45 protein-coding genes (1 of these 45 running past the window's edge) are annotated in these 57,671 nt (G+C 33.6%); 27 read left to right on the top strand and 18 right to left on the bottom strand.

What is annotated here, in order from left to right; genetic code table 11:
- Positions 1-393: 393 nt before the first annotated feature.
- The 4 genes from ABY285_RS03650 to ABY285_RS03665 all read left to right on the top strand — a co-directional run bounded on the left by ABY285_RS03650 (position 394) and on the right by ABY285_RS03665 (position 2,561).
- Positions 394-624: a hypothetical protein gene (locus ABY285_RS03650; protein WP_372767120.1), complete on the top strand. Its 231-nt coding sequence runs from the start codon at positions 394-396 to the stop codon at positions 622-624.
- Between the two features lie 18 nt (positions 625-642).
- On the top strand, positions 643-1,122 hold the full coding sequence (locus tag ABY285_RS03655) for a hypothetical protein (RefSeq protein WP_372767122.1): 480 nt from the start codon (positions 643-645) through the stop codon (positions 1,120-1,122).
- Positions 1,123-1,353: 231 nt separating this feature from the next.
- On the top strand, positions 1,354-1,941 hold the full coding sequence (locus ABY285_RS03660) for an Arm DNA-binding domain-containing protein (protein ID WP_372767124.1): 588 nt from the start codon (positions 1,354-1,356) through the stop codon (positions 1,939-1,941).
- 221 nt (positions 1,942-2,162) lie between these two features.
- Entirely contained in the window at positions 2,163-2,561 is a 399-nt protein-coding gene (locus tag ABY285_RS03665) for a site-specific integrase (RefSeq protein ID WP_372767208.1), read from the top strand.
- A 451-nt stretch (positions 2,562-3,012) separates the two neighbouring features.
- Here ABY285_RS03665 and ABY285_RS03670 read toward each other — a convergent pair whose 3' ends face one another.
- Both ABY285_RS03670 and ABY285_RS03675 read right to left on the bottom strand, forming a co-directional pair.
- Positions 3,013-3,423, bottom strand: coding sequence for a hypothetical protein (locus ABY285_RS03670; RefSeq protein WP_372767126.1), 411 nt, complete (start codon positions 3,421-3,423; stop codon positions 3,013-3,015).
- 376 nt (positions 3,424-3,799) lie between these two features.
- Complete coding sequence (locus tag ABY285_RS03675; protein WP_372767128.1) at positions 3,800-5,380, bottom strand: glycoside hydrolase family 130 protein; 1,581 nt, start codon at positions 5,378-5,380, stop codon at positions 3,800-3,802.
- Positions 5,381-5,910: 530 nt separating this feature from the next.
- Here ABY285_RS03675 and ABY285_RS03680 point away from each other — a divergent pair.
- Both ABY285_RS03680 and ABY285_RS03685 read left to right on the top strand, forming a co-directional pair.
- Positions 5,911-6,948 (top strand): pesticidal protein Cry7Aa, encoded by a 1,038-nt coding sequence (locus ABY285_RS03680; protein WP_372767130.1) that lies wholly within the window; start codon positions 5,911-5,913, stop codon positions 6,946-6,948.
- Between the two features lie 2 nt (positions 6,949-6,950).
- Positions 6,951-9,224: a glycosyltransferase gene (locus tag ABY285_RS03685; RefSeq protein ID WP_372767132.1), complete on the top strand. Its 2,274-nt coding sequence runs from the start codon at positions 6,951-6,953 to the stop codon at positions 9,222-9,224.
- Positions 9,225-9,245: 21 nt separating this feature from the next.
- On the opposite strand, the gene ABY285_RS03690 is transcribed toward ABY285_RS03685, so the two are convergent.
- Positions 9,246-9,458 carry a cation transporting ATPase C-terminal domain-containing protein gene (locus ABY285_RS03690; protein ID WP_372767134.1) on the bottom strand — a complete coding sequence of 71 codons (213 nt, stop codon included), beginning with the start codon at positions 9,456-9,458 and terminating at the stop codon, positions 9,246-9,248.
- 282 nt (positions 9,459-9,740) lie between these two features.
- Between ABY285_RS03690 and ABY285_RS03695 the strand changes: the two genes are divergently transcribed.
- On the top strand, positions 9,741-10,025 hold the full coding sequence (locus ABY285_RS03695; RefSeq protein WP_372767136.1) for a hypothetical protein: 285 nt from the start codon (positions 9,741-9,743) through the stop codon (positions 10,023-10,025).
- Positions 10,026-10,087: 62 nt separating this feature from the next.
- Here ABY285_RS03695 and ABY285_RS03700 read toward each other — a convergent pair whose 3' ends face one another.
- Entirely contained in the window at positions 10,088-10,531 is a 444-nt protein-coding gene (locus ABY285_RS03700) for a hypothetical protein (RefSeq protein WP_372767138.1), read from the bottom strand.
- A gap of 577 nt (positions 10,532-11,108) precedes the next feature.
- Here ABY285_RS03700 and ABY285_RS03705 point away from each other — a divergent pair.
- On the top strand, positions 11,109-11,591 hold the full coding sequence (locus tag ABY285_RS03705; RefSeq protein ID WP_372767140.1) for a group 1 truncated hemoglobin: 483 nt from the start codon (positions 11,109-11,111) through the stop codon (positions 11,589-11,591).
- A gap of 180 nt (positions 11,592-11,771) precedes the next feature.
- On the opposite strand, the gene ABY285_RS03710 is transcribed toward ABY285_RS03705, so the two are convergent.
- Positions 11,772-12,140 carry a lipocalin family protein gene (locus tag ABY285_RS03710; RefSeq protein WP_372767142.1) on the bottom strand — a complete coding sequence of 123 codons (369 nt, stop codon included), beginning with the start codon at positions 12,138-12,140 and terminating at the stop codon, positions 11,772-11,774.
- Between the two features lie 588 nt (positions 12,141-12,728).
- On the opposite strand from ABY285_RS03710, the gene ABY285_RS03715 reads away from it, so the two are divergent.
- Complete coding sequence (locus tag ABY285_RS03715; RefSeq protein ID WP_372767144.1) at positions 12,729-13,214, top strand: hypothetical protein; 486 nt, start codon at positions 12,729-12,731, stop codon at positions 13,212-13,214.
- A gap of 123 nt (positions 13,215-13,337) precedes the next feature.
- Here ABY285_RS03715 and ABY285_RS03720 read toward each other — a convergent pair whose 3' ends face one another.
- From ABY285_RS03720 to ABY285_RS03740, 5 genes are all read right to left on the bottom strand, one after another.
- Complete coding sequence (locus ABY285_RS03720) at positions 13,338-14,036, bottom strand: hypothetical protein (protein ID WP_372767146.1); 699 nt, start codon at positions 14,034-14,036, stop codon at positions 13,338-13,340.
- 5 nt (positions 14,037-14,041) lie between these two features.
- Entirely contained in the window at positions 14,042-17,389 is a 3,348-nt protein-coding gene (locus ABY285_RS03725) for an alpha-amylase family glycosyl hydrolase (protein ID WP_372767148.1), read from the bottom strand.
- A gap of 107 nt (positions 17,390-17,496) precedes the next feature.
- Complete coding sequence (locus ABY285_RS03730; protein WP_372767150.1) at positions 17,497-18,729, bottom strand: SusE domain-containing protein; 1,233 nt, start codon at positions 18,727-18,729, stop codon at positions 17,497-17,499.
- A 66-nt stretch (positions 18,730-18,795) separates the two neighbouring features.
- Complete coding sequence (locus ABY285_RS03735; protein ID WP_372767152.1) at positions 18,796-20,661, bottom strand: RagB/SusD family nutrient uptake outer membrane protein; 1,866 nt, start codon at positions 20,659-20,661, stop codon at positions 18,796-18,798.
- 10 nt (positions 20,662-20,671) lie between these two features.
- The gene (locus ABY285_RS03740; RefSeq protein ID WP_372767210.1) at positions 20,672-23,575 is read right to left on the bottom strand and encodes a SusC/RagA family TonB-linked outer membrane protein; all 2,904 of its coding nucleotides are present in this window, start codon (positions 23,573-23,575) and stop codon (positions 20,672-20,674) included.
- A gap of 377 nt (positions 23,576-23,952) precedes the next feature.
- Between ABY285_RS03740 and ABY285_RS03745 the strand changes: the two genes are divergently transcribed.
- From ABY285_RS03745 to ABY285_RS03805, 13 genes are all read left to right on the top strand, one after another.
- Positions 23,953-24,978, top strand: a complete 1,026-nt coding sequence (locus ABY285_RS03745) for a LacI family DNA-binding transcriptional regulator (RefSeq protein ID WP_372767154.1) — start codon at positions 23,953-23,955, stop codon at positions 24,976-24,978.
- Positions 24,979-25,238: 260 nt separating this feature from the next.
- A complete protein-coding gene (locus ABY285_RS03750) occupies positions 25,239-26,594 on the top strand; it encodes an MFS transporter (protein ID WP_372767156.1) in 1,356 nt (451 codons plus the stop codon).
- A gap of 88 nt (positions 26,595-26,682) precedes the next feature.
- The gene (pgmB, locus tag ABY285_RS03755; RefSeq protein WP_372767158.1) at positions 26,683-27,339 is read left to right on the top strand and encodes a beta-phosphoglucomutase; all 657 of its coding nucleotides are present in this window, start codon (positions 26,683-26,685) and stop codon (positions 27,337-27,339) included.
- 6 nt (positions 27,340-27,345) lie between these two features.
- A complete protein-coding gene (locus ABY285_RS03760) occupies positions 27,346-29,652 on the top strand; it encodes a family 65 glycosyl hydrolase domain-containing protein (RefSeq protein ID WP_372767160.1) in 2,307 nt (768 codons plus the stop codon).
- Positions 29,653-29,668: 16 nt separating this feature from the next.
- Positions 29,669-31,531 (top strand): glycoside hydrolase family 13 protein, encoded by a 1,863-nt coding sequence (locus tag ABY285_RS03765; RefSeq protein ID WP_372767162.1) that lies wholly within the window; start codon positions 29,669-29,671, stop codon positions 31,529-31,531.
- 4 nt (positions 31,532-31,535) lie between these two features.
- Positions 31,536-32,510, top strand: coding sequence for an alpha/beta hydrolase (locus tag ABY285_RS03770; protein WP_372767164.1), 975 nt, complete (start codon positions 31,536-31,538; stop codon positions 32,508-32,510).
- A complete protein-coding gene (locus ABY285_RS03775; RefSeq protein WP_372767166.1) occupies positions 32,511-34,883 on the top strand; it encodes a TIM-barrel domain-containing protein in 2,373 nt (790 codons plus the stop codon).
- 3 nt (positions 34,884-34,886) lie between these two features.
- Positions 34,887-36,569 (top strand): alpha-amylase family glycosyl hydrolase, encoded by a 1,683-nt coding sequence (locus ABY285_RS03780; RefSeq protein WP_372767168.1) that lies wholly within the window; start codon positions 34,887-34,889, stop codon positions 36,567-36,569.
- Between the two features lie 2 nt (positions 36,570-36,571).
- Positions 36,572-38,635, top strand: a complete 2,064-nt coding sequence (locus ABY285_RS03785; RefSeq protein WP_372767170.1) for a glycoside hydrolase family 97 protein — start codon at positions 36,572-36,574, stop codon at positions 38,633-38,635.
- Positions 38,636-38,640: 5 nt separating this feature from the next.
- Positions 38,641-40,518 carry an alpha-amylase family glycosyl hydrolase gene (locus tag ABY285_RS03790; protein WP_372767172.1) on the top strand — a complete coding sequence of 626 codons (1,878 nt, stop codon included), beginning with the start codon at positions 38,641-38,643 and terminating at the stop codon, positions 40,516-40,518.
- 215 nt (positions 40,519-40,733) lie between these two features.
- Positions 40,734-41,720 (top strand): 6-phosphofructokinase, encoded by a 987-nt coding sequence (gene pfkA / locus ABY285_RS03795; RefSeq protein ID WP_372767174.1) that lies wholly within the window; start codon positions 40,734-40,736, stop codon positions 41,718-41,720.
- A 30-nt stretch (positions 41,721-41,750) separates the two neighbouring features.
- Positions 41,751-42,755 (top strand): type I glyceraldehyde-3-phosphate dehydrogenase, encoded by a 1,005-nt coding sequence (gap, locus tag ABY285_RS03800; protein ID WP_372767176.1) that lies wholly within the window; start codon positions 41,751-41,753, stop codon positions 42,753-42,755.
- 26 nt (positions 42,756-42,781) lie between these two features.
- The gene (locus ABY285_RS03805; RefSeq protein ID WP_372767178.1) at positions 42,782-43,642 is read left to right on the top strand and encodes a BadF/BadG/BcrA/BcrD ATPase family protein; all 861 of its coding nucleotides are present in this window, start codon (positions 42,782-42,784) and stop codon (positions 43,640-43,642) included.
- On the opposite strand, the gene murF is transcribed toward ABY285_RS03805, so the two are convergent.
- Together murF and gldJ are read right to left on the bottom strand one after the other, a co-directional pair.
- Positions 43,628-44,887 carry a UDP-N-acetylmuramoyl-tripeptide--D-alanyl-D-alanine ligase gene (gene murF, locus ABY285_RS03810; protein ID WP_372767180.1) on the bottom strand — a complete coding sequence of 420 codons (1,260 nt, stop codon included), beginning with the start codon at positions 44,885-44,887 and terminating at the stop codon, positions 43,628-43,630. The genes ABY285_RS03805 and murF overlap by 15 nt on opposite strands.
- Before the next feature lie 63 nt (positions 44,888-44,950).
- On the bottom strand, positions 44,951-46,657 hold the full coding sequence (gldJ, locus tag ABY285_RS03815; RefSeq protein WP_372767182.1) for a gliding motility lipoprotein GldJ: 1,707 nt from the start codon (positions 46,655-46,657) through the stop codon (positions 44,951-44,953).
- An 815-nt stretch (positions 46,658-47,472) separates the two neighbouring features.
- Here gldJ and porV point away from each other — a divergent pair.
- From porV to ABY285_RS03835, 4 genes are read left to right on the top strand one after another with little or no spacing between them, the layout of a single operon-like run.
- Positions 47,473-48,606 carry a type IX secretion system outer membrane channel protein PorV gene (gene porV / locus ABY285_RS03820; RefSeq protein WP_372767184.1) on the top strand — a complete coding sequence of 378 codons (1,134 nt, stop codon included), beginning with the start codon at positions 47,473-47,475 and terminating at the stop codon, positions 48,604-48,606.
- 37 nt (positions 48,607-48,643) lie between these two features.
- Positions 48,644-49,126: a cytidine deaminase gene (gene cdd, locus ABY285_RS03825; protein ID WP_372767186.1), complete on the top strand. Its 483-nt coding sequence runs from the start codon at positions 48,644-48,646 to the stop codon at positions 49,124-49,126.
- Between the two features lie 9 nt (positions 49,127-49,135).
- Positions 49,136-49,522, top strand: coding sequence for a group III truncated hemoglobin (locus ABY285_RS03830; RefSeq protein ID WP_372767188.1), 387 nt, complete (start codon positions 49,136-49,138; stop codon positions 49,520-49,522).
- Positions 49,523-49,563: 41 nt separating this feature from the next.
- Positions 49,564-50,628 (top strand): 3-oxoacyl-ACP synthase III family protein, encoded by a 1,065-nt coding sequence (locus ABY285_RS03835; protein ID WP_372767212.1) that lies wholly within the window; start codon positions 49,564-49,566, stop codon positions 50,626-50,628.
- A 50-nt stretch (positions 50,629-50,678) separates the two neighbouring features.
- Here ABY285_RS03835 and ABY285_RS03840 read toward each other — a convergent pair whose 3' ends face one another.
- The 6 genes from ABY285_RS03840 to rluF form a co-directional block, all read right to left on the bottom strand.
- On the bottom strand, positions 50,679-52,187 hold the full coding sequence (locus tag ABY285_RS03840) for an NAD(P)H-hydrate dehydratase (RefSeq protein WP_372767190.1): 1,509 nt from the start codon (positions 52,185-52,187) through the stop codon (positions 50,679-50,681).
- A gap of 53 nt (positions 52,188-52,240) precedes the next feature.
- Positions 52,241-53,194, bottom strand: coding sequence for an acetyl-CoA carboxylase carboxyltransferase subunit alpha (locus ABY285_RS03845; protein WP_372767192.1), 954 nt, complete (start codon positions 53,192-53,194; stop codon positions 52,241-52,243).
- A gap of 52 nt (positions 53,195-53,246) precedes the next feature.
- On the bottom strand, positions 53,247-54,131 hold the full coding sequence (locus ABY285_RS03850) for a DMT family transporter (protein WP_372767194.1): 885 nt from the start codon (positions 54,129-54,131) through the stop codon (positions 53,247-53,249).
- Positions 54,118-55,206, bottom strand: a complete 1,089-nt coding sequence (locus ABY285_RS03855; protein ID WP_372767196.1) for an LptF/LptG family permease — start codon at positions 55,204-55,206, stop codon at positions 54,118-54,120. The genes ABY285_RS03850 and ABY285_RS03855 overlap by 14 nt, the downstream gene beginning before the upstream one ends.
- A gap of 62 nt (positions 55,207-55,268) precedes the next feature.
- Entirely contained in the window at positions 55,269-56,399 is a 1,131-nt protein-coding gene (gene tgt / locus ABY285_RS03860; protein WP_372767198.1) for a tRNA guanosine(34) transglycosylase Tgt, read from the bottom strand.
- Positions 56,400-56,417: 18 nt separating this feature from the next.
- A complete protein-coding gene (gene rluF, locus ABY285_RS03865; RefSeq protein WP_372767200.1) occupies positions 56,418-57,188 on the bottom strand; it encodes a 23S rRNA pseudouridine(2604) synthase RluF in 771 nt (256 codons plus the stop codon).
- A gap of 298 nt (positions 57,189-57,486) precedes the next feature.
- Between rluF and ABY285_RS03870 the strand changes: the two genes are divergently transcribed.
- On the top strand, positions 57,487-57,671 hold the 5' portion of the coding sequence (locus tag ABY285_RS03870; protein WP_372767202.1) for an outer membrane lipoprotein-sorting protein. The gene runs 574 nt beyond the window's last position; 185 of the gene's 759 nt are visible here — the first part of the coding sequence; its start codon is at positions 57,487-57,489; its stop codon lies beyond the right edge, outside the window.

Here is a 57,671-nt window from a genome sequence, read left to right on the forward strand (position 1 = left end):
CTCATTGCCCACCAAAGTTTAAAAGCTTCCTATTTAGGAGGCTTTTTTTATGCTTATTATTTAACAAACTGTTGATTATACTAAGTTTCTTGTTTTTGTAGAAATTTATACTTTCCATAATTCACCTTCTAAAAAGGTATCATAAAAGGGACCTATTTTACATTAGGGGTTCTTTTAAATTCATAACTATTTTAAAAAATCAAAAATCATAAACTAAAATGGCTACAGCTTAAAAATTGTACTTTTATTTTTTATTAATCTTGTATCGTTTTTTTTTTGACTAGACAAAACTTTGGTTTTATAGGGTTTAATTGCATTGAAAAAATATTTTAAGGAAATAAATAGGGGTTAAGCATATTTTAGTATCTTAGTAAATAATTTAAATATCTAAATATGAGAAAATTAATACTACTTTCAATTTTATTTTCCTTCTTAATTTCTTGTGGAGAAAAAAAAGAAAAGGAAACTAAAGAAGAGTTTCAACCTACAACTGAAAAAGTTGAAATTAAAGTTGAAAATGAAATCCAATCAATGGATTCAATTGTAAAAGTAATTGATTCAATATTGATTGATATTGAAGCAGCAGATAAGAGGTTAGATGAAACTCTTAAAGAAATTGAATAATTAATTAAAATGCGTAACATGAAATTAAAATATTATTTAGCAGCAGTATCAGTCCTTATTGGATTAAGTGTAACTGCGCAACAGGGAAAGAGTAAAGACAATCAAGGAAAAGATAAAACTGAAGTTGTAAAGGAGGGAAAAAGCCAAAAAGATGTTGAAGATGATATAGATGAAACAAAAACAGGTAATGCTTATGGTAAAAATAAAGGAGAGTTAGAAGGAAAAGATTATGGGCAAGATAGAGCAGAACAAGCTAAATTAGAACATAAAGAAAAAATTGAAAAACTTGATAAAACCATTTACGAAGAAGAAGAAAAAGTAAAAGAAGCAAAAGAAAAAATTAAAAAATCGAAGGATAAACTAGAAAAGGATAAAAACAAGATATTTGAGAAAGAATATAAAGAAAGAGAAGAAAAAATTAAAAATGCTGAAGATGCAGTTAAGGATGTAGAAGAAAATTTAGATAAAGGAAAAAAGTTAAAAAAGGAAAATCAATAATTTTTTTTCAATTTATTTGTAGTTGATACAGTCCAACAAATTAGAGAGCTTCCATTTTTGGAAGCTTTTTTATGCGTTATATTTTGTGAAACCAATTGTTTTACTGTATTTCTCAATTTTTAGAAATATCCGAACTCTACAATATCCTTTTTTAAAAGGCATCAAAAAAGGGGTCCTTTTTAAATTAGGGGTTTTTTTAAAATTATCACTTATTTATAAAAATCAATAATTATGAACATTCATAAACTTAATATCTTGTTTGTTCTGAAAAAGAATAAATCAAGAAATAATGGAACTGCTCCTATACAATGCAGATTAACATATAATCAAAAAAGGAAACAATTTGCTACAGGTCAATTCATACTTCCTAAATATTGGAATAGTAATAACCAAGAAGCAAATCCTCCAGATAATACTAAATATGTGAATTCACAACTAAGCCTGATAAGTCAAAAACTTAATCAGGCTTTTTTATTGCTTCAATTTAAGGACGACGATTTCAATGTAGATGATATTTACAATAGTTTTTTAGGGAAGAAATCCACTTCTGAAAAAACAATAAAGGATGCTTTTGAATATCATACGAATAGAATGCAAAAACTTGTAGGGATAGATGTAAAGCAAGTATCAGTTCAGAAATATTTTCAAACTTTGGAGCATATGAAAACATATTTGAAGTTTAAATACAACAAAAGTGATTACTTATTAAAAGATTTAAAACTGACTTTTCTACATGATTTTGAGTACTATTTAAAGACAGAAAAGATGTTTTACCTCATACTGTATACAAAACATTACAGAGGCTTAGAAGGGTTCTGAGAGTGTCAGTAGGTGCTGAATACTTATTGAAAGACCCATTTCTTTTGCACAAAGCTAATAAGCCAAAAACACAAGTAATATTTCTTACCACGGAAGAATTAAAAACGTTGGAAAAACATCAATTCAACCAACAAAGATTACAACAGGTTAAAGATTGGTTTGTGTTTAGTTGTTAAACAGGATTAGCCTACAATGAAATCAAGAACCTAAGAAAACAACATATTGTTAAAGGTTTTGATGGTGAATTGTGGATTGAAATAGTAAGAGAGAAAACACAGAAGAATATTGCAGTTCCAATTTTACCAAAAGCAAAAGAGTTGATTGATAAGTATTTTGATGAAAATTCTGAGCTTGTGTTTAAAATTTGCAGCAACCAAAGGTATAATTCCTATTTAAAGGAAATTGCACCAATACTTGGAATAGAAAAAAGATTAACCACACATACAGCCAGGAAAACATTTGCAAGTACTGTATTGCTTTTTAATGATGTGCCGATGGAAATTGTATCACAGCTTCTTGGACATAGTAGTATAACAATAACAGAAGATAGTTATGGTAAAATAGTTCAAAAGAAAGTGAGTGAGCAAATGGTGAAATTAAATATTAAATTGAATAAATAAATTCACTATATTTGAATTGTAGGTTATTTTTCCTACAATCTTTTTCATAGCAATTTCCACCTCCTAAATGGGGGTGGTTTTTTTAAAATAATTTCTATAATAAAAAATTGTCATTATAAGAAAGGTCAAGTTGCCAACTTTTTATCTCAAACTTTTTTATAGAGTAGTATCAAAAGCTGTGTTAATTCCTTATTTACATATCAAATAAGCTCGTTAAAGGGCCTTCTGGTACAGTTTTTATCTATTTTCTGTTGTTCGTTATTTAGTTTAAATGTGAGCATAAATTTTATGAGTTGTTGTGTGCAGTTTGTATTTTTCACCAATCGCTAGATTTAATTTCGTACTTATTAAAATCAAATAGATTCGAAAAAGTATGTTCGTAAATTTCCGCATCCGATTTTAAAAATTTCTTTCGGAAATCAGATTTCTTAATTGCAAAATCAGAGAGTGGTTAAATTGAATTTGCAGACATTACACTAATTCCGTTCCCAGATAATTCGTTAATAGTTCTCAAATTGATTCCATTAAGAGATACTCTGTATCTACCATCTTTAATTTCAATGAAAAAAGCAGCTGTTATAGATGTGTTTTGAACGTAAAAAGATGTATTCCAACTAGTTTTTCCAACTCCAGTATAATCGGCTGGAAAGTTTTCAATTTCTCCAGATATTAAGTTTTCTTCAAATATTAAATTTTTAAAAACACCTTTTTCTTTAATAATTTTTTCAATTTGAGACTTCTGAAGGTCAGTTTCAAAAACTTTTTGCCATTCTAGTTGATTATTTTCAATATTAAAATTATGTTTCTCTTGTCCAAAGGAAGATATACAGAAAAGGTAAAATAATAGGAATATTTTTTTCATAGTTAATAATTGAGTTTTTTTGAATTGCACACAACGGGTTTGAATATGAAAAGTTGCGAGTTTGAAACAGCAATTTTCCGATGTTTAAATTTAATTTTTTATGTTTTAGAAACATTCTATATTGTTGAAATGAGCAATTTTTTATGTGCATTGTTGGCATACGTTTTTTATTTACTTTAGTCCGTTTTCATCAAAAATTATTTCAAACTGATAGTAAGGTTTACTTTTTATTAAAGTAGTTGATATATTAATGTACCTATAATGAACATTTAAATAAGTTTGTTTGGAATTGAATTTTTCACTATTCAGTTATTCCGTGGACAATATTCGAAAATCCACTTAAAATTTTTGCAATAGTAATTTAATATTGCTATCGCTACTTGGATGTTTTTAAAACATCCAGCAGTTCCCGAAGATTAACAGTGGCATAAGTTGATGAATGGTCTGCCATGGCGTAAGGGATAATCAAATCTTCATTATGAACCATGGAACCGCAGGAATAGATTACATTAGGCACATAACCCTCTCTTTCTGATTCGTCCGGCGTCATTAATGGTTTATTCAGCCTTCCTATTTCAATCTCTGGGTTGTCAAGTTCATACAACGATGCGCCCAAAGAATATTCCCTCATAGGACCAACAGAGTGTGTAAGAATTAACCAGCCATCTTCTGTTTCTATAGGGGATCCGGCATTGCCAATTTGCACAAATTCCATTGGATATTTGGGCTTCTGTATAATTTTAGCTTCACGCCAGATATTGATATTATCTGAATAAGCAACATAATTATTAACTCCATCAACCCGACATAACATAGCATACTTTCCATTAATTTTTCTCGGAAACAGTGCCATTCCTTTGTTTTGGGCAACCTCGCCATTAAGTGACGAAATATTGAAATTATAAAAGTCTTTTGTGCTCATTAATTTAGGCAGAATTCTCATTCCATCGTATGCAGTATAAGTTGCATAATAGGTCACTTCTCCATGATCATCGGTAAATTTGACAAATCGAGCATCTTCAATACCTCCTTCCTCGCTTGCTGATATAGGAAAAATGACCCTTTCGGAAATGGCAGAATCAATTGAAAAACGAATCTCATAATTCTCTGAAGCCATCAGCAGCATAAGATTTATAATCTTACATTGCTCTTCCGTAATATCGGGGTCCTTAATTGCAAGTTCAAGATCCTTGGTCAATTCGGTATAGGTGAAATTATCTTCTAATTTATCTAAGATAAAAGCGGAAGAAATAATTTTTCTATGAAAATGTTTTTCAGTTGGCATACCTATGATAGCAGGTGGTATAATATTTCTATGGTCATGCATTTCAGCAATATCAACGGTAATTGAAGGAGAAATAATATTTAAGTGTTCTTGCATTCTGTTCAATTTCTCCTGAAAACTTTTTTTGTTGTATATATTATAAATGATTTTATCTGCTTCGGCAAGCATTTTACCAACAGGTTCTATGTTTAGGTTGTTATTTTTATCAAGAATTCCTGCGCGAAAAACAATGGAAGAGACATGCCCTTCACCAGTAGCCCTAAAACTAAGTATTACTCTTTTTTCACCCAATCCTATTTCAGACTGGTCCGGATGTTCTACCATGGATGGGTTAAAAAAAGCTGCTGATTCAATGGAATATTCCATTGTAAAATAGGATCCTATTAGTGTTTTTTGAGCCAAGCTAAAGTCTTCTTTATAAACATCAATATTTTTTAAAATAAGAGCCAGTTTTTCACAATGTCTTTCAAATATTTTTGAAATACTTCTATGACGCCTTGAATATCCTCTCAGCAGTTGACTCCTAGCGGTATCTACTTCTTTTTCTGACATTGCCAATACCAAACGGATAATATCGGCCGACCTTTCATCACCTAAATATAGAAAACGTGCTATTACTCTGGAAGAATCTGGAGAAAATTTAGTTTTTTTTCTGATTACAACAGGACTCATGATAATCAATTTTAGATAAATCTGCTAAATGTATTTCGTTTAGGTCTCACGCCTTAAATGTTTGAAAATTACTTTAAAGCATGTTGACAAACGTTTACACCTTTTTTTAAAACGATTATACTAATTTACAAATTATTAAAGTTTTTATAGCATATTTTGTAAAATATTAATTCATAATGCCAATAATATTTACAATTTTTTTTTAAAGAATTGACTAAAGATTAATTGATTCGGTTACGTAAAACATAAAATCCCGTTTCTATATAAAACGGAATTTTATGTTTTGTGGCGTTGTTTTATGGATATTACATTTTTTCCATATACTAGTTCAATTGTTTTCTTTGTGATTTCTATACAAATTGTTGGTATTTTTTTGATGCTAAATTTTGAGTGATTATAACGCAAATACTCATTTAATCAGTCTTAAATTGATTTAAATCAGTATTAAAAATAGACTTAATTGACGATGCTCATAGTTGTTTTCAGCAATAATCTTCAACTTTATATTTATATAGAAATGTATAAATGTTATGGTCGCTGTTATAAAACATGGTATTCTTCTGGAAAAAACGGATAATGGTTTTGAAAATGAGGGTGTTTTTAATCCGGGGATTTTTCAGGAGGAAAATACGGTTCATATGTTCTATCGCGCAGTGAGAACAGGTAATTTTTCAAGTATTGGCTATTGCAAATTAGCAGGACCTTTAACTGTTGTTGAAAGAAGTAAGGAGCCAGTATTTTACTCAAGCAATAGTTCCGAATTTCAGGGTGTTGAAGATTCAAGAATCACAAAAATTGAAGACACTTTTTACATGTCATATACGGCCTATGATGGTATTAATGCCTTTGGTAGCTATGCTACTTCAAAAGATTTAAAGAATTTTGAAAGAAAAGGCATTATTACTCCAAAATTTACATTTGAGGAATATTCAGATCTTATTAAAAAGAACTGTGATAAAATTAGTGATGCGCATATTATGTTTTATAGCCTTTTTGCTCGTTATAGGCTTCTAGAATTAATGAAGGGCAAAATTTATGTATGGGATAAAAATTTGGTTTTTTTTCCAAAAAAAATAAATGGCAAATTAGCGGTTTTACATAGGCTTTATCCCTCTATCCAAATACTCTATTTTGAAGATCCTGTAGAACTCACTATTGAATTTTGGAAAGAGTATGTATCTAACTTACACAAACACATTGTTTTGTTGCCAAAAGGGCTGCATGAAGGTAGTCATATTGGCGCTGGTTGTCCTCCAATTGAAACCGAATTTGGCTGGTTGTTGATTTATCATTCTGCACAGCATACTTCAAAAGGGTTTATCTATTATGCCTGTGCCGCTTTGTTGGATCTTCAAAATCCCAAGAAAATAATTGGCCGACTTAAAGAACCGTTATTTTCACCAACAGAAACCTGGGAAAAAGAGGGCTATGTTAATAATGTGGTTTTTCCTACCGGAACGGCAATTTTTAATGAAGATCTCTATATTTATTATGGAGCGGCGGACAGCAGGGTAGCAGTGGCATCTGTTAATATTAATGACCTGCTGAAAAAACTTAAAAACAAGTAGTAATGAAAAATTCAGTATCAAAATCAAAAGTAGTATTTGTTTCCTCATTTCCGCCTACACAATGCGGAATTGCTACTTTTACCCAAGACCTAATGACGGCAATAAATAATTCGTTTAATCAAACTATAAAATGCGTTGTTTGTAATTTAACCGATAAACCAATAATTTCATCAATCATTCCTTTTTCGTTGAACCCAAAAATTAAGGAAGAGTATAAAAGTACAGCGCTCAGAATAAACAATGATACCTCAGTTAAATTGGTTCATATTCAGCACGAATTTGGGTTGTTTGGCGGGGAATATGGAAACTATTTGTTAGATTTTTTGGAAAACATCAATAAACCTGTTGTTTTTACTTTTCATAGCGTTATCCCCAATCCTGATATGGGATTGAAAACCTTCGTGAAAATGTTGGCATCCTATGCAAATATAATTTTTGTGATGACAAAAAAATCTAAAAATATTTTAACTGAGCAGTATCAGATTAGTGAAGAAATAATTGATTATACACCACATGGAACACATGTAGTAAATTATGAAAACCCTTCAGAAGCAAAGCGAAAATTCAATTTGGAAAACCGTAGTATTTTATCAACTTTTGGACTGTTAAGTCCAGGAAAAAGTATTGAAACTGCGATAAAGGCAATGCCTGAGATTATTAAGCATACCCCAGATGTATTGTATTTAATCATTGGAAAAACGCACCCAAACACCATTAAAAACAATATTGATGAATACCGTAATTATTTGGAGTCGTTGGTGTTAGAATTGAATTTAAATAATAATATTCGTTTTATAGACCGTTATTTAGAAACGAGTGAACTTTTGGAATATTTAAAGGCAACAGATATTTATTTATTCACTTCAAAAGATCCAAACCAAGCAGTGAGCGGTACTTTTGTGTACGCTTTGAGTTGCGCTTGCCCAATAATTGCAACGTCAATACCGCATACCAAAGAGTTGCTTGCCAACAATACTGGGATACTTTATGATATTGGAAATTATGAACAACTGGCTGATGCCACAAAACAATTGCTTTCAAATGGTGATTTACGCAAGTCAATGGCATTCGCCGCCTATGAAAAAACTAGGGAATCCTCGTGGGAAAATGTTGCCATTAAACATGCAAATACTTATTGGGAATTGATAGACGAAAATAACGCCATCCATTATAATTATCCGCCAATAAAATTGGATCACCTCAAAAAAATGACCACAAATGTAGGCATTATTCAATTCAGTAAAATTTCAGAACCTGATAGTACTTCAGGATATACTTTAGATGATAATGCCAGAGCTTTAATTGCGATGTGTTTACACTATCAATTGTACGGAGAACAAGAGAGTCTATACTATTTAACTAAGTATTTAAATTTTATTCAGCGTTGTCAAACTTCATCGGGGACTTTTGTGAATTATATAGATGAAAATAACCACGAACACATTAAAAATAACTACATAAATTTAGAAGATTCAAATGCAAGGGCTATTTGGGCACTAGGTACTGTAATTTCATCGAAAGCATATTTACCTAAAGAGATTATTGATTTGGCAACTTTTTGTTTTATGGATTCTTTACCGTGGGTTAAAAATATTTTATCTCCAAGATCCATAGGTTTTGTAGTGAAAGGGTTGTATTTATATTATGGAGTCACTAAGGATAGACGTATTGCTTTTGTTATTGAAAAATTGGTGAAAAATTTGATTACTGATTATGATGAAAGTTCAACTGTTGATTGGAAATGGTTTGAAAATTATATGACCTATGCCAATAGCATTCTTTCTGAAGCTTTGTTGTATTCCTACTTAATTACAGGAAAGCAAGTCCATAAAAAAATAGCCATAGAATCCTTTGATTTTTTATTGTCAAAAATGTTTGTTAATGACCAATTTAGGACTATTTCAAATAAAGGATGGTGTCAAAAAGGAGTGGAGCCTAATCAATATGGTGAACAACCTATAGATGTTTCTTATGCGGTATTAACCTTAGATTTATTTTATAAAACATGTAACGATTCAAGATATGAAGTATTGAAAGAAAAGGCGTTTAGTTGGTTTCTTGGAAAAAATCATTTACATCAAATGATGTATAATTCAATAACAGGCGGCTGCCATGACGGATTGGAAAAATCGAATGTGAACTTAAATCAAGGCGCAGAATCAACCATATGTTACCTGATGGCGCGGTTGGCGATGGAGCCAGCACAAGTGCCTAAATCAAAACCAATTTTGAAGAGAAAATCCAACATTTCCAATCAAATGATAGTTTCAAAATAATTCATAATTTTGGCTTATTTATTAAATGGTGGCGCCAATTCGTTTGAAAATTTGGGTGAGTAGCAATGCACCAAAACCGAATAAAACAACCAAACCAAATTTATCTAAAGATAGTGGGATTATGGAAATTGCTTTGGCAATTGGCGGGGTGAAAAAGGCAGCTGCTGTAATAAAAATGCACAGTGAAATAGCGTACCATTTCATTTTCAATTGCGCTGGGGTAGTTTTAAACACAACTTAATATTTTTAAAACCAATTGTTTAATGGTTTTATAGATGTCCAAAAAATATAAGAGAAAAGTGGAGTTTATTCCTGAGACGACAAACAAAAATATCAAAACATGATAAATATCATATTTACAACTCCCTCATTGCCCACCAAGATATAAAACCTGCTATTTTAGTAGGTTTTTTTTATGGCTATTTTTCAAGTATAAAATATTCTATATCTAAAGTTTTGTTAAACATTTGACTAAAGACTAAATATATTGTAAGTTTATGTTTCAAACAATTCATTATGAATTCATTGGCAATTATTTTTGGTATTATTACCTTGGTTTTTATATGGTTTAACTTATTGGTTAGTATTAAAATTATTAAGTATTTACAAAGTAAGGGAGAAGAAGTTAGTTTATTTAATAGTGGTTTTTTTGTAAGAGGAAAGATATTTAAGTATTTGCCTTTGTATAAAAAATTATCAATTGAAAGCGATGGTAAAGTTGGACATCATTATGTTAATTTCTATGTTACCTTTTTCTTGATGATTATTTTTTTAATATTTGGAATAGCTGTAGTTACCTAGGTTAACCCCTCATTGCCCACTTATCTCACAATCCTGATGAAGAAATTCATCGGGATTTTGTTTTAAAATTGAATTGTGAGGGATACCGTTGTATAATTTTTGTTGCTAAATTTTGGCGATTTTATGGAAGAGACAGCCTTGTTTAAATACAATGTTGCCTTTTTTTTGTGTTTACCCGCTGATATAAAGAAAGGTACACTTGCTATTGTTGCGGCACTCCCCAGATAAATCATCCAGTCTCCACCATGTTCTGCTTCTACATCAATAAGTCCCAATGTTACTGCTGTTGCAGCTTCATCTGCGCTATTTACCACTAATCCAGCCATTGTAATTACTACTCCTAAACCTAACATAACCCAAGCAGTTGTTTTGTTCTTCTTTTGCTTTAAAGTGTAAAAATCAAATAATTCTTGTGAAGACTTATCAGTTTCAGAATCAATTACCTGACTATGTATCATTTGAAATGAAAAAAACACCAAAAAAAGTGATGAGAAAATAAGTTTCATAATAATATAAATTTAGGAATTATTAGATAAATATAATTATTAAATACATAAATAACTATATTTCAATAATTTAAAATAAAATTCATTTTGTTAATTTTTAAAGAGAAGAATCTAGTTAACCCCTCATTGCCCACCAAAGTTAAAAGCTTCCAGAAATGGAGGCTTTTTTTATGCTCTAAAATTCTCTAAGAAAACGGTTCTTCAGCACTTTAATTTCCGACTACTTGATTTTGGTAATATAAAAGTTATTTATTTTAGTATAAATTTTATTTATTGTTTTAAACTATTCTTGAAAACTATTTATTCTATATTTGTAGCGTAGGTTTCTAAACCTACATCTTTTTCATAGCAATTTTCCCTCTCCAACCTCAAGTAGAGAGGGTTTTTTATGTCTATAATATTTAACTATCATTGCCCACATCACTTACAATCCTGATGAAGAAATTCATCGGGATTTTTGTTTAATATGTAAAGAATTTCATAAGTTTTGTCACTACTTAATTTGAGTATTTTTGCCATTTGTTTTTTTAATCAATTGATTTATTGTACTTTCCATTATTAACCAAACTAAATTTTTATGAAAACAACAAACTATTTATTATTATTTGTATTTGCAATTACATTGCTATCGTGCAAAACTGAAGTTAAAAAAGAATTAACAGAAACTCAGGATGAGGTAACTGTTGTAGAAAAAACAATCTATGAAAAATTGGGTGGAGCAGAAGGTATTTCAGGAGCTGTAGACCAAATTGTAGCCAGACATCTCGAAAATGAGGATATTAAACATTATTTTCTTCCTTTGACAGAAAATTCAGAATATTTCGAACAATTTAAACAACATGTAAAAGATTTTTTAGGTGCTGGTACTGGAGGGGGAACTGAATATACTGGGAGAGATATGACAGGTGCCCATAAAGGTTTGAATATATCAGAAGCAGACTTTTTATCAGGCATAGATGATATCCTTTTTGTTCTTGATGCCAATAAAGTTGATAGGGTTTCACGAAATGAATTGCTGGCAACTCTTTATTCAATGAAAGATGCTGTTATTAAGCAATAATTTAAAACTATAGTCCCTCATTGCCCACCAAAGTAAATCCTACTAGAAATAGTAGGATTTTTTTATGCTTAAAGGCATCTTTAAATAGGTAAACAAAAACCCCACTAAAATAAATTAATGAGGTTTGTAATTTTTACGGATTACAATTAAATCCTAAAAATGTAAATTAATGAATAAACTTTACAGCCTAGTTAAGACTGTAGTGCCATCCACATCAATAATTGTTAGTTTATTGTCTGAAATAGAATAGGTTGATATTTCAGTCTCTCCATTTATTACTAGTGTCAATTTATTTCCACTTGTACTCCATGTAAAACTTTCATTTTCAGTTACCGTCTCTCCTTCAAAAGTTACAATAGCAAGAATTGCACCAGTTAAATTTGAATTAAACGTAGCTGTGATGTTAATTTCAAGACCTTGCTCAGATTCTATTATTCCCCAACTTCCAACCAAGGGATTAACATCATCAACATCATTATCATCTTTACTGCAGGAAACAGATACCATAACGGCAACAACCATAATTAAGAAATACTTAATTTTTTTCATAATTGTGTTTTCATTTTTAAGTTAATGACGCATTAATAGATATAAAATATGATAAATATTAAATTTTAAAAATTATTAATTATTAGAGGAGTAAAATAGCTGTTAGTAAACCGACAACAATATTAAGTAAACCGATGGTGTAATTATTCTCACCGGAAAGTTGATATACGAAATAACCAACAATTGCCCCAAATAATACGTTTATGATATTGAAAATTATATTTGATTTCATCTTTGAATGATAAAATATATCGAATAATTATTCTGCAATATGAAAAGGTTAGGTTTTAGCTGTATTTCTTATATATGCATACAACCCTAACTTAAATATAATAATTTTTTAGTTATTATCATCAAACTTTCGACGGTTTTATGATTGCTTTAAACAAGAAAACTAATTAAATAGTGCAAGTAGTTTAGTATTATTTTAGATAAGGATTTGGTCTAAACATGCCGATAATAAATTTTAAATAAACATTTAAATGTTAAATTGTGTTTTATAATGATGTTATTTTTTTATTAAATTAGATCTTATTAAAATAATTTCATGATATTTATAGAATAGCAATATTTTAGATCTTTAAAAAAATGCGTAATTTCAAATTTTTAATACTTGTTTTTGCTTTAAGTTTACCATTCCTGTTATTAGGTCAGAATAGTTATGATAATTTAAGGAAGCTGAAATCAAACAAAAAGCTCCACGAAAGTTTCTCTAAGTTCATTAAAGATGCTGTTCAAGAAACTAAAAATAAAAAAGGGAAACCATATTATTACAAAATTGAACAAATTAACGGTGTTCACAATTTTGATTATAATGAGGATGGTCTTGAGGATGCTTTAGTCGAATTTTCAACTGACTCTTTTGACGGTGAGGGGAATTATTTGTTGGTTGCTGTACTGTTCAAAAATGCTGGTAATGGCTATGGTTATGCAACTCATATGAACCCTGACAATACCTTTTTTGAAAAATACGCAAAATCAATTTTTTATTTTTCCGGTAGGCTTATAAGTTTTTCAGATGAAGTAGTGACTGAAAAATATACTTTAATTGTAAATAAATTTGTTCGAAAATAAGATTTCCTCTTTTTTTACGCCCGAATTTTGTTTGTATAAGCACTAATAAATTCATTGCATTTTAAATAAAAACCCCAAATAATTGGGGTTTTATATACTAAAAAACATGGCTAAAGATTATTTTTAATCCGTAGTGAAATTCCAAATCTGCCCAATAGTTTGACCGCCTTTACCGTCTTTCACGACCACTTTCCAATAATAAGAAGTAGATGCTGCTAAAGTAACACTTGTTGAATTTGAACTAATGTTTTTATTTCCATTATCAATGGCAGTTGGAGGATTGTTCGTGTCAAAATAAACATCATAGGTTAGCGCATCATTATCTACATCACTTGCCGTCCATAAAAGTGCGGTTGTTTTTGGAGCGTCATGAACAACTTCATTTAAAGTCGGACTTATTAATAACGGTGAAAACGGCAAATGATTCGTAATTCCGTCACCTTCTGTATAAAAACTAAATGTTGCCGAATAATCGCTTGCCGCACTTTTATTATCCGTTGCTTTTACCCTCCAATAAAAGGCATTTCCTTTTTCCAAAGAAATTGATTTGCTGGCATTTGTTGAAGTTACTGTATGCGCGATTTGGGAAAATAAATTGTCTTTTGCTACCTGTATTTGATAAGTAATGGGATCTCCATCAGGATCAGTAGAAGCGTTCCATTGAAAATTTACCACATTGTTTATGCACAATAAATTATTGGTTGGAGAGGTTAATACAGGCGTTGTTGGCGCCTTGTTTATTAATGGTGGTGGTGTATCTCCGCCACCTCCGCACGACCATAAACTTATGCTTATTACTGTAATATATAAAAGATTTCTCATTGTTGTTATTGCTTAATAATTTTTATAGAAATAGGTTGGTCTAAAAGCACTTTTGCGATGTACAATCCCGTTGGTTTATTTTCGAGATTTAACTGTGCTTTTCCATAAAAAACAGGATATGTTTTTATTGAAATCAATTGTGAGTTTATAGCATATAATTCAATAACTACCTCCGTTTGTGAAGTTGGAATTGCAATTTCAAATGGACCTTGGGTTGGATTTGGATAGGCTATAATTTCACTGAATGATTCAATATTTTTTGAAAATACGCCTTCGCAAGATTTGGCTGTTTTAACCTCAAGCAAATCTCCGTGCTTTACATTTACATTAAATACCTGCAAATATGTTTGAAATGTTTCCTTTCCATTTACATAAATAGTATATGGAGCAGTTCCTTTTTTTATTTCAATAGAGGCCTTGTTAGAAGTCAAATTTGCTTCGGCTAAGATTACCTCTCCCGCAATCACTTTTACTTCAAAACATTGCTTGTATGCTTCTTCTCCTGAAACTGAAATACAAATAGTGTAGATTCCCGGAGTTAAATTGTCAAGAGGTAAATTATTTGTAAAATTTTTATCTGTTATCGTAATTGGTGTTATGCCATCGGTTTGGATTCCGCTAATTATTGCAGTGTAGTCATGCGTTGCCGTTGCTGAAATTGAAATTTTACCATTATTTTTATCCGGACAGGTTTCGCTGGTAACTTCAACTGTAAAATTGTTTGATGGTAAAGAGAATATAGGACAACCTTTACTGTCTATATTGGTGCCGATTGGAGTATTCGGACATAAATCTAACGTATCTGAAACACCGTCGCCGTCACTGTCGTCTAAGGTTGTTCCGCCTCTTGGATCCAGTAATTTTACGGTAGAATACATTTTATATTCGCCCGGATTTAAGGTTATCTCAGTTGAGGTGTTGGTGACGGTTTTTTCTTCACCCGTAAAATATTCATACCAGGTGCCAATTTTTGAAAACTGGACTGTCATGGTTTTTGAAGTGATGTCAAAATTTCCTGCCAAAGCAACATCCATTGTGGTGTGTTCTAACAAAATGGATTTTGTTAAAGTTCCAACATTTAAAGTAAATTCGGTGGTGTTAAAAACAGGCTGGTTCTTTTTAAATGCGGCCAGTGTTGCCCAGGTATTGTAAATTTGTTTTCTGTTGGCAATTTCAAAATATTCCCAACGAATCGGCTTTTTTGACAATCGGCAATCGTTGCTCACGGTTCCATCCTCACAAGTATTGATGGAAAAATCATAACCCAATTCCCCAAATTGCCAGATCATTTTTGGTCCGGGAATGGTGAAAAAGAACATTCCGGCAAGTTCCTGTCGAGACAAAGCAGTGCTTAAATTTTTAACATTGTAGGTGGCATTGCTGTTTCCGAATTGAATGTTTTTGTACATCAAACGCTCTTCATCATGACTTTCCATATAACCAACAACATTAGGCAGGTTCCAGCCTCGTTCTTTATAGGAAATCCAGTTGATATTTGTATCGGTAGGGAAGCCTATCGTATTTTGATTGTAACTGTGGTTCATATTTCCCCAAAGCATAATGCCGTAATTCGCCAATTCTTTTTCTTCTGAATTGTCAGACAAATGTTCAAAAATCACATAAGGTTTGTTGGTTAAATTGTTGCTCCAAACATGGTCTGCATAATTTTTTAGGATGGTAATTCGTGAAGCGTCATAAGCACTTGCCCAATTGTCTGCGCCGTAATAAAGCGTATTGGAAAAACCTTTGGTAAAATCAAATCGAAATCCGTCAATTTTATATTCGTTCATCCAATAACTTAAAACATCTTTGAAAAAGGCTTTTGTATAAGATGATTCGTGGTCAAAATCGTATCCCCAATGTGCATTTGTGTTGTCAACTAAGTTATGGTTTACATTGTACCAGGGATTGTTTGCGGCAGGTTTATTGGTCGCGCCGTCCCAGTACATTTGCAACAGGGGAGATTGCCCATAGGAATGATTAAAAACAATATCGGCAAGTACGGCAATACCGCGTTGGTGACAGGCATCCACAAATTTTTTGAAATCGTTTTTGGTTCCGTAGGCTTTGTCTAAAGCCATATATAAAGCCGGATTATAACCCCAGCTGTCGTTTCCTTCAAATTCATTTACAGGCATTAATTCAATGGCGTTTACGCCTAAGGAAACCAAATAATCTAATTTTGTGATGGCTTCATTAAAAGAAGAGCTTTCCGTAAAATCTCTAATAAGCAATTCATAAATAATTAAATTGCTTTGAGAAGGTTTTGTAAAGTTGGTATTGGCCCAAACATAATTTTCCTGATTAATTTTAAAGGTCGACACATAGCCTGTAGTTAAATTTACAGGATACGATTTTAAATTTGGGTAGTTGGTATTTGAAATATACTGGTCATTTGAAGGGTCTAATATTTTTTCAGAATATGGATCAGCAACTTTAATATCGTAATCAATTAAATATTGATAGGCATATTCTGTGTTGATGTCTAATCCAGAGATTGTAAGCCAAAAATCTTCTCCATCTTTTTTCATTTGAGATTGAGAATCTAATGTCCAGTTGTTAAAATCTCCCAAAACGAGTACATCATTTTTTATCGGAGCTTTCAATAAAAAGGTCACTGAATTGTCAGGATTTTTATTGATTCCATATTTTAAACCAAGCGGTTTTGTGGCAGTTACCGTTGGTGTTTTTACGAAGATGTTTATCGTTGTTTCTTTTACTTCGGTACCATTTGTCGCAACAGCTTTAAGGGTTTGATTTCCTGCTGTTGTCAATAAATAAGAAGTTGAAATGGCGGTGGTATTGGTCGCTGTTTTATTTGAAATACCATTCACAAAAAGTTCTAAATTGGAGGCTGCGGAAGCTTCCGCTGAAATAGTGACGCTGCTGTTTAAGTTGAAAGCACTATTGTTTGCAGGGCTAGTGAAGGTGATGTTTAAACCATCAGCAAAAATTGGAATGAAAATATCCGGGCTTGTTTGCAGTGATCCATCAGATGCCCTAAAAACGAAACTAAGCTCAGTAATTATACCAGTTGCCACTACACCGTAAAATGTGAAAATATCTGGTGTAATTAGCAATGTATATAAATTAAGATTTGAACCGTCTCGAGTAAGTTTTACTTTAGCTAAGTTCGTAGTCCAAGTAGCGATTGTATTTGACCATCTAACGCCATTTACCGTAACGCCCGTATGCGCGTAAACATCTCCGGTATAGTTTGCCAAAGGCGTACCAACAGCATTAAAAGTAATGGTTATCTCACTTGTTGGAGTGGGTATCACAGGGTTTGTGCTCACTTGTGAGAATACAAAACTTGTACAACTTAAAAGGAGAAAAAGTAATATTTTTTTCATGAAGTTTAATTTAATAATTTCTTTTCAGAAATTGTTTAAAAAAAGAAAAAATCTGCATAGAATATTCTATGCAGATTTTTTAAATTATTTATAAAATAAGCATTCTATTAAAGTTCTATTAACTCATAAGTAAGCTCACTTAAATTCAGAAAAATATCATAGGTTCCTGCTGTAACCGGAATATCATCACCACCTAAGGTTCCTACAACTCCAGAGTAACCATAATTTAATCCCCAATCATCATCTGCACGGAATTTAATATTTCCATCCTTAAGTGTGAAATTTCTAATTACCCAAACATCAGAAGTGCTAAAATCAATAGTTAATTTTGCATCTGGAGGTGTTGTATCTCCTGGCCAGCCAATAGGAGTAGCATCACCAACAATACCCCAAATATGATCTATTTTTTCTAATGAATATTCTAACTTATTAAAATCAATTGTTACGATATAGTTCCCAGCAGTAACAGGAATATCATCACCACCTAAAATGCCATCAACACCGGAATAACCATAATTTACTGTCCAATCTTTATTCTGACGGAATTTAATATTACCATCTGTAAGAGTGATAATAATTTTCCAAGTATCAGAATATTGGTCATAAGTGAATTTTGCATCTGGTGGTGTAGTATCACCTGGCCAACCGATTGGTGTGGCATCACCCACAATACCCCATGAAAATAATTCTGATGTAATGGCTTTTGTATTGTAATTAAATGTTATTTTGTAAGAACCAGCAGTAATTACGATATCAGCACCATCATCACCATAATTTTCATCCCAACTTTTATCTTTTCTGATTTTGTATTTACCATCTAATAAAGTTACATAAGCAACAAATACATCTGGAATGTTTGTGGTGTATAATGGCAGGTCCATTCCCCATCCAGCATCATCGCCAGTAATTGCAGATCCTATAAGACTCCACGGAGATGATAAATCCAATTTGTCCACATAAGCTGTTGCCATAAATGAAGAGCTATTTGAACTTAAACTATGATAAGCACTTAAAACAACCTTTATTTGAACGGAAACCTCAGTTGGAATTCCTCCTTTTAAACCTAGTTTAAGTAAAACTTTATTTAATTGAACAGTTTCAAAAACTTTAGATAAATTGTTTCCGGCAGCAACGGTTTCACTTTTTTCACCTGCTGTGAAAACAACTTTATAGTCAGCTGCAGCATCAAAACCGTAGTCAGGATCAGTCCAAGAAACGGTTAACACATTTTGTCCAGCAGCTTCTTTATCCAACACAACATCAGAAGCAGATAAGCTTACTGTAGTTTCAGTATTTGGATTAAGTACAGTAAGTACTTCCTTATCACATGATACTAACAATGTAGCACCAACAAAAAGAAATAGTATTTTATTTATTATTTTTTTCATTTTTTTCCTTGATTAAAATTAATACCCAGTGTTTTGAGATAAATTTGGATTAGCATTTATATCACTAGAAGGAATTGGAAAAACATCTAAGTAGCTTGGTGTAGCAGAACCTTCTGGTGTTCCACCTTTCCAAGGCCAAACATAATCTCCACCTGTAAATTTACCAAATCTAATTAAATCTGTTCTTCTGTGACCTTCCCAGTATAATTCTCTTGCTCTTTCATTTAAAATATAATCTAAATCAATTGAAGTTACAGTTCCGAAATTATTAGTTCCTCTGTTCTTTAATAAATTCATATAAGCTACAGCTGTAGTTTCACTACCGCCACCACCTCTTAAAGTTGCTTCAGCATACATTAGATATACATCTGCAATTCTAAATAATGGGAAATCAGTATCTGTAAATGTTCCTCCAGTATCAGAACCAGCGTTACCATCCCTATCTACATTTTTAAATTTAGTAATTGCATATCCATCAGTAAATGTTCCTACAGATTCAATTTCTAAAGTTTGCCCATCAGTATAAAACATTGCTCTTGGGTCTAGCTCAATAGAATATTCCTTAGTACTTACATTAACAGTTACTTTATATAAACCAGTTTTTACAGCGATGTTGTTTCCATTATCACCAAAATCACTTCCATTCCATGCGCTACCTGATCTAAATTTAACATCACCGTCAACTAAATTAACATAAGCTTGAACTACATTTGGTGTTGCAGTTTGGAATAAAGTTAAATCTGGTCCACCCCAAGAGTTTGGTGTAGCAGAACCTACAATTCCCCAGATAGAAGCGGCGCCAATAGCATTGTTAGAAGCAGCAACATCAATACCTGAATTAAATGTATTTACAAAAGCACTTGTAGTTCTATTTCCACCCCAAGCACCAGTAATTCCAAAATCAGCAGCATTCATACTTCCACCAACTTGTGCGTGAATTAAAAATGTTGTTCCACCATAAGATTGAGTTTTTAAACCATCAAAAGCAATAGGGAAAATTACACCATCAGCAGTATGGTTATCAGCTAAAAACAAGTTTTTATAAGAAGATTCCAAACCATAACCTGCACTAATTACTTTATTTGAGTAAGTGATGCAATCAGTATATCTTGCTGTTCCAGTATAAACTCCTGCATTTAAGTACAATTTGGCCAATAATGTCCAAGCCGCAGCTTGGTCAGCTCTAGCATATTCATTGGATTTTGGTGCTGCTAATTTACCTTCAATATCTAATAATTCACTTTCTACAAAACTAAATAATTCAGTTCTTGATTTTTGTTGAGGAAAGAAAAATCCAACCTCATCCTCTTCAGTTACAAAAGGGAATTTTCCATATAAATCTAGAGCGTGGTAATAGCTTAATGCTCTTAAAAAACGAGCTTCATTTCTGTATTCTTCAATATCACTTAATAATTGTCCTGTAGCTCCTCGTGAGGCCAATTTAGCATCAGTAGTTTCTCTTAAGAAGGCATTACAAGAAGTTATTTGATAAATAATTCTGTTGTACAATGCAGTTACAAATTCGTTGCTTGATGTCCAGTCATGTTCGTGATAATCAGGCAAACTACCATCAGCCCAACCAATAACAGCCTCATCAGTAGTTACTTCCTGTGCCAACCAGTATTGTCTTAAATATTGGCTAAAACCTTCATCAATTCCAGTAATATCTGGCATTCCAGCAGGTCCTTGTTGTCCACTTATTGCTAATCCTGCATATAGTTTAGCCAATACTTGTTTGTATGCAGCAGGGTCATTAAATAACTCATCTGCTAATACAATATCTTTATCTTGAGGAACTTGATCTAAGTCTTTTAGACAAGAGGTCAGAGTAAACAATGTTACTAAGGTTCCTAATAATATTATTTTAAAAGAATATTTTTTCATTTCTTGTTAATTAAAAGTTTAAGTTAACTCCAACCATATAAATTCTTGGTCGTGGATAAATGTTATAATCAATACCATTTCCTACTTCAGGATCTAAACCAACATAATCTGTTATGGTTAATACATTTTGTAGAGAACCTGAAACTGATAAATTGGATTCATTTCCAAAAACATCTCCAAAATTATACCCAACACTTACATTGTCTAATTTTACAAAAGAAGCTTCTTGCACGTAGTAATCAGATAAATAACGCTGAGCACCTCCATTAATAAAACTAGTTTCTAAGATGTTTTGAACACCATTATTAATTACAGTTGGGAAAGCAGTATTTAATAATTGATCTTTAAAGGCTAAATTAGAATCCACATTATTGTAAACATAGTTTCCAATATTAGCTCTCCATGCCATATTTAAATTCCATTTTTTATAATTTAAATCGGTAGTTAAACCCATTGTATAATCAGCAGATGGTTTTTCAAATCTGTATTTATCAGCATTTGAAATTTGTCCGTCGTTATTTCTATCAGCATATACTCCTTCTAATGGTTTTCCATTAGCGTCATATACTTGTTGATAAACAAAGAATGAGTTAGGAGAATAACCAACAGAGTGTCTTTGAACATAGTTACCAACACCACCATTAAATAAACCAACAGGAACTCCTTCATAGTCAGCTCCATCATTTGTTGTTAATTGGGTAATTTTTGTATTGGCATATGTAAAGTTTAAACCTACATTTAAATTTAAATCTTCAGATCTTACAGGTTTCACATTTAACATCAATTCGACCCCTTTATTTTCCATTTTACCAATGTTGGCTAAACCAGCATTGGATAATGATGATCCTCCTGGGAATGGAATAAAGTTTAACAAATCTTTCGTTTTTCTAAAGTAAGCATCAACAGATCCAGTCACGAAATCGTCAAATAATCCAAAATCAACCCCTGCATTATAAGTTTCCGTTTCTTCCCATTTTAAAGTTGTATTAAATGGCTCAGCTCTAAAAGTATTAATAAAAGTACTTCCAAATTGGTATGCTGCAGTATTAGTACTACCTAAATATGTTGGTATTGCTGGATAAAATCCTCCAACATCTTGTTGTCCTGTAATACCCCAGCTTAAACGAAGTTTTAAATTAGAAATAGTTTCAGAATTTTTCATAAATGATTCTTCATAAATTTTCCAGGCAAAAGCAGCTGAAGGGAAATTGGCCCATCTGTTTGTTTTACTAAATCTTGAAGATCCGTCACGTCTGTATGTTAGTGTCAATAAATATTTATCAGCGATTGAATATTTAAGTCTACCAAAGAATGATTGTAAGTTTAATTGATTGATATAATCAAAAGTTTCCGTTAAACTATTATCTTGAATATTGTCTGTATTAAATCCATCTTCTTTAAAATTTTGGTAAGAATAACCAGCCATAAAATCAATAGAACTATTAAGAGATTCTAAATCTTTGGCATAATCCAAATAAAAGTCAGATAATAAATTTTCTTTGTTTTGCTCGTAATGAGATATGTTACCTAATTTTGACAATTCAATTGTATTTGAAGTGGCAGAATTAAATATACTATTATCCCCACTACCTGAAGACTTATCAAATCCTAAATTAAGATTTGCTCTTAATTCCGGTAAAAAGTGCATTTTATAGTCAAATTGAATGTTTCCAATACTTCTAGATGCATTTGAAACATTATTTCTTTGTTCTAATAATGCCAATGGGTTTTTAGGAGCACCAACTGTAAGTGGATTTCCATCAGTACCTAACCATTCATAATATCCGCCAAAATTTGGATTTCCAGAATAAACTGGCTTGGTTGGATCAAAAGAAATTGCATTTCCAACTGCTCCTTGATCAGCAAATCTGTTATTTAATAAAGAAACTTTTGTATTAAAGTCAATTTTTAAATGATCATCAAATAATTTTGAACCAATACTTAAAGAGTAAGTAGCTCTTTCTAATTTAGAAGTTAATAAAGTACCAGTCTGATTTGTGTACCCAATAGAACCTCTATAATTTATTTTGTCTGTTCCTCCTTTTAAACTTAAATTATGGTCTGTACCATAACCTAGTTCAAAAATTTGGTCTTGCCAATCTGTATTTGCAGTCCCTAACAAAGCTATATCTGTATCTAAACCGTTCGCGTTTACATAATCTCTAAATTGATTTGCAGACATTGCATCTACTGTTTTAAGATTTTGGTTTACTGAAAAGTTAGCACTGTATGTAGCTTTGAATCCACCACCATCTCCTTTTTTTGTTGTAATGATGATTACACCATTCGATGCTCTAGAACCGTAAATTGCAGTTGCTGACGCATCTTTTAAGATAGTATATGACTCAATATCATTTGGGTTAATAGTACTTAAAGGGTTACTAACTCCAGAAATACCATTTCCATCAACTGGAACGCCATCAATAATAAATAAAGGACTGTTAGAAGCGCTTAATGAAGCTCCTCCTCTAATTCTAATGGTAGCTCCAGAACCTGGTGCACCACCGTCAGAAGTAATTACAACACCGGCAACTTTACCAGTTAACATTTGTTCTGGTGACACAATTGCTCCTTTGTTCAAGTCTTTTGCTTTTACAGAAGTAATAGAACCTGTAGCATCTTTTATAGTAGTTGTACCATAACCAACAATCACAACTTCATCTAACAATTCTGTGTTGTCAACTAAAGCAACATTGATAGTTGTGTTGTTTCCCACAGTAATAGATTGGCTATTGAAACCAACATAAGAGAATACCAAAACATCTTCTGGCTTAACATTCTCAAAAGTATAGTTACCGTCAAAATCTGTAGCGGTACCTATGGTAGTTCCTTTAATAATAACGCCAACTCCAGGTAGTGCTGTACTACCGGTTGCTTCTGTAACTTTTCCTTTAACGGTTTGCTGAGCAAACATCACTACAGGTAAAAGAAGCATGGCGTTAAACAAAAAAATTTTAAAATTTTTCATCTATTTTAAGTTAATTAATAATTAAGTTTGTTTAAAAAATTTGTACTATTTATTACATTTCACTTTGTGAAGTTAAGGAGTTAACATTTATTTAACATCGATAATTATTGCTTTTTAAATTACGCAAACGTTTTCGTGTTTATAACTTTTTTACGCAAACGTTAGAGTTTAGTGTTGTAATTTTAGATTTTTTTATAAAAATTTCACATTTGCGTTTACATTCTAAATTTTAAATTGAATTTCCCCTGATTGTTCTTCTTTAAATCTTCCTGTTTTTAAGTATAAAGTTTATATTTGTAAAACAAATATGTTAGCTTAAAAAAATGAAACCAAGAATTACCTTAAAAAAGATTGCAAAAGAATTTGGAGTATCCATTTCAACGGTTTCAAAAGCATTAAAAGATAGTCACGAAATTAGTGAAGAAACCAGAGGGAAAATCAAGGCTTTCGCCGATTATTATCACTATAAGCCAAACAATTTAGCCTTACAGCTTCGCAACCAAAAAACTTCAGTAATAGGCGTTATTATTCCCGAAATTGTTCATCACTTTTTTTCCACAGTAATCAACGGTATTGAAAAATATGCCACGGAAAAAGGATACAATGTTATGGTATGCCTGTCCAATGAGTCTTACGAAAAGGAAGTTTCAAACATGAGTGTATTAACCAATGGCAGTGTAGATGGCTTAATAGTCTCCATGGCGCGGGAAACACAACAAAACCAGAATTTCAAACATTTTGAGGCATTAATTTCTGATGATTTTCCTTTGGTGTTATTTGATAGGATTAATGATGAAATTCAATGTGATAAAGTGATTATTGACGATATTGGAGGTGCCTATAAAGCAACAAACCATTTAATTGAAATTGGTTCAAGACGGATCGCATTAATAACAACCCATGATTTTATTTCGGTGGGCTCTTTGCGCAGAGAAGGGTATTTAAAAGCGCTTAAAAGCCAGGGAATTAATGTTGATGAAAGTTTGATTTATAAAATAGACGATGAAAAAGATTTATATGCACAAATTGAAAAGGTTATCAATGTTGCAAATCCGCCGGACGCCATTTTGGCCGTTAACGAAATTTACGCTGCAATAGCTTTAAAAATAGCGAAAGAAAAAGGGCTGAATATCCCTAAAGACATTGCCATTATAGGTTTTACCAGCGGATTGATTTCAGAATTTACAAATCCGCCATTGACTTCCGTTGAGCAACATGGATTCTTAATGGGCAAACAAGCTGCCGAATTATTAATCAATAGAATTGAGAATACAGCACCTGCTGAATTTCAAAAAGTAGTTATTTCAACAAATCTAAAAATTAGAAAATCCACCTTGTCAGTGAATTAAGAATAATATCAAGGTTTTGAGATTATTACTCATTTAAAATTATTTATTACAAAATAATTTCATTGAACGCAAAGGTTATAGTACTCGATTTGTCATATTTAAGCTTAAATCTTAGCGTTAAAAAAATTAAAAGTTAAAAAATAATTTATATATTCGCCTTGTAAAAGAGATTTTACACGTACTATTTTCACACTTCACACAAAAATAACAACTAAAACTTTTAGGCTTTAGCTTGTATTATTATTTTTAACACTTACATTATGGAAAAACGGAAACTAAGTTTCTGGGATATCTGGAACATGAGTTTCGGTTTCTTGGGAATTCAAATGGGTTTTGCGCTGCAAAATGCGAATGCCAGTAGAATATTGCAAAATTTTGGAGCCGATGTTCATGAATTGTCTTGGTTTTGGATTGTCGCTCCTTTAACAGGTTTAATAGTTCAACCTATAATAGGGTATTACAGCGATAGAACCTGGACCAAACTTGGAAGAAGACGTCCTTATTTTTTAGCAGGTGCCCTATTGGCATCAGTTGGGTTGGTTTTAATGCCAAATGCCGATATGTTTATCGCCGTTATGCCTTCTTTATGGGTAGGTGCGGGGATGTTGATGATAATGGATGCATCATTTAACGTGGCCATGGAACCTTTTAGAGCTTTGGTTGCCGACATTTTGCCTTCAGATCAAAGAACGCTCGGATTTAGTGTTCAAACAATTTTAATTGGTATTGGAGCAGTTATAGGTTCTTGGTTACCTTATGTTTTAACAAATTGGTTTGGCGTTTTAAATGAAGCAGCACCTGGTGAAGTACCAACAAATTTAATACTCTCCTTTATTATTGGTGCGGCGGTTTTAATCATTAGTATTCTAATCACGGTTTTTACAACAAAAGAATATTCGCCTGAAGAAGTTGCTCAATTTCCAGTGGATTCAAAACATGAAGAATCTGAAGTTGAAGAAAAATCGAGTTTGTTGAATATATTCTCCGATTTTAAGAAAATGCCTTTGACGATGCGGCAATTAAGCTCGGTTCAGTTTTTCTCATGGTTCGGTTTATTTGGGATGTGGGTGTTTGCAACGCCTGCAATCGCACATCATATTTACGGATTGGCATTAGATGATTCGCATAGCCTTGCCTATAATATTGCAGGTGACTGGGTGGGTATTTTATTTGGTGTTTACAATGCGGTTTCCGCTGTTTACGCTTTCTTTTTACCAGCTATTGCCAAAAAAATTGGAAGAAAAAGAACGCATGCCTTTTCATTGATTGTTGGTGGTATTGGATTGATTTCAGTCTATTTTATGCCAAATGAAAATTGGTTAATTCTATCGATGCTTGGTGTAGGGATTGCTTGGGCAAGTATTTTAGCGATGCCTTATGCTATTTTGGCAGGGTCAATTCCACCTAAAAAAATGGGAGTTTATATGGGGATTTTTAATTTCTTTATTGTAATTCCTCAAATTATTAATGCATTAATCGGTGGTCCGCTTGTAAAATATTTTTATGGTGGTGATGCCATTTATGCTTTGGTAATGAGTGGTATTTCGTTTTTAATTGCAGCAGTATTGGTTGTGAGAGTAAAAGATGTTGATGATGTTATATTAATAAAGAGTTAAATGAAACGAGCATCACAAATTTTGACATACAAAGGAATGATTCTTGGCGAACAGCATCTCTTGCCGCTAAAAAATAAAATTTAAACAGATGAAAAAAGAGATTGCATTTATATTTGATTTAGATGGTGTAATAGTGGATACTGCAAAGTACCACTATTTAGCCTGGAGAAATTTGGCGAACGCTTTGGGTTTCGATTTTACCGAAGCGCAAAACGAATTGCTGAAAGGCGTAAGCCGTGTTAAATCTCTTGAAATTTTATTGTCCATTGGAAAAGTAAATTTATCCGAAGAAAAAAAACAAATCCTTTTACTTCAGAAAAACAAAGAATATTTGGAATTCGTCAATAAAATGACTTCCGAAGAAATTTTGCCCGGCGTAAATGATTTGTTGAATTTTTTAGAAATTAACGACATAAAATATGCCTTGGGATCTGCAAGTAAAAACGCGCCTTTGATTTTGGAGAAAGTTGGACTTTTAAACAGATTTACCGCCATTGTTGACGGGAATGATGTTTCTAAAGCAAAACCCGATCCGGAAGTATTTTTGATTGGTGCTAAAAAATTAGGGATGAATCCCGAAAACTGCGTGGTTGTAGAAGATGCCATTGCAGGAATACAGGCTGCAAATGCGGCGAAAATGATAAGTATGGGAATTGGAGATGCGAATGTGTTAAATGAAGCAGATTATGTTTTTAAGGATATGACAGCGATTACTCCCGATTTTTTAAAAAATCTAATGAATTAAAAAAAGATGAATAAAGATTATATTAAGCCTTACGAATGGTCAATTGAAGAAGAAGGCTTTGATGCCGAAAATGTTGAAGCTTCAGAAAGTCTGTTCAGTATTGGCAATGGCGCTATGGGCCAACGTGCCAATTTTGAGGAAACTTATACAGGAAAATCCTTTCAGGGAAGTTATATTGGCGGTATTTATTATCCCGATAAGACTAGAGTAGGCTGGTGGAAAAATGGCTATCCGGAGTATTTTGCCAAAGTGCTGAATGCACCGAATTGGATTGGCATTAACCTGCAAATCAATAAAACGGAATTGGATTTAAATACTTGCGAAGTTTCAAATTTCAGAAGGGAATTAAATATGAAAGAAGGCTGGCTTAGCCGTTCTTTCAATGCAATTCTTGAAACTGGTGAAGAAATTCAAGTAGAAACAAAACGTTTTATAAGTTTGGAATACAATGAAATAGGAGCGATTGAATATGCTGTAAAAGCAATAAATTTTTCAGGTGAAATTTCTTTTTCTCCTTATATAGATGCCGGTATTGTAAACGAAGACTCCAATTATGACGAATATTTTTGGGAAATACTAAAAATTGTCAATGACAAAAATAATGGTTGCATCCTTTCAAAAACGTTAAAAACAGCATTTCACGTGGCAACAGCCATGGAAGTTTCGTTTACTTTAAATGATAATAAAGTTGCGGTTACACAACAAACTGAGGTTGAAGAGAAATCTTTGCATTATACCTATAAGTTACCTGTTTCCAAAGGCGATATTGCCACAATCTATAAATATGGAAGTTGCGTAAGTTCCTTAAATTATCAAAATAAGGATTTGATTGAGGCTGCTTTTAACAATGTTAAAAAGGCTAGTAATTTAGGCTTTTCACAACTTTTGGAAAGCCAGAAAAATTCTTGGTCAAACATTTGGCACACAGCGGATATTATTATTGAAGGAGATGTTAGAGCGCAACAAGGCATTCGATTTAACATTTTTCAGTTAAACCAAACTTATTTGGGAACCGATGCCCGATTAAATATTGGCCCGAAAGGATTCACCGGCGAAAAATATGGCGGAAGCACTTATTGGGATACGGAAGCCTATTGCATTCCTTTTTATATGGCGACAAAAGATGCGAGCGTAGCCAAAAATTTATTGATGTATCGCTACAATCAGTTGGATAAAGCAATTGAAAATGCACAAAAACTCGGATTCAAAAACGGAGCTGCTTTATATCCAATGGTTACGATGAATGGGGAAGAATGCCACAACGAATGGGAAATCACTTTCGAAGAAATCCACAGAAACGGAGCCATGATTTACGGAATTTACAACTACGTAAATTATACCCAGGATTTTGAATATGTTGCAAAATTTGGATTGGAGGTAATTATTGCGGTTGCACGTTTTTGGCACCAACGTGCTAATTTTTCTGAAGCTAAAGGTCAATATGTGGTTTTAGGAGTAACTGGACCCAATGAATATGAAAATAACGTAAACAATAATTTTTATACCAATTACTTGGCAAAATGGTGCATTCAATATGCGGCGGAATGTTTAGATAGGGTTAATCAGGAGTATCCGAAGGATTTTAAGCGTGTAATGGATAAAACGAAATTAGCAGATGAAGAAATCAAAGAATGGTTGAAGGTTGCGGAGAATATGTATTTTCCTTTTAGTTTGGAACACAATGTTTATTTGCAACAAGACGGATTTTTGGATAAGGAATTAATTCCGGTGGTTGAATTGCCAAATTCGGAAAGACCGATTAACCAAAAATGGTCTTGGGATCGCATTTTGCGCTCTTGTTATATCAAACAAGCCGATGTTTTGCAATGCATGTTCTTTTTTGAAAACAAATTCAATAAGGAAGATTTGGAACGCCATTTCGATTTTTATGAGCCTTTAACGGTTCATGAATCCTCACTTTCTCCTTGCGTTCACTCCATTTTGGCGGCTTCCATAGACAGAATGCCAAAAGCCTATGAACAATATGTCAGAACTTCACGTTTGGATTTAGACGATTATAACCACGAAGTTCACGAAGGTTGTCACATAACAAGTATGGCAGGAACGTGGATGTCAATTGTTCAAGGATTCGGGGGAATGCGTGTTTGGGAAGATGGAAAATTAACCTTCAATCCACAAATTCCTAAAGAATGGAAATCGTATTCATTCACCATAAATTTCAGGGGAAATATCATCAAGGTTTATAAAAGCCAGACCGAATGTAAATTCTTTAATGAATCGGAAAATGAAGTTAAAATGTTGGTGAATGGCCAAGAAATTTTAATTCCGACAAATCAATTGGTTACCGTATAATACTTAAATATCTAATATGAAAAATCTTTGTTTATTATTGCTTTTTATTTTAGGCAGTTCTTTATATGCACAAAAAACAGAAAGAATTGAGCCACCATTTTGGTACGTTGGTATGGAAAATAATCAGCTGGAATTGTTGATTTATGGAAAGGACATATCTCAATTTACACCATCTGTTGATAATAAAATTATTCAGATTTTAGACATTAAGAAAACTGAAAACAAAAATTATTTGTTTTTGAATTTAGATTTATCCAAAGCGATTTCAGGGAAATTCAACATCAATTTTTCAAAAAAAGGAAAACGCAATAATTTTTCTGTTGCTTATGAGTTAAAAGAACGAAATAAAGATTCAAAATTAAGAGAAGGATTCAACAGTTCGGATGTTATTTATTTGATTACTCCTGATCGTTTTGCAAATGGTGATGTTACCAATGACGTTGTAAAAACCATGAATGAAAAAATCGTTGACAGAAAGGATGATTATGGCAGGCACGGTGGGGATATCAAAGGAATCACCAATCATTTAGATTATATAGATGAAATGGGATTTACGGCCATTTGGCCAACGCCAGTGTTAACCAATGATATGAAAGAAAGTTCCTATCATGGGTATGCGATGACCGATTTTTATCAGGTTGATCCGCGTTTTGGAACTATGGAAGATTATAGCGTATTGGCGAAAAGCGCGAAGAATAAAGGGATGAAATTAATCATGGACCAAGTTGCAAATCATATTGGCATCGAACATTGGTGGATGAAGGATTTACCAACCAATGATTGGGTGAATTACCAAGATGAATATTTAAAAAATAATATTGTCATTACAAACCATAGAAGAACCACAAATCAAGATTCGTACGCTTCGATAAAAGATAAAAATTTAATGAGTGAAGGCTGGTTTGTTTCCACAATGCCCGATTTAAATCAGCGCAACCCTTTGCTGGCAAGATATTTAATTCAAAATAGCATTTGGTGGATAGAAACTCTCGATTTGGGAGGAATTCGCCAAGATACCTATCCATACCCAAACAAACAATTTATGTCAGATTGGGCCGGTGCAATTATGAAAGAATATCCGAATTTCAGTATTGTTGGCGAAGAATGGAGTACCAATCCCTTATTGGTTGGCTACTGGCAGCAAGGTGTAAAAAATAAAGATGGCTACGAATCAAATTTATCTTCAACCATGGATTTTCCTATGCAAAAATCAATTGTTGATGCTTTGAATGAATCGGAAAGTTGGGACAAAGGTTTTGTGAAAATGTATGAAGGTTTGGCAAACGATTTCTCCTATGCCAATCCGAGCAAAATTATGATATTTCCAGACAACCATGATATGGATAGAATTTTTACCCAATTAAAAGAAAATATGGTGAATACCAAAATGGCTTTGGGTTATATGCTTGCGTTGCCAAGAATTCCGCAATTGTATTATGGAGCAGAAATTTTAATGCAAAATACTGCTAAACCTGGCGATCACGGCTTGATAAGAACTGATTTTCCTGGAGGCTGGAGCGGCGATAATTCGAATGCTTTTACAGGAGAAGGATTAGCAGTCACTCAATTGGAAATGCAATCATTTTTGAAGAAAGTATTAAATTACCGAAAAAATAGTGAGGCAATCCATTCAGGAAAAACAATTCATTTTGCGCCTGAAAATGGAGTTTATGTGCTTTTCAGAATAAAAAATGATGAAGTAGTTGCGGTCATCTTGAATAAAAATGACAAACCGATTTCATTAAACTTAAACCGATTTGAGGAGGTTGGTTTAAAAGGAAAACAAGTTGTAAATATGATTACAGGTGAGGTATTTATTTTTGAAAACAACCTAAAAATCAGTTCAAAAGGCGTTTTGTTGTTTACCACCAAAATATAAAAAAATGAAACTTTTTAAATACATTTTTGGAATTTCGCTTCTTTTCATTTCTTGCAAAGAAGTCAAAAAGGATGATATAAACAGTTCTGAAAATCAAATAGTTGCAAAAACTTTAGACAGCATCAATCTTTCAAACGGAACTCTTAAAAGAATTGACAGTTTTCCTTCAAAATATGTACGCCCAAGAACTGTAGATATTTGGTTGCCTAGTGATTATTCTTCACTTAAAAAATACGCCGTATTGTATATGCATGACGGGCAAATGTTGTTTGATGCCAAAACGACCTGGAACAAACAGGAGTGGAAAGTTGAGGAAATTGTTGGCGGTTTGTTGAAAGAACAAAAAATTAGAGATTGTATTGTGGTGGCCATCTGGAACATTTCAGAAATACGCCACACCGATTATTATCCGCAAAAACCATTTGATTTGTTACCTCAAAAATTTAAGGATTCTATCTTTGAAACCGGCAATAAACAATTTGGGACGGATTTTAAAGGGTTAAATTCCGACAATTATTTAAAGTTTATTGTTGAAGAAGTGAAACCATTTATCGACAGTAATTTTTCGGTTTTCACAAATTCAGAAAACACGTTTATTGCGGGTTCAAGTATGGGCGGTTTAATTTCTATGTATGCATTGTGCGAATATCCTGAAGTTTTTGGAGGTGCCGCTTGTTTATCTACCCATTGGGTTGGATTTATGCCTCAGGAAAATTTCCCGGTTCCGGAAACTTTTTTCACCTATTTAGCACAAAATTTACCTTTGCCAGCAACACATAAAATTTACTTTGATTACGGAACTAAAACTTTGGACAAATTTTATTTGCCTTACCAAAATCGGGTAAATGAGGTTTTGAAGCAGAAAGGCTATGATGAATCAAATTCCAAAAACTTAAAATTTGAAGGTCACGACCATTCCGAAAACTCTTGGAATCAGCGTTTTCAAATCCCGGTTCAATTTTTATTAAATAAAAACTAAATGAAGTTAACCAAAATTTTCCTCTTTTTTCTTCTTGCAGGAAGTACATTTTTAAATGCGCAAAATGCCGACAGAAAATTTGTTTCCCTGAATCAAAAAAATGTAGTTGTTGAGGTTAAAACCAATGATGGCGTTTTTCAAATAAAACCCTATTCCACCAAAATTGTGGAAACTTCATTTATTCCTAACGGAGAAGTTTACAATCCCAATTCGCATGCGGTAGTTTTGAAACCAGAAAATTTGGTATTTAAAATAACGGAAAATGAAAATGCAATTCAATTAAAAACTTCGGGAATAACCGTTGAAATCATAAAAAACCCCTTCCAGATTTTATATTTTTACAAGCACAAGCCGTTAATTTCTGAAAGAAAAGGCTACGTTAAAACAGAAGAATTTGAAACATTGGATTTCAATTTAACGTCTGAAGAAATTTTATTTGGCGGTGGTGCCCGCGCTTTGGGAATGAACCGCAGGGGAAACCGATTGCAGTTGTACAACCGAGCGCATTACGGCTACGAAACGCATTCGGAATTGATGAATTTTACGATGCCTTTGGTATATTCCTCTAATTTATATGCCGTTCATTTCGACAATGCGCCCATTGGATATTTGGATTTGGATAGTAAAAAAGACAATTCTTTGCAATATGAAACCATAAGTGGTAGAAAAACCTATCAAGTAGTTGCAGGTAATTCCTGGAAAGATTTAATAAACCAATACACCAGTTTAACAGGAAAACAACCAATGATTCCTCGTTGGGCTTTGGGCAATTTTTCAAGTAGATTTGGATACCATTCTCAAGAAGAAGTTGTACGCACAATCGATAAATTTAAAGAAGAGAAAATCCCGGTTGATGCTATTATTTTAGATTTATTTTGGTTTGGAAAGGAAATGAAAGGAACTATGGGGAATTTTGAATTTGAGAAAGATTCATTCCCAAATCCGAAGAAAATGATTACCGATTTAAAGACAATAGGCGTTAAAACGATTTTAATTACGGAACCGTTTGTGTTAACGACTTCAGGAAAATGGGACGAAGCGGTTGAAAAGGATATTTTGGGAAAAACCAAAGAAGGCAAACCTTACACTTACGATTTTTACTTTGGAAACACTGGAATTATAGACATTTTTAAGCCAGAAGGGAAAGCTTGGTTTTGGCAAGTTTACAAGAAATTTAACGATTATGGCGTTGCCGGCTGGTGGGGAGATTTGGGAGAGCCTGAGGTGCATCCTTCCGATTTGCAGCACGCCACAGGTTCGGCTGATGAAGTTCACAATATTTATGGCCACAATTGGGCAAAACTCGTTTTTGAAGGTTATCAAAAAGAATTTCCAAACCAGCGTCCGTTTATTTTAATGCGTGCCGGCTATTCGGGTTCCCAGCATTACGGAATGATTCCGTGGTCGGGAGATGTAAGCAGGAGTTGGGGCGGATTGCAGTCGCAACCCGAAATTGCCTTACAAATGGGCATGCAGGGAATGGCATTTATGCATTCCGATTTGGGTGGGTTTGCAGGTGCCAATTTAGATGATGAATTGTACACGCGCTGGTTGCAATATGGTGTTTTTCAGCCTATTTATCGTCCGCATGCACAGGAAGATGTCCCTTCTGAACCTGTTTTTAGAGAATCGAAAACAAAGGCTTTGGCCAAAAAATCAATCGAATTGCGTTATAGTTTGTTGCCTTATAATTACACATTGGTTTTTGACAACAACCAAAAAGGAACACCTTTAATGCGTCCCTTATTTTTTGAAGACACCAATAAATCGGCATTTATAAACGATAAAACGTATTTGTGGGGAGACAGTTTTTTGGTGAGTCCTGTGGTGCAATCAGGTTTAAAAGAGCAGGCTGTTTATTTTCCTTCCGGTGCCAACTGGTTCGATTTTTATACCGATGAAAAAGTTGGGGGTGGACAATCAAAAACGGTTCAGTTACACCAAGAAAGCATTCCGGTCTATGTTCGTGGTGGGGCTTTTATTCCGAGAATTCAACCAATTCAAAATACAGGATTGTACAATTTAAAATCCTTCGATTTGCATTTTTATTTTGATGAAAATGTAAAAGAAAGCGAAGGGCATTTATATAATGATGACGGTGCAACGCAAAATGCTTTTGAAAAAGGAAAGTATGAAATGCTGACTTTTAAAAGTGAATTCAAAAACAATAAACTGTATATAGAAATTGAACAAAAATTAGGAACTGATTTTGAATTTTCATCAAAAGAAATTAAATTGATTGTTCATAACGTTTCATCAAAACCCAAAAAAGTGAAAGGGCATAATTTTGAATGGAACAAAGAAAATAAAACACTGACTGTTTTAATTTCACTTAAAAACAGTGACGATAAAAACTTAAAAATAAAATTCTGATAGATGAAGAAATATGTAACCTTAATTCTGTTATCGACGCTGTTTATAGGCTGTGCTGAATTAAAACAAAATAGAAATAGGGAAATGATAGATGCAAACAACCTTAAAAAACCATTTCTATGGGAAGCTGCGAATATCTATTTTTTGCTGACTGATCGGTTTTACAATGCGGATCCGTTGAACGACGTCAATTTTAGCCGAACAAAACCTACCGCGAAATTGCGAGGTTTTGAAGGTGGCGACATCAAAGGAATCGCCAAAAAAATTGAAGAAGGCTATTTTACCGATTTGGGAATTAACGCCATTTGGTTTACCCCAATTGTGGAACAAATTCACGGCGCCGTTGATGAAGGAACTGGCGCAACTTATGCTTTTCACGGCTATTGGGCAAAAGACTGGACCGCTTTGGATCCAAATTTCGGAACGATGGCAGATTTGAAAAATATGGTGGAACTTGCTCATAAAAAAGGGATCAGGATTGTGTTGGACGGCGTTATAAATCATACCGGGCCTGTAACGGAGGTTGATGAGGTTTGGCCATCAGATTGGGTGAGAACTGGTCCGCAATGCGATTATCAAACCTATGAAACTACAACTGCTTGTACCTTGGTTAAAAACCTACCAGATGTAAAAACCGAAAGCAATGCAACTGTTGAAATTCCGAAACAGTTGGCCGATAAATGGAAAGCTGAAGGAAGATACGAACAGGAAATGAAGGAACTGGATGATTTTTTCAAAAGAACCGGCTATCCGAGAGCGCCAAAATATTACATCATTAAATGGCTGACAGATTACATCACCGAATTTGGAATTGACGGTTACCGAGCTGATACCGTGAAACATACGGAAGAAATCGTTTGGGGCGATTTTAAAAACGAATGCAATTATGCGTTTAAATTTTGGAAAGAAAACAATCCCGATAAAGTTTTGGATGCCAATGATTTTTATTTGGTTGGTGAAGTTTATAATTACAGTATTTCCGGCGGACAAATTTTTGATTTTGGCGATAAAAAAGTCAATTATTTCGAGAATGGCTTTAACAGTTTGATCAATTTTGAATTCAAATGGAATGCGGCACAACTTTCTTCTTATGAAGCGCTTTTTTCAAAATACAACACGATTTTAAACAATGATTTTAAAGGGTTTGGCGTTTTAAACTATATCAGTTCACACGATGACGGCGATCCTTTCGACAAAGAAAGAACAAAAACTTTTGAATCGGCCACCAAATTATTGTTGTGTCCTGGCACTTCGCAAGTGTATTACGGCGACGAATCAGCCCGTCCGTTAATTATTGAAGGCACAGTCGGCGATGCCACGTTGCGTTCTAATATGAACTGGAACGATATCGATAATAACGCAAAAACCAAAGAAATTTTGGCGCACTGGCAAAAGTTGGGAAAATTTAGAAATAACCATCTTGCCGTTGGCGCAGGAATCCACAAAATGATCAGCGTCCAACCGTATGTTTTTCAAAGAACCTATTTAAAAGGAGATTTTAAAGATGTCGTGGTTGTTGGGTTGGATTTAAACCTAGGCGAAAAGCAATTGAATGTTGGAATTGAATTTGTTAAAGACACAATTTTAGTTGATGCTTATTCCAATACAGAAGTGATTGTAAAAAACGGAATGGTGACATTAAATACGCCATTTTCGATTGTTTTATTAGAAAAGAAAAATCAATAAAAATGAAGAATGGTTTAAAATTGAGCTTAGTGCTCATAAGTATTTTCCTGTTTTCTTGTTCAAAAAAGAGTGAATTGCAAACAACTGTTTCTTCTCCAGATGATCATGTTAAAGTTGAATTTAAGTTGACTGAAAAAGGCGAACCAACTTATTTGGTGACTTTCAAAAATAAGGAAGTGATAAAAACATCAACTTTAGGAGGTTTCGATTTAAAAGATATGGCATCTTTTAAAGATAACTTTGAAATTGTAAATGCAACAACAAGCAACTTTAACGAAGTATGGGAAATGCCTTGGGGTGAACAAACCAAAGTTGAAAATAATTATAAGGAATTGAAAATTGAACTTCAGGAAAAAGCAGATTTAAAACGAGAACTGACGATTGTTTTTAGGGTTTATAATGATGGACTGGGATTTAGGTACGAGTTTCCTGAACAGGAAAATCTTTCTGAAGTAATCATTACCGATGAAAATACACAGTTTAATTTATCGGGAAATCATACAGTTTGGTGGGCTCCGGGCGATTGGGATATTTACGAGCATTTGTACAATACCACCAAGTTCACCGAAATTGACGCCTTGTCGAAAGTGAATTACCCAAATATTGCGCAAACTTACATTCCCCAAAATGCGGTAAATACGCCAGTTACTATGAAAACTGAGGAAGGTTTGTATTTAAGTTTTCACGAAGCTGCTTTGGTTGATTATTCGGATATGACTTTAAAAATAGACAAAGAAAACTTGGCGATGGCCAGCGAATTGGTGGGATCAGAACGCACCGGTTATAAAGTAAAAAGAGCGGTTCCTTTTCATACACCTTGGAGGACGCTTCAAATTGCGGAAAAACCAGGCGATTTAATTGAATCAAAACTGATTGTAAATTTGAACGAGCCAAATAAATTAGGAGACGTTTTCTGGTTTAAACCAACAAAATATACAGGTATTTGGTGGGAATTGCATTTGGGTAAATCCACTTGGGGAATTGGTTCAGGAAAACACGGAGCTACCACCGCGAACACAAAAGCATTTATAGATTTTTCGGCAAAAAACAATATTGGAGCCGTTTTGGTTGAAGGATGGAATAATGGTTGGGATCCAAATGAAGGCGGATTTGATTATGTAACGCCTTATCCTGATTACGATTTAAAAGAAGTGGTGCGTTACGGAAAAGAAAAAGGCGTGGAAATTATTATGCACCACGAAACTTTCGGAAATGTTGAAAACTACATCAAGCAACAAGATACTGCTTATGCATTGATGCAAAGTTTGGGGATTCATTCGGTAAAAACGGGTTATGTTAGCAAATTGATGCCAAAAGGAGAATACCATCACGGGCAATTTATGGTGAATCACTATAACAATTCAATTGAAAAAGCAGCAAAATATCAAGTTGCCATCAATGCCCACGAGCCTATTAAAGACACTGGTTTGCGCAGAACGTATCCAAATACCATTTCAAGAGAAGGATTGCGCGGACAGGAATATAATGTTTGGGACAGTCAGGGAGGAAATCCGCCAGAACATTTATCGGTTATGGCATTTACCCGAATGTTGGCTGGACCAATTGATTATACGCCGGGCATTTTTGACATTAAATTTGACAAATACAAAAAAGACAATCAGGTAAACACAACCATTGCACAACAATTGGCATTGTATGTCGTGATTTACAGTCCGATTCAAATGGCGGCCGATTTAATGGAAAATTACGAAGGAAATCCGGCCTTTCAATTTATAAAAGATGTTGGTGTCGATTGGCAAACAACCAAAGTGTTAAATGGTGAAATTGGTGATTTTGTGACCATCGCCAGAAAAGAAAGAAAATCAGAAAATTGGTTTGTTGGCGGAATTACCGATGAAAATGCGAGAGAAATGGACCTGAAATTTGACTTTTTAAGTCCGGATGCCACCTATGAAGCCGTCATTTATGAAGACGGAAAAGAGGCGGACTGGGATAAAAATCCGACAGCCATCAACATCAGAAAAATGGAAATCAACCATCAAACAAGTCTAAAATTGAAGTTGGCTCCGGGCGGAGGTTTCGCCATTAGCATCATAAAAAAATAAAGAAGATGAAAAAAGTTTATTACATTCTGTTATTAGCGGTATTGGCAGTTTTTATCAATTGCAATCCGAAAAATACCGTTCAGGAATCGGTGGTGAAGGAAAAGGATCATAAAAAAGTGATTTATCAGGTGTTCACAAGGCTATTTGGCAATACAAATACCACCAATAAACCTTGGGGAACTATTGAGGAGAATGGCGTAGGGAAATTCAACGATTTTACGGATAAAGCGCTTCAGGAAATAAAAGATTTGGGCGTAACGCACATTTGGTATACCGGTGTTTTGCACCACGCCACAATTACAGATTACACCAAATATGGCATTTCCAACGATGATCCGGATGTGGTAAAAGGAAGGGCAGGTTCGCCTTACGCCATTAAGGATTATTACAATGTTGACCCTGATTTGGCTGCGGATCCGGCAAAGCGTTTGGAGGAATTTGAGGCATTGATAGATCGTTCGCATCGTATCGGATTGAAAGTGTTGATTGATATTGTTCCCAATCATATTGCGCGCGGTTACCAAGGATTGACCAATCCGAAAGGCGTGAGCGATTTTGGCGCAAACGACAATAAAAATGTGGAATATGACAGAAATAATAATTTCTATTATATTCCGGGACAGGATTTTATGGTGCCGAAATGGCAAAACAATTACAAACCATTGGGTGGTGAAATCAATCCGCTTTCTGATGGCAAATTTGATGAAAAGCCAGCAAAATGGACAGGAAACGGATCTCGCTTGGTGCAGCCGGACGCAAATGACTGGTATGAAACCGTAAAAATAAACTATGGAATCAAACCGGACGGCAGCAAAGATTTTGAAGAATTGCCAACGGATTTTGCCACCAAAGATTCCAAAGCGCATTTTGCTTTTTGGGAAGGCAAAGACGTTCCCGACTCTTGGAAGAAATTTAGGGATATCGCCTTGTATTGGGTTGACAAAGGCGTTGACGGATTCCGTTATGATATGGCAGAAATGGTGCCGGTAGAATTTTGGAGCTATATGAATTCGGCCATTAAAATGAAAAATCCGGAAGCTTTTATTTTGGCTGAAGTGTACAATCCGGCGATGTATAGGGATTATATCCATCAGGGAAAAATGGATTATTTGTATGATAAAGTTGCTTTGTATGATACCATTAAAAATATTGTTCAAGGTCGCGGATTAACGGATAATCTGCCTAAAATTCAGAATGATTTGGCCGATATTGAGCACAATATGCTGCATTTTTTGGAGAATCACGATGAGCAACGAATTGCAAGCACAGGTTTTGCGGGTGCTGCAGCATTGGGAAAACCGGCAATGGTGGTTTCGGCAACAATCAGCACTTCACCAACAATGGTTTATTTCGGTCAGGAAGTTGGGGAGCCTGGAAATGAAAATGCAGGTTTCGGAATGCCAACCCGCACCTCAATTTTTGATTATGTAGGTGTGCCAAATCATCAAAAATGGATGAATAACGGGAAATTTGATGGCGGGCAATTAACTAAGGAGCAAAAAGAACTTCGTGATTTTTACAAACGATTGCTCAATTTCACTGTCAAAAGCCATGCTTTAATGGGGGATTATAAGGAAATTCATAGCTACAATCGCAGTCAATCACCAAATTATAATCCGCGCCTATTTTCTTTTGTGCGATGGTCAAATGACGAAAAATTGATTGTTATTTCCAATTTTGAGGCTAAACAAAGCTTTGATTTGGAATTGAAATTGCCAGGTGAAATTGTAAAGGAGTGGAATTTAAAATCAGGAAAATATAATTTATTGGACCAATTATACGGCTTGCAAAAAACAGATTTAACAATTAGCAAAGGGGAAGGCACCCTAAAAATTAAACTGGAACCTTTGGCATCTTATATTTTTAAAGTTCAAGAAAATTAGGGTCATTTTTTTTTATAATTAAACTGTTTTTAGCCAAATTTTAAAATCAATATCAGATTTAACCCAAAATATCAAACATACAATCAAAATAAGATAAGGAGTTTATTTTAAACTCCTTATCTTATTTTATGCAACGAAATCGTTTTAGTGAATATTGAGCAGTTTTGTAGGCGGAAAATGCATTTAAAAGTAACTTTGTAATATATTTTTCACCCATGAATGAACCAATAAAAAAGATAGCTGTTTTAACCTCGGGAGGAGATTCTCCAGGAATGAATGCTGCAATTAGAGCTGTTGTTAGAGCCTGTACTTATTACAGGGTGGAATGTGTTGGCGTTTATAGAGGTTATCAGGGTTTGATTGAAGGAGATTTTGAAATTCTTTCCGCACGTCATGTAAGTAATATCATCAATAAAGGAGGCACAATTTTAAAATCTGCACGTTCCAATGAATTTAGAACGGTAGAGGGAAGAGCCAAAGCATATGAAAGTTTAAAAGAAGCCGGTATTGGTGCATTGGTGCTTATTGGAGGTGACGGTACTTTTACGGGAGGTATTAAATTTATTGAAGAATTTAATTTTCCAATTGTCGGAATTCCTGGCACTATTGACAATGATATTTACGGAACGGACAACACAATAGGTTACGATACGGCACTAAATACCGTTGTGGAAGCGATTGATAAAATACGCGATACTGCAAGTTCTCACAACAGATTGTTTTTTATTGAAGTGATGGGGCGTGATGCAGGATTTATTGCTTTAAATTCTGGAATTGGATCAGGAGCGGAAGAAATTTTGATTCCTGAAAAGGATTTAGGATTGGAAAGGTTGTTAGAATCTCTTAAAAAAAGCAAGGAAAATGGTAAGACAAGCAGTATTGTAGTTGTTTCTGAAGGAGATAAAATTGGTAAAAGCGTCTTTGAATTGGCAGATTACATAAATGAAAACTTTCCTTATTACGACATCAGAGTGTCGGTTTTAGGTCATATGCAGCGCGGAGGTTCGCCAAGTTGTTATGATAGGGTATTGGCGAGCAGATTGGGTGTAGCAGCAGTGGAAGCTTTACTGGATAAGTCGACTGGTATTATGGTAGGTATTACAAATAATCAAGTGTCGAAAGTTGATTTAAAAAAGGCCATAAAAATGAATAACGATATTAATAAAGAATTACTTAAAGTTGCTGAAATAACTTCAGTATAAAAATTGAATAATAAATTAAAACAATAGATTATGTCAACAATTAAAATAGGAATTAATGGGTTTGGAAGAATAGGAAGAATTGCTTTTAGAGTAGCAGTGGCCAGACCAAATGTAGAAGTTGTGGGAATTAATGATTTGTTAGATGTGGAACATTTGGCATATCTATTAAAATATGATTCAGTTCATGGGAAATTTGATGGTGATGTTGAAGTGAAAAACGGAAATTTAGTAGTTAATGGAAAAGAAATTAGAATTACTGCCGAACGCAATCCTGAAGATTTGAAATGGGGCGAAGTTGGGGCCGAAATTGTTTTAGATTGTACAGGTATTTTTACCAGTTTAGAAGGTGCTCAAAAACACATTACCGCCGGAGCTAAAAAAGTGGCCATATCAGCACCATCTGCTGATGTACCAATGTTTGTGATGGGTGTAAACCATAAGAAAATTACCGCTGCGAATACCATTGTTTCAAATGCATCTTGTACAACTAACTGTTTGGCGCCTTTAGCTAAAGTTATTCAAGATAAATTTGGAATTATTGAAGGGTTAATGACCACCATACACGCAACAACTGCAACTCAATTAACGGTTGACGGTCCATCAAAAAAAGACTGGAGAGGCGGCAGAAGTGCCTTAATCAATATCATCCCTTCATCTACAGGTGCAGCTAAAGCTGTAGGAAAAGTAATCCCTGAATTGAACGGAAAACTTACAGGAATGTCTTTTAGAATACCAACTGCCGATGTTTCTGTTGTGGATTTAACGGTTAGAACTGAAAAATCGGCGACTATGGAAGAAGTGAAAGCTGCTTTAAAATATGCTTCTGAAAATGAATTAAAAGGCATTTTAGGGTATACTGATGAAGCTGTGGTTTCACAAGATTTTGTGTCTGAACCTAGAACAAGTGTTTTTGATGCTGAAGCGAGTATTGCTTTAAACGATAATTTCTTTAAATTAGTTGCTTGGTATGACAATGAATTTGGTTACTCAACAAAATTAGTTGATTTGGCTGAATACATTCATTCAGTTAAATAAGAAATAATAGTTCAAAAAAATAAAAAATGATTCTAATAGCAGATGGAGGTTCTACAAAGGCCGACTGGATTTTACTGGATAAAGATGGAAATCAGTTATTTAAAACAAGAACCGAAGGATTAAATCCGGAGATATTGTCTGCCGATTTACTAAAAAACAGGATTCAGGCCAATCAGGAAATAACAAGTTATAAAGACAAAGTAACCGAGGTTTATTTTTATGGTGCAGGATGCGGAACAGAGAGAATGACATCGCTTTTGAAATCTATATTTGAATCATTTTTTTTGAATGCTAAAATTGTTGTTAAAGAAGATACCTATGCGGCAGTTTATGCCGTAACAACAAATCCTGGAATTGTATGTATACTTGGGACCGGATCAAACAGCTGTTATTTTGATGGAAAAAATGTTGATGTCAGAATTCCTTCATTAGGATATATTTTGATGGATGAAGCCAGCGGCAATTATTTTGGCAAAAAATTATTAAAAGATTACTATTACCATAAAATGCCAAAGGCAATTGCAAAACTTTTTGAAGCGCAGTTTGATTTAGAGGCAGATACCATAAAAAGAAATATTTACAAAGAAGATAATCCAAATGCCTATTTGGCACAATTTGCGGAATTCATTTTCAAAAATGAACGTACGCCTTATTTTAATAAGGTTTTACAAAAGGGAATTAAAGAATTTTTTATCAATAGAATATTGCCATATACAGAATCAGCTCATGTTCCCGTTCATTTTGTAGGTTCAATTGCCTTCTTTTCCCAAGATATTATAAATGATGTAGCAAGATATTACATGGTAGAAATAGGAAATGTTGTAAGACGCCCTATTGACGGTTTAATAAAATATCACAGAGAATTAATAAAATCAGAGAAGATCTAAAAGTCTTTCTAAAGCCATACCACGAGATCCTTTTATAAGAATTGTGGCATTGTTAATATTTGAATAATTAGTTGAATTTTTGAAGGATTCAAAACTTTCAGAAACAAAAGCATTTTTTACATTGGTTGTAGAAAATGCTTTTCCTATTAAATAAACTTTTGAAAAGTTATAGGAAGTCACCAAATCAGCTATTTTTTGATGTTCCAAATTACTGTCTTTTCCCAATTCAAACATATCTCCTAAAAATGCAATTTTATTGGTGTCCTTCAGTTGAGCAAAATTTTCGAGCGCTGCCTGCATACTGCTTGGATTTGCATTGTAGGCATCTAAAATTATTTTATTGGTTCCTTTTTGAATGATTTGTGACCGGTTATTTACAGGAATATAGTTTTCAATGGCTTTTTTAATGTAGGTTTCAGGAATTTTAAAATAATTTCCAACAGCAACAGCAACCGCAATATTGTTGTAATTGTATTTTCCGATGAGGTTACTTTCAATAATAGAGTTTTTGAATTGAACTTTTACAAACGGACTGGCTTCAACAAATTTAATGTCACGACTGTTAAATTCAATGGCATTTATTCCTGATGATTGGTTTACTTGCAGCACATCATCTGTATTTATAAAAACAGTACCGTTGGTCAATCTCAAAAAATCATACAACTCCGACTTGGCTTTAATGACACCTTCTAAACCTCCAAATCCTTCTAAATGTGCTTTTCCAAAATTGGTGATTAAGCCATAATTCGGTTCAGCGATACTGCATAAAAATTCAATTTCCTTTAAATGGTTTGCGCCCATTTCAACAATGCCAATTTTTGTTTTTGGTGTCATGGATAACAACGTAAGCGGCATACCAATATGATTGTTTAAATTGCCCGTGGTTGCGGTAGTTTCATATTCTTTTGACAGCACAGCATTAATAAGTTCTTTGGTCGTGGTTTTTCCGTTGCTCCCTGTTAATGCAATAATTGGTATGGCAAGTTGCTTTCTGTGAAAATTTGCTAACTTTTGAAGTGTTTCTAAAACATTACTGACTAAAACCGTATTAGGAAGCTTATGGTATTCTGCTTCATCAATAACCGCATAACTTGCACCGTTTTTTAGGGCATCGGCTGCAAATTCGTTTCCATTGAAATTATCTCCTTTTAGGGCAAAATACATGCTGCCTTTTCTTATTTTTCGGGTATCAGTATCTGCTAAATAAGTTTTGGTATATAACTCGTATAATTGTTCAATATTCATCAATTAAATATAAAAAAACCTCACTGAAATTTCGGTGAGGTTTGGTTTATTTTAAAAATAGTATTAATATCTGATTTTTGTGGTTGTCGGTTTTCTTCTTTTATAGGTCATTGGACCAATTCTGTCGGAAGCACATCTGAAACCAATATAGTTGGTGGCCATATATTCCGGCAAATACCTTCGTTGGGAAGGGTCTAACCAATATTCCATATCTTTCCATGAACCTCCTTTGTAAACGCGTGTTATATCGCTAACTAAAGTTGTTCTTTTTTTAACGTCATATTCTTGCATTAAAAAGCCGCTTTCTCCAATAACTCTAGGTTTAACAGGCGAGTTGTACATTCGCGGTTTGGTTTCCAGATCTTCTTCATTTTTACCGTATAATTTTGTTGAAGCCAAATCACCATCTTTAATATCTACATTATAAGCCTTTTCATAATTATTTCTCATATATGCGTCACGCTTAGTAACTGGGGTATATTTAACGCTTCCAGGCAAAAAATTAGGCACTATTTTTCCATTGTCTAAGGTGTCGTACTTCACATTCTGATTATCTGCAATAACAACATTTCCTTCGGCATCAATCATTTTTTTTGTAAAAATATTTCCCCTGAAATAGTTGAAATCATTTGCTTCATTATCAATAATAGGACGGTAAACATCAGCGACCCATTCAGCAACATTACCTGACATGTCATATAAGCCGAACGCATTAGGTTCATATGACTTTACAGCAATGGTGATATCTGCGCCATCATTACTCCATCCGGGAACACCGCTGTAATCTCCTTTTCCTTGCTTAAAGTTGGCAAGTTGGTCTCCTGTATATCTTTTCGATTTATTTCGGGTATATTTTCCTTTCCATGCGTATTTTTTTCTTCCACGGGTATTGTTGTACTCACGATCTTCAACAACAGCTTTTGCGGCAAATTCCCATTCGGCTTCTGTTGGAAGTCTGAATTTTGAACTTAGTATTCCGTCAGAAATTTTAACTTGTCTTCCTGTAAATGCTCCTCTAGAAGGTTTAGCTTCACCTTTTTTACGTTGTTTATTATCTGGCAACCCTTTTTTGTAGATAGTTGAATCACCGTCAAAAAGGCTGTAAGGATTGTTTAAATATGTATCTGTATTAAAGTTATTTTGTCCTTTTACTTCTAAAGAATCCAATGCAAAAAGTGGTTTTAACACTCCTTTATCCATCAATATTTTTTCATTAACCCTATCGGTTCTCCACTTGCAATATTGAGTGGCTTGAATCCAACTAACACCAATCACAGGATAGTCGGCATAGCCAGGGTGCCTTAAATAGTTTTCAGTCAATAATTCATTCAATCCCAGAACGTCCCTCCAAACTAATGTGTCAGGAATAGCCGATTCATACATATGTTCATAGTTGGGGTCATTTGGAGGAAAAACTTTTTCCATCCAATCTAAATAAAATAGATATTCTGAGTTGGTTACTTCAGTTTCATCCATATAAAATGAACGCACCTGTTGTTGAACAGGTGTGGTATTCCAGTCGAACATGACATCATCCTGCACATGGCCCATGGTAAATGTACCACCTTCTATCAAAACCATTCCCGGAGGAGCTTCCTGACCTTTATATTTTGTATCCCCCGCAAAACCACCAGCATTCTTGTCTTTTGAACTCCAACCGGTAAGTGATACGGGATTTCTTGGATTTCTATTATGGCAACTCACAAAGAAAACAACAGTAATAGTTAATATGATTAACTTAGTAATGTTATTTAGATTTTTTAAGTTCATTTCAAATTGGTTAGGGTTATATTTTTTCCGCAATTTACATTAATTTAATTTTTTTGCAAGAAATAATTTTAATAAATATTTGCTACGCTTTTACTAACGAAAATTTTCAACCTTTAGTATGTACAATGTTGTAATATATTTCAATGATAACGGTATTTTTTTAATGAAGCACCTCATAAACAGCAATTATTTTTATATTTCTTTCAACCAAAATTACAACATTCTTTAGAAATGGATATATTTTTTTAAAATTGAATTGAAAATGTAGCATCAAACCGCCATGAAATTCACATAATTAAAACGTATCTAGCTGAAATTGGGATGCTTAAAATTGATTTAAGTATTTAAATTACTGACGCTTATATAATTTAAAATTTGAATGAAATTGAACTTTAGCTAAAAAATATTTTTCATGAAATATAATCTCAGTATGAACTATTTCAAAAGAATAGAACATCTACAATAATATGATGAAAATAGCGTTTTTTGTAAAAGAAACCACTTATTTTTTCTTTCAAAAAGTGATGAATTTTCACGGTGAATAATGAATTGACACTTTGTCGCGATTATCGAATAAAAAATGGATATAGAAAAATAGCGAAAACAGATAATAAAACCATTCAATTTGAAGAAAATTAATTCAGACTGTTGGTTTGGAATAGAACGGATGATTTTTTTCTGAATAAGGAAAAAAGATATATAGTTGTAAATTAAAGGTAAAGGAACCTGATTTTTGCAAGCAAGCAGAAAAATTAGAAAAATTAGGAAACTTCAATAATAAAATAAGATATTTGTTAATTAATCATACAAAATTAATGAGAAAGATAATAGGATTAGCGCTAATGATTTTTATGACATTTGTAAAAATGAATGCACAAGAAAATCCGAATCCAATAACAACAGCCACTCCATTTTTATTGATAGCTCCAGATGCTCGGGCCGGCGGCATGGGAGATGTTGGCGTAGCAACTGCACCGGATGCATATTCACAGCATTGGAATGCTTCAAAATTTGCTTTTATGGATTCGCAATTTATGGTGGGCATTGTCTATACGCCGTGGTTAAGGGAACTTACGAACGACGTGTTTTTAGGCGGATTTTCATTTGCAAATAAAATAGATGACAGAAGCGCTTGGGCAGCAAGCTTAAAATACTTTAATTTAGGCCAGATTGATTTAACTGATATCAATGGAACACCTCAAGGAACTGAAAAATTGAATGAGTTTTCTTTTGATGGTTCTTATGCTTTGAAATTAAACGAAACATACTCAATGGGGGTGACCTTGCGATATATTCGTTCCGATTTAGGAATTGAATCCGCAAATTCAACCATAAATCCTGTGAATACTTTTGCGGTTGATATTTCAGGATATTATGAATCTGATGAACAAAGTTATGGAAATATCAATGGAGTTTGGAGAGGTGGTTTCAACGTTTCAAATATTGGACCGAAGGTTTCTTATTCCAATGACGGTCAGGAGAATTTTATCCCAACAAATTTTAAAGTTGGAGGTGGATTTGAGTTTATTATGGATAGGGCTAATACAGTGACTTTAAATTTGGAGTTTAATAAATTACTTGTTCCAACGCCAAGTGTTTCTGTTGCAGATAACGGAGAACCACCATATAGACAGGAAGATGTGAATTTCTTTAACGGTATTTTTAAATCGTTTGGTGATGCGCCAGGAGGATTTAGTGAAGAACTTAAGGAAGTTACCTGGGGTTTGGGAGCGGAATATATGTATGATAATTCTTTTGCTTTAAGAGCCGGTTATTTTAATGAAAGTGATTTAAAAGGAGCGAGAAAATATTTAACGGTAGGTACAGGATTTAAATTTAAAAGTTCCAAAATGGATATTTCCTACTTATTTAATGCTTCAGACATTAAGAATCCTTTAGAAAATACGCTTAGATTCTCCTTGTCATTTGACTTTGGAAATTCATACTAAACAAAAGAATTAATATGTCTTGTAACTAAAATTTTTAATGAAGAAAGTTGAACTAAAAACCCAAATTACTATTTTTGATTCCATTGAAGAACTGCCAACAATAGTAAAAGGTTTAATGAATAAAGCCATTGAAGCCAAACAAAATGCATACGCACCCTATTCTAAGTTTAAAGTTGGCGCAGCCATGCTTTTGGAAGACGGGACCATCATAACTGGAAACAATCAGGAAAACGCAGCATATCCATCAGGAATGTGCGCTGAGCGCGTAGCCATTTGGAAAGTTTCCTCTGAATTTCCCCATAAAAAAATATTGAAGTTGGCTATTTCAGCAAGTTCTTCAACCCAAATTCTTAAAGAAGCTGTTGCGCCTTGTGGTGCTTGCCGGCAAACCTTATCGGAATACGAAATCAAGCAAAAAGCTAAAATTGAAGTTTATTTTATGGGTGAGGAAGGTGAAATTATTAAAACCGAATCTGTGTTAGATTTGCTTCCGATAGCTTTCGATAAAACTTTTTTATAAAAAATTTTAATGAAAAAGGATATTGAAAATCGAGAGGATATTTACTTGCTTGTAAAAGATTTTTATGTAAAACTATTAAATGATGAGGTTATGCATCATTTTTTTGAAGAGTTTACCAATTCAGAATTGTTAGAGAAACATTTACAAATATTGGTCGATTTTTGGGATAATATCTTGTTTTATTCAGGAACTTATCAAAAAAATGCCATGAAACCCCATTTGGATCTACAGCCAAAAAAACCTTTTAAAGCAGAACATTTTAAGCAGTGGCTTTTGCATTTCAACAATACAGTTGATACATATTTTACTGGTGAGATTGCCCATGCAGCGAAATCGCGAGCACTCTCTATCGCAACAGTAATGCAAATTAAAATTGCGGAATTGGGTAAGCAATAAAAAAACTTGTTATATTTACATTTTAAACAAAGATAATGGCAATAAATTCAGTAATTACAGGAACAGGAAGCTATATTCCTACATTGGTTAAAAGAAATTCAGATTTTTTAACCAATCAATTTTTAAATGAAGACGGCACACCTTTTGGCTATGAAAATGCGATAGTCATTGAAAAATTTAAGTCGATTACCGGTATTGAGGAAAGACGTTATGCAAGTCCTGAATTAAATTCGTCTGATTTGGGTTTTTTCGCAGCCGAAAAAGCGATTGAAGATGCTAAAATTGATCAGGAAGAATTAGATTATATTATTTTGGCACACAATTTTGGAGACGTAAAAAGCACCGCCGTTCAAAGTGATATATTACCAAGTTTGGCTTCAAGGGTGAAGCACAGATTGGGAATTAAAAATCCGAACTGTGTAGCCTACGACATACTTTTTGGATGTCCGGGTTGGATTCAAGGTATGATTCAGGCAGAAGCATTTATAAAATCCGGAATTGCCAAAAAATGTTTGGTAATTGGGACAGAAACACTTTCAAGAGTTTTAGATGAGCATGACCGTGATTCCATGATTTATTCAGATGGGGCAGGAGCTTGTATTGTAGAAGCGGTAGAAAGCGATTCTAAAATCGGTATTTTAAGTTTCGCCGCACAAACCCATACTTTTGAGGAATGCTATTATTTGTTCTTTGGAAAATCTTTCGATAAATCTGATGATGAGCATATTAGGTATATAAAAATGTATGGAAGAAAAATTTATGAATTTGGGTTGAACTTTGTTCCGATGGCAATGAAAGCTGCGCTGGATAAAAGTGGTATAGATATTTTAGACGTTAAAAAGATCATGATTCACCAGGCAAATGAAAAAATGGATGAAGCTATAATCAAAAGATTTTACAAGTTGTACAACACGCAAATTCCTGATGAGGTAATGCCAATGAGTATTCATACTTTAGGAAATAGTTCTGTAGCTACGGTAATCACGTTGTTCGATTTGGTAAAACATGGAAATCTTAAACCGCACAACCTTAACAAAGGTGATATTGTGTTAATGGCTTCTGTAGGTGCGGGAATGAATATTAATGCGATGGTTTATAAATATTAAAACCAATAAATAAAGTATTAGAGAGCCCGTTTTACGGGCTTTTTTTATGCCTAAATATTGTTGGAAACCTCTAAAATAGCATCCGCTAAATATTCAAAAATAGTGGATGCGGTAAATGTTTCGTAACCAGTTTTGGGTAAAGCGATATCGGCCGTTTTTCCATGAAGATAAACGCCAAAAATTGCGGCATTTAGGGGGTCATAGCCTTGGGCAATAAGTCCGGTAATAATACCTGTCAACACGTCACCACTTCCGCCGGTAGCTAGTGCCGGATTTCCTGTTGAATTAAAATACATATAATCATTTTGGATTATAACAGTATATGGACCTTTTATTACCATGATTATCGAGTATTTTTTGGTAAATTCCCCTGTTTTTTTTAGTTTTTCATAATCATTTTCCCAAGTACCGATTAATCGTTCCAGTTCTTTTGGATGTGGCGTTAAAACCGTATTTTTTGGTAAAAAGTTAAGCAATAATTGGTTTTTAGAAAGCAGGTTTAGTCCATCGGCATCAATAACCAATGGGAGTTTATTCTCTTTAATGAAATTTTCAAAACCTTGGGCAGTTTTTTCTGCAGTTCCCATTCCCGGACCAATGCCAATAACTGTTGGATTGGTTTTAAAATTAAAATAGGACAAAACCGAATCTGTATCTACTTCAACCATGACTTCGGGAACTGAAATTTGTAAAATTGAATAACCACATTTAGGAATATAAGCAGAAACCAATCCGCTTCCAATTTTTAAGGCTGCTTTTGAAGCCAAAGTAACTGCGCCCATTTTACCAAAACTTCCACCAATGATAAGCGAATGGCCATTAGTGCCTTTATGATCCCATTTATTACGCGGTTTGTATAAACCAATAATTTCAGTTTTAGTAATAAAGTGAGTTTTTGGTTTTAAACTTCGGATATAATTTTGGTCTAAACCAATATCAAGAACTTCCCATGTATTTACGAAATCATTATTTTCCGGTAACAAAAAAGCCGTTTTTGTCGATTGAAATGTAAGTATATGACTCGCCTTTAAAACAGCATTCGCATCTGTAACTGATTTGTCACAAAACAATCCTGAAGGAATATCTATGGCTACTGTAAAGACCTTTTTTTTGTTAAGGTATTGTATTAATTTTTTGGTAAATCCTTCGGGATTTCGGGTTAGTCCAATTCCAAAAATTGCATCAACTACCATGTCACTGGCATTAATTTCAGGAAAGTCTTTTTCGCTTTTCAGGTCGATTGGCATTTGCCTAATTTCTTTTAGCCTTTGGTAATTTACTAAAAATTCTTCTGTTCTTTTATCGCTGAAATTAACAATATAGCAATTTACCCGATAGTTGTGCAGGTGTAAATATCTGGCAATAACCAATCCGTCACCACCATTATTGCCGATACCACAAAATACATGGATTTGAATGTTATCTCTCTGAAGCCTGTTGTGCAACCATTGAAAACAACTTGTAGCTGCATTTTCCATTAAATCAACGGAAGTTATTCCGACATTTTTAATGGTCGCTTTATCCGCTTTTTGTATTTGTTTTGACGAAAGTACATACATAGCATAAAATTAATAAAAAAAACCTCTCGTAATGGAGAGGTTGTCTATAAATATTATCCTTTGAAAACACCCATATTGGCGTATTTTTCCATTCGTTTTTTTACGAGTTCTTCAGCAGATAATTTTTTTAGTTCACCATATGCTTTCAGGATTGTTTTTTGAACTTCTTTAAATGCTATTTCTCTGTCAAAATGGGCACCGCCAAGAGGTTCTTTAATGATTCCGTCTATCAATTTTTGCTTTTTCATGTCTTCCGCAGTCAATTTTAAAGCATCTGCGGCTTTTTCTTTGTGTTCCCAGCTTCTCCATAGTATAGAGGAGCAAGACTCTGGAGAGATAACGCTGTACCACGTGTTTTCCATCATATAAACGCGGTCTCCAACACCAATTCCCAAGGCGCCTCCTGAAGCACCTTCACCAATTACAACTGTAATAATTGGGGTTTTTAAACGGGTCATTTCAAAAATATTTCGGGCAATGGCTTCCCCTTGTCCGCGCTCTTCCGCTTCCAATCCCGGATAAGCTCCTGGCGTGTCCAAAAAAGTAACTACCGGAAGACTGAATTTTTCAGCCATTTTCATTAAACGCAATGCTTTTCTATAGCCTTCTGGATTTGACATTCCAAAATTTCTGTATTGGCGTGTTTTGGTGTTATATCCTTTTTGTTGGCCAATAAACATGAATGATTGATCTCCAATTTTTCCCAATCCGCCAATCATAGCTTTATCATCCTTAAATGTTCGGTCGCCATGCAATTCCATAAAAGTGTTTCCGGAAAGTGCAGTGATATGATCTAAGGTATAAGGCCTGCTGGGATGACGTGAAAGTTGTACCCTTTGCCAGGAAGTAAGGTTTTTATATATTTCGTTTTTAGTTTTAAGCAATTTTTTTTCAATGTTATTACAACTTTCGGTCATATCAACATCACTTTCTTTACCAATTAAAACGCATTTATCAAACTGTTCCTCTAATTCTTTAATTGGCAATTCAAAATCTAAATATTCCATATTTTAAAGTTTGGATGAACTACAAATATAACAACTAATCAATTTTAGAAAGTTAAATTATAGTCTTTTTTTTATTTTTTAATATTCCGTTGATGACTACAATCAATAAAATGACGGTTGCCCCAACATAAAACTGTGTGCTCATTTTTTCTTTTTCTCCAAATATAATTACTGCTAAAATGATTCCGTAAACAGGTTCTAAATTTAAAGTAAGTATTACGGTATAGGGGGTTAAGTTCTCCATTATTTTTACTGAGACAATAAAAGCATATGCCGTGCAAATACTGCTTAATATTAATAAATAAATAAAATCGGAAGAATTTAAGGCAAACTGTTCAAAGGAAAAACCTGTTGTTGCTAAAATATAGAGTGTTATAAATGCAACACCAAAAAACAATTGGTAAAAGGAAATTACTTCCGCAGTGTATTTTCTTACATATAAACCGTTAAGGACGGTAAACAATGCAGATAAGAATGATGCGAGCAAAGCATAAATAATTCCTAAAGTATAGTTTCCTTCAACGTCTAAAATTAAATATAAGCCGGAAATGACAACTAAACCGAACAACAATTCCAAGAAATTAATTCTTCTTCTAAAAAATAAGGGTTCAATAAATGAAGTAAATAAAGCTCCAGTACTCATGGCAATTAGCGCAACCGATACATTGGCGACTTTTATTGCAGAGAAAAAAAAGATCCAATGAACGGCGATAATAACACCGCCAAGAAAGAATTTTAATAAGGCTTTTGGACCTATTTTTAAAGGTTTTTTCTTAATTACAAAATAGATAAATACAAAAATTACAGCGAAGAGCATTCTGTACCAGACTAAAGGAATGGCGTCAATACTAATTAAAGCTCCTAAAATGGCGGTAAATCCCCATATAAACACCAAAAGATGGAGATGAAGGTAATCTTTTAGCTCAGTTTTTGGCATTTCGAAGGTATAAATATACTGCTAAGGATCCAAATGCAATATTAGGCAGCCAAACCACAAACAATGAATTTGTATCGGCTCCTGCACCCAAAACTTCAGCAATTTTTAATAAAAATACATATACAAACATGAGGGAAATTCCAATAGCTAAATTTACGCCCATGCCGCCTCTGCGTTTTTTTGAGGCTAGTGAAACTGCCAAAAACGTTAATATATAAGAAGAAACCGGTAAACTGGTCCGTTTATGAAGCTCAACCAAATATACATTTAAATTACTGACACCTCTTTCTTTAGAGGTATTGATAAATTCATTTAATTTTATGGAATTCATTTCTTTGGCCATATAATCAACATAAATTAAATCTTGGGCAGTAAAACTAAATGCCGTATCTAATTTTGAACCTGATTCAATAATATCTCTATCGTTTAAAAGGAATCTTTTTTTATAGTTGGTTAATTTAAAAGTACTGTCTTTTTCAACCCAACGAACATTATCTGCAAACAGTTTATATTTTAGTTTTGTGCCTTCAAACTTTTCATAAGAAAAATTATAACCCACTTTAGTGTCAACTGAATAGCTTTTCAAAAAAACATAATCATTTGGCCCTAATTGTAAATTGATATTTTGTAAATAGCTGTCATTTAATTTTTTTTTTGTCAAATAGGTTCTGTTAAATTCTTCAAATGTTTTATTGCTGTTTGGCACCACAAAATGATTCATAATTAGCGCAATTACAGTAATAATGGTAGCGCCGATAAAATAGGGTTTTAAAAACCTTGTAAATGATATTTTAGCAGAATGGATTGCAATAATTTCTGTATTTTCGGCAAGTTTTGAAGTGAAAAATATGACAGCTATAAATAATGCCAAAGGCATAAAAGTATTGCCGTAAATGATAATAAAATTTAAGTAATAGTCTTTAAGAATTGTACCTAATGATAAATCTGCATGTCTTAAAAATTTATCTACTTTTTCGGAGACGTCAATAGCAATGGCAATAGGAATTAACAAAGTTAATACCAATAGAAAAGAGCTTAAATATTTTTTTAATATGTATTTGTCGAGTATTCTCAAATTAATCTTAGTATCAAGTACTTTGTTATATCGTTGTGCTTTTTCTATTAATTATCAATTGTTTACATTCTGTTATCCATTTGTTTCACCATGTTGTTTTTCCAAGGCGTAAAATCACCTGCTAATATATGCTTTCTTGCTTCACGAACCAACCACAGATAAAATCCTAAATTGTGAATGGAAGCTATTTGTTTTCCCAGCAATTCTTTGGAAATAAATAAATGGCGCAAATACGCTTTTGAATACATTTTGTCAACAAAAGTGATGTCCATGTCATCAATTGGAGAAAAATCATTTTCCCATTTTTTATTTTTAATGTTTATGGTGCCATTGGCTGTAAATAACATGCCGTTACGGGCGTTTCTGGTTGGCATGACGCAATCGAACATATCAATTCCCAGGGCTATATTCTCCAGAATGTTGGCTGGAGTACCAACGCCCATTAAATAACGAGGCTTGTCTTCGGGCAAAATTGCAGTCACAATTTCAGTCATTTCATACATTTCTTCCGCAGGTTCTCCAACTGAAAGTCCACCAATTGCATTTCCTTCCGCACCAACGGACGCAATGAATTCAGCAGATTGTTTTCTTAAATCTTTATAAGTGCTTCCTTGTACAATAGGGAAAAATGCCTGACTGTAGCCGTACTTTAAAGGTGTTTTTTCTAAATGTGTGACACAACGATTTAGCCAACGATGCGTCATATGCATGGACCGTTTTGCATAATTGTAATCGCAAGGATAAGGTGTACATTCATCAAATGCCATAATAATATCGGCACCGATAGTGCGTTGAATTTCCATGACGTTTTCAGGCGTAAAAGTGTGATAAGAACCATCAATATGGCTTTTAAATTTCACGCCTTCTTCCTTAATTTTTCGATTTTCCGAAAGAGAATACACTTGATAACCACCGCTATCGGTTAAAATATTCCGATCCCAATTCATAAATTTATGCAAACCGCCGGCTTGCTCTAAAATAGTTGTTTGCGGACGTAAATATAAATGGTAGGTGTTTCCTAATATAATATCTGGATTTATTTCGTCTTTTAGTTCGCTTTGGTGTACGCCTTTTACGGAACCAACGGTTCCAACGGGCATAAAAATAGGCGTTTCAATTTCTCCGTGATCAGTGGTAATTACTCCAGCTCTTGCCTTGCTTTGAGGGTCTGTTGTTTTTAATTTAAATTGCATAGTGGGCAAAGATACTGATTAGAATTTATTTTTTTGAGCATCTATTGAAGCTTCTTCTGTTTTGGAGGAATCTGCAATCATTTTATTTATTTGAAGCATTTCTTTTTCCGTTAATTCCCGCCATTCACCAACTTTTAATCCATCTAAATTAACATTCATAATTCGGGTTCGCTTTAGGCTGGTCACTTCATAATTTAAATAATCACACATTCTTCTAATCTGGCGGTTTAAGCCTTGGGTTAAAACAATTTTAAATGAGTAATCACTTAATTTAGTTACCTCGCACTTTTTTGTTATTGTTCCCAAAATAGGAAGCCCGCCACCCATTTTTTGAATAAATTCTGAAGTAATTGGTTGCCTGACAGATACGATATATTCTTTTTCATGATTGTTCCCTGCTCTTAAAATTTTATTTACAATATCGCCGTCGTTGGTTAAAAAGATCAATCCTTGTGAGGGTTTGTCTAATCTGCCAATAGGAAAAAGCCGTTGCGTATGGTTGATGAAATCAACAATGTTTTTACGTTCTTTTAAATCGGTTGTGCATACAATGCCAACAGGTTTGTTAAAAGCAATGTATAAAGTTTTGGGTTTTGCATTTAATGGCTTTCCATTAATTTTCACAACATCGCCTTCAAACACCCGATTTCCAAGTTGTGTAGGTTTGTCGTTAATGGTCACAGCACCTTCCGTAATCCATTTTTCTGCTTCCCGGCGCGAACAAATTCCAGTGCTGCTGATGTATTTGTTTAAATTAACCGAGTTTTCGTTTGTTTTTTCCACTGCCATTTATTTCAAAATGCAAAGCTACTAAATAAACTTAATTCCAAAATAGAAATAATTTGATTGTAAAATGCCATTTCTGAAAGTCTTGGACTACTTTACCATTTAATGATATTGCAAAGATTTTGTTAGTATGATGGATGGTCATCATATAAGGATATGACCGTGGTCATATTTCTTCATTATTAGTTCAGTTAACTTTAATGGAGCCAAATCAACATAACAAAATTTTGGAAGCGGTAAATGATTAATATTATGAATTCTATCCATTAATTAACCAATTTAATTTAAAAGGATGAAAACAATGATTGCCTTTGCATATGTAATGATATTTTTTTTTCTGAATCCGGATATTGTAAAGCGACCGCAACAAGATCTTACAGCTAAAGACATTGTTGAGAAAGCTGATGATAATATGCGTGGTAAAACCTCACAAGCAAACATCACTATTAAAATTATTAGACCCACCTGGAGTAGAGAAATGAATAT

Origin of the sequence: Lutibacter sp. (genome assembly GCF_041555395.1) — a bacterium.
Lineage (GTDB): Bacteria > Bacteroidota > Bacteroidia > Flavobacteriales > Flavobacteriaceae > Lutibacter.

Excerpts from the sequence above, each read along its gene's own strand:
- ABY285_RS03650 (WP_372767120.1), top strand. The coding sequence starts at position 394 with ATGAGAAAATTAATACTACTTTCAATTTTATTTTCCTTCTTAATTTCT.
- ABY285_RS03655 (WP_372767122.1), top strand. The coding sequence starts at position 643 with ATGAAATTAAAATATTATTTAGCAGCAGTATCAGTCCTTATTGGATTA.
- ABY285_RS03660 (WP_372767124.1), top strand. The coding sequence starts at position 1,354 with ATGAACATTCATAAACTTAATATCTTGTTTGTTCTGAAAAAGAATAAA.
- ABY285_RS03670 (WP_372767126.1), bottom strand. The coding sequence starts at position 3,423 with ATGAAAAAAATATTCCTATTATTTTACCTTTTCTGTATATCTTCCTTT.
- ABY285_RS03675 (WP_372767128.1), bottom strand. The coding sequence starts at position 5,380 with ATGAGTCCTGTTGTAATCAGAAAAAAAACTAAATTTTCTCCAGATTCT.
- ABY285_RS03680 (WP_372767130.1), top strand. The coding sequence starts at position 5,911 with ATGGTCGCTGTTATAAAACATGGTATTCTTCTGGAAAAAACGGATAAT.
- ABY285_RS03685 (WP_372767132.1), top strand. The coding sequence starts at position 6,951 with ATGAAAAATTCAGTATCAAAATCAAAAGTAGTATTTGTTTCCTCATTT.
- ABY285_RS03695 (WP_372767136.1), top strand. The coding sequence starts at position 9,741 with ATGAATTCATTGGCAATTATTTTTGGTATTATTACCTTGGTTTTTATA.
- ABY285_RS03700 (WP_372767138.1), bottom strand. The coding sequence starts at position 10,531 with ATGAAACTTATTTTCTCATCACTTTTTTTGGTGTTTTTTTCATTTCAA.
- ABY285_RS03705 (WP_372767140.1), top strand. The coding sequence starts at position 11,109 with ATGAAAACAACAAACTATTTATTATTATTTGTATTTGCAATTACATTG.
- ABY285_RS03710 (WP_372767142.1), bottom strand. The coding sequence starts at position 12,140 with ATGAAAAAAATTAAGTATTTCTTAATTATGGTTGTTGCCGTTATGGTA.
- ABY285_RS03715 (WP_372767144.1), top strand. The coding sequence starts at position 12,729 with ATGCGTAATTTCAAATTTTTAATACTTGTTTTTGCTTTAAGTTTACCA.
- ABY285_RS03720 (WP_372767146.1), bottom strand. The coding sequence starts at position 14,036 with ATGAGAAATCTTTTATATATTACAGTAATAAGCATAAGTTTATGGTCG.
- ABY285_RS03725 (WP_372767148.1), bottom strand. The coding sequence starts at position 17,389 with ATGAAAAAAATATTACTTTTTCTCCTTTTAAGTTGTACAAGTTTTGTA.
- ABY285_RS03735 (WP_372767152.1), bottom strand. The coding sequence starts at position 20,661 with ATGAAAAAATATTCTTTTAAAATAATATTATTAGGAACCTTAGTAACA.
- ABY285_RS03740 (WP_372767210.1), bottom strand. The coding sequence starts at position 23,575 with ATGTTTGCTCAGCAAACCGTTAAAGGAAAAGTTACAGAAGCAACCGGT.
- ABY285_RS03745 (WP_372767154.1), top strand. The coding sequence starts at position 23,953 with ATGAAACCAAGAATTACCTTAAAAAAGATTGCAAAAGAATTTGGAGTA.
- ABY285_RS03750 (WP_372767156.1), top strand. The coding sequence starts at position 25,239 with ATGGAAAAACGGAAACTAAGTTTCTGGGATATCTGGAACATGAGTTTC.
- pgmB (WP_372767158.1), top strand. The coding sequence starts at position 26,683 with ATGAAAAAAGAGATTGCATTTATATTTGATTTAGATGGTGTAATAGTG.
- ABY285_RS03760 (WP_372767160.1), top strand. The coding sequence starts at position 27,346 with ATGAATAAAGATTATATTAAGCCTTACGAATGGTCAATTGAAGAAGAA.
- ABY285_RS03765 (WP_372767162.1), top strand. The coding sequence starts at position 29,669 with ATGAAAAATCTTTGTTTATTATTGCTTTTTATTTTAGGCAGTTCTTTA.
- ABY285_RS03770 (WP_372767164.1), top strand. The coding sequence starts at position 31,536 with ATGAAACTTTTTAAATACATTTTTGGAATTTCGCTTCTTTTCATTTCT.
- ABY285_RS03775 (WP_372767166.1), top strand. The coding sequence starts at position 32,511 with ATGAAGTTAACCAAAATTTTCCTCTTTTTTCTTCTTGCAGGAAGTACA.
- ABY285_RS03780 (WP_372767168.1), top strand. The coding sequence starts at position 34,887 with ATGAAGAAATATGTAACCTTAATTCTGTTATCGACGCTGTTTATAGGC.
- ABY285_RS03785 (WP_372767170.1), top strand. The coding sequence starts at position 36,572 with ATGAAGAATGGTTTAAAATTGAGCTTAGTGCTCATAAGTATTTTCCTG.
- ABY285_RS03790 (WP_372767172.1), top strand. The coding sequence starts at position 38,641 with ATGAAAAAAGTTTATTACATTCTGTTATTAGCGGTATTGGCAGTTTTT.
- pfkA (WP_372767174.1), top strand. The coding sequence starts at position 40,734 with ATGAATGAACCAATAAAAAAGATAGCTGTTTTAACCTCGGGAGGAGAT.
- gap (WP_372767176.1), top strand. The coding sequence starts at position 41,751 with ATGTCAACAATTAAAATAGGAATTAATGGGTTTGGAAGAATAGGAAGA.
- ABY285_RS03805 (WP_372767178.1), top strand. The coding sequence starts at position 42,782 with ATGATTCTAATAGCAGATGGAGGTTCTACAAAGGCCGACTGGATTTTA.
- murF (WP_372767180.1), bottom strand. The coding sequence starts at position 44,887 with ATGAATATTGAACAATTATACGAGTTATATACCAAAACTTATTTAGCA.
- gldJ (WP_372767182.1), bottom strand. The coding sequence starts at position 46,657 with ATGAACTTAAAAAATCTAAATAACATTACTAAGTTAATCATATTAACT.
- porV (WP_372767184.1), top strand. The coding sequence starts at position 47,473 with ATGAGAAAGATAATAGGATTAGCGCTAATGATTTTTATGACATTTGTA.
- cdd (WP_372767186.1), top strand. The coding sequence starts at position 48,644 with ATGAAGAAAGTTGAACTAAAAACCCAAATTACTATTTTTGATTCCATT.
- ABY285_RS03830 (WP_372767188.1), top strand. The coding sequence starts at position 49,136 with ATGAAAAAGGATATTGAAAATCGAGAGGATATTTACTTGCTTGTAAAA.
- ABY285_RS03840 (WP_372767190.1), bottom strand. The coding sequence starts at position 52,187 with ATGTATGTACTTTCGTCAAAACAAATACAAAAAGCGGATAAAGCGACC.
- ABY285_RS03845 (WP_372767192.1), bottom strand. The coding sequence starts at position 53,194 with ATGGAATATTTAGATTTTGAATTGCCAATTAAAGAATTAGAGGAACAG.
- ABY285_RS03850 (WP_372767194.1), bottom strand. The coding sequence starts at position 54,131 with ATGCCAAAAACTGAGCTAAAAGATTACCTTCATCTCCATCTTTTGGTG.
- tgt (WP_372767198.1), bottom strand. The coding sequence starts at position 56,399 with ATGCAATTTAAATTAAAAACAACAGACCCTCAAAGCAAGGCAAGAGCT.
- rluF (WP_372767200.1), bottom strand. The coding sequence starts at position 57,188 with ATGGCAGTGGAAAAAACAAACGAAAACTCGGTTAATTTAAACAAATAC.